The sequence below is a fragment of the Acholeplasma oculi genome, from assembly GCF_900166985.1.
Classification (GTDB): Bacteria; Bacillota_I; Bacilli_A; order Acholeplasmatales; family Acholeplasmataceae; genus Acholeplasma; species Acholeplasma oculi.
This window is the reverse complement of sequence record NZ_FUZK01000001.1, coordinates 346,029-403,699: the sequence shown is the minus strand read 5'-3', so window position 1 is coordinate 403,699 and position 57,671 is coordinate 346,029. Positions and strand designations below refer to the sequence as shown.

The 57,671-nt window shown below is 31.2% G+C and carries 57 protein-coding genes, 1 other RNA gene, 1 pseudogene and 2 riboswitches (2 of these 61 cut by a window edge); of the genes and pseudogenes, 47 read left to right on the top strand and 12 right to left on the bottom strand.

Annotation, left to right across the window (positions count from 1 at the left end; translation table 11 throughout):
- From B5X49_RS01905 to B5X49_RS01845, 14 genes and pseudogenes are all read left to right on the top strand, one after another.
- Positions 1 to 100: the 3' portion of a type III pantothenate kinase gene (locus B5X49_RS01905; RefSeq protein ID WP_045749493.1), read on the top strand. The gene continues 641 nt to the left of window position 1, outside the view; only the last 100 of its 741 coding nucleotides appear in the window; the start codon falls outside the window, past its left edge; its stop codon occupies positions 98 to 100.
- Positions 101 to 111: 11 nt separating this feature from the next.
- Complete coding sequence (locus B5X49_RS01900) at positions 112 to 1,743, top strand: phospho-sugar mutase (protein WP_045749492.1); 1,632 nt, start codon at positions 112 to 114, stop codon at positions 1,741 to 1,743.
- Between the two features lie 8 nt (positions 1,744 to 1,751).
- Positions 1,752 to 2,999 (top strand): aminopeptidase P family protein, encoded by a 1,248-nt coding sequence (locus B5X49_RS01895; RefSeq protein WP_045749491.1) that lies wholly within the window; start codon positions 1,752 to 1,754, stop codon positions 2,997 to 2,999.
- A gap of 101 nt (positions 3,000 to 3,100) precedes the next feature.
- Complete coding sequence (locus B5X49_RS01890) at positions 3,101 to 3,721, top strand: hypothetical protein (protein ID WP_045749490.1); 621 nt, start codon at positions 3,101 to 3,103, stop codon at positions 3,719 to 3,721.
- Positions 3,718 to 4,458, top strand: coding sequence for a hypothetical protein (locus tag B5X49_RS01885; protein ID WP_045749489.1), 741 nt, complete (start codon positions 3,718 to 3,720; stop codon positions 4,456 to 4,458). The genes B5X49_RS01890 and B5X49_RS01885 overlap by 4 nt, the downstream gene beginning before the upstream one ends.
- 39 nt (positions 4,459 to 4,497) lie before the next feature.
- Positions 4,498 to 6,222: an ABC transporter ATP-binding protein gene (locus tag B5X49_RS01880; RefSeq protein ID WP_045749488.1), complete on the top strand. Its 1,725-nt coding sequence runs from the start codon at positions 4,498 to 4,500 to the stop codon at positions 6,220 to 6,222.
- On the top strand, positions 6,219 to 8,012 hold the full coding sequence (locus B5X49_RS01875) for an ABC transporter ATP-binding protein (protein ID WP_045749487.1): 1,794 nt from the start codon (positions 6,219 to 6,221) through the stop codon (positions 8,010 to 8,012). Before B5X49_RS01880 ends, B5X49_RS01875 begins: the two co-directional genes overlap by 4 nt.
- Before the next feature lie 223 nt (positions 8,013 to 8,235).
- On the top strand, positions 8,236 to 8,796 hold the full coding sequence (gene infC / locus B5X49_RS01870; RefSeq protein ID WP_045749486.1) for a translation initiation factor IF-3: 561 nt from the start codon (positions 8,236 to 8,238) through the stop codon (positions 8,794 to 8,796).
- A 4-nt stretch (positions 8,797 to 8,800) separates the two neighbouring features.
- Positions 8,801 to 9,001, top strand: coding sequence for a 50S ribosomal protein L35 (rpmI, locus tag B5X49_RS01865; RefSeq protein WP_045749485.1), 201 nt, complete (start codon positions 8,801 to 8,803; stop codon positions 8,999 to 9,001).
- A gap of 14 nt (positions 9,002 to 9,015) precedes the next feature.
- Positions 9,016 to 9,369, top strand: a pseudogene (rplT, locus tag B5X49_RS07720) (50S ribosomal protein L20); the annotation flags it as partial.
- A gap of 129 nt (positions 9,370 to 9,498) precedes the next feature.
- Positions 9,499 to 9,618, top strand: coding sequence for a Rho termination factor N-terminal domain-containing protein (locus B5X49_RS07715; RefSeq protein WP_245943193.1), 120 nt, complete (start codon positions 9,499 to 9,501; stop codon positions 9,616 to 9,618).
- A gap of 138 nt (positions 9,619 to 9,756) precedes the next feature.
- Positions 9,757 to 11,226: a hypothetical protein gene (locus B5X49_RS01855; RefSeq protein WP_045749483.1), complete on the top strand. Its 1,470-nt coding sequence runs from the start codon at positions 9,757 to 9,759 to the stop codon at positions 11,224 to 11,226.
- A 1-nt stretch (position 11,227) separates the two neighbouring features.
- Complete coding sequence (locus tag B5X49_RS01850; protein ID WP_045749482.1) at positions 11,228 to 12,088, top strand: UTP--glucose-1-phosphate uridylyltransferase; 861 nt, start codon at positions 11,228 to 11,230, stop codon at positions 12,086 to 12,088.
- Between the two features lie 262 nt (positions 12,089 to 12,350).
- Positions 12,351 to 13,391: a zinc-binding metallopeptidase family protein gene (locus B5X49_RS01845; RefSeq protein ID WP_045749481.1), complete on the top strand. Its 1,041-nt coding sequence runs from the start codon at positions 12,351 to 12,353 to the stop codon at positions 13,389 to 13,391.
- A 42-nt stretch (positions 13,392 to 13,433) separates the two neighbouring features.
- Here B5X49_RS01845 and B5X49_RS01840 read toward each other — a convergent pair whose 3' ends face one another.
- The 3 genes from B5X49_RS01840 to B5X49_RS01830 are packed head-to-tail and all read right to left on the bottom strand — an operon-like array spanning position 13,434 to position 15,182.
- The gene (locus B5X49_RS01840; protein WP_045749480.1) at positions 13,434 to 14,357 is read right to left on the bottom strand and encodes an SPFH domain-containing protein; all 924 of its coding nucleotides are present in this window, start codon (positions 14,355 to 14,357) and stop codon (positions 13,434 to 13,436) included.
- A gap of 4 nt (positions 14,358 to 14,361) precedes the next feature.
- Positions 14,362 to 14,805 carry an NfeD family protein gene (locus tag B5X49_RS01835; RefSeq protein ID WP_045749479.1) on the bottom strand — a complete coding sequence of 148 codons (444 nt, stop codon included), beginning with the start codon at positions 14,803 to 14,805 and terminating at the stop codon, positions 14,362 to 14,364.
- Positions 14,805 to 15,182, bottom strand: a complete 378-nt coding sequence (locus tag B5X49_RS01830) for a hypothetical protein (RefSeq protein WP_045749478.1) — start codon at positions 15,180 to 15,182, stop codon at positions 14,805 to 14,807. The genes B5X49_RS01835 and B5X49_RS01830 overlap by 1 nt, the downstream gene beginning before the upstream one ends.
- 152 nt (positions 15,183 to 15,334) lie before the next feature.
- Positions 15,335 to 15,440, top strand: a riboswitch (TPP riboswitch).
- Between the two features lie 57 nt (positions 15,441 to 15,497).
- Here B5X49_RS01830 and B5X49_RS01825 point away from each other — a divergent pair.
- Positions 15,498 to 16,145 (top strand): energy-coupled thiamine transporter ThiT, encoded by a 648-nt coding sequence (locus B5X49_RS01825; RefSeq protein ID WP_052670058.1) that lies wholly within the window; start codon positions 15,498 to 15,500, stop codon positions 16,143 to 16,145.
- On the opposite strand, the gene recU is transcribed toward B5X49_RS01825, so the two are convergent.
- Complete coding sequence (gene recU, locus B5X49_RS01820; protein WP_045749477.1) at positions 16,126 to 16,692, bottom strand: Holliday junction resolvase RecU; 567 nt, start codon at positions 16,690 to 16,692, stop codon at positions 16,126 to 16,128. The genes B5X49_RS01825 and recU overlap by 20 nt on opposite strands.
- A gap of 146 nt (positions 16,693 to 16,838) precedes the next feature.
- On the opposite strand from recU, the gene B5X49_RS01815 reads away from it, so the two are divergent.
- Complete coding sequence (locus B5X49_RS01815; protein WP_045749476.1) at positions 16,839 to 18,518, top strand: ribonuclease J; 1,680 nt, start codon at positions 16,839 to 16,841, stop codon at positions 18,516 to 18,518.
- Between the two features lie 56 nt (positions 18,519 to 18,574).
- Here the strand turns inward: B5X49_RS01815 and B5X49_RS01810 are convergent, their stop codons facing one another.
- Positions 18,575 to 19,096: a type 1 glutamine amidotransferase domain-containing protein gene (locus B5X49_RS01810; RefSeq protein ID WP_045749475.1), complete on the bottom strand. Its 522-nt coding sequence runs from the start codon at positions 19,094 to 19,096 to the stop codon at positions 18,575 to 18,577.
- A gap of 4 nt (positions 19,097 to 19,100) precedes the next feature.
- Positions 19,101 to 20,327, bottom strand: coding sequence for an AAA family ATPase (locus B5X49_RS01805; RefSeq protein WP_045749474.1), 1,227 nt, complete (start codon positions 20,325 to 20,327; stop codon positions 19,101 to 19,103).
- Between the two features lie 136 nt (positions 20,328 to 20,463).
- On the opposite strand from B5X49_RS01805, the gene B5X49_RS01800 reads away from it, so the two are divergent.
- The 13 genes from B5X49_RS01800 to B5X49_RS01740 all read left to right on the top strand — a co-directional run bounded on the left by B5X49_RS01800 (position 20,464) and on the right by B5X49_RS01740 (position 32,154).
- The gene (locus B5X49_RS01800; RefSeq protein WP_281268238.1) at positions 20,464 to 21,006 is read left to right on the top strand and encodes an adenine phosphoribosyltransferase; all 543 of its coding nucleotides are present in this window, start codon (positions 20,464 to 20,466) and stop codon (positions 21,004 to 21,006) included.
- A gap of 24 nt (positions 21,007 to 21,030) precedes the next feature.
- Complete coding sequence (locus B5X49_RS01795; protein WP_045749473.1) at positions 21,031 to 23,202, top strand: RelA/SpoT family protein; 2,172 nt, start codon at positions 21,031 to 21,033, stop codon at positions 23,200 to 23,202.
- Complete coding sequence (gene dtd / locus B5X49_RS01790; protein ID WP_045749472.1) at positions 23,199 to 23,642, top strand: D-aminoacyl-tRNA deacylase; 444 nt, start codon at positions 23,199 to 23,201, stop codon at positions 23,640 to 23,642. Before B5X49_RS01795 ends, dtd begins: the two co-directional genes overlap by 4 nt.
- Position 23,643: 1 nt before the next feature.
- Positions 23,644 to 24,720 carry an AI-2E family transporter gene (locus tag B5X49_RS01785; RefSeq protein WP_045749471.1) on the top strand — a complete coding sequence of 359 codons (1,077 nt, stop codon included), beginning with the start codon at positions 23,644 to 23,646 and terminating at the stop codon, positions 24,718 to 24,720.
- Between the two features lie 260 nt (positions 24,721 to 24,980).
- Complete coding sequence (locus B5X49_RS01780) at positions 24,981 to 25,526, top strand: GNAT family N-acetyltransferase (RefSeq protein WP_045749470.1); 546 nt, start codon at positions 24,981 to 24,983, stop codon at positions 25,524 to 25,526.
- Complete coding sequence (gene hisS, locus B5X49_RS01775) at positions 25,523 to 26,788, top strand: histidine--tRNA ligase (RefSeq protein ID WP_045749469.1); 1,266 nt, start codon at positions 25,523 to 25,525, stop codon at positions 26,786 to 26,788. The genes B5X49_RS01780 and hisS overlap by 4 nt, the downstream gene beginning before the upstream one ends.
- A complete protein-coding gene (gene aspS / locus B5X49_RS01770) occupies positions 26,785 to 28,485 on the top strand; it encodes an aspartate--tRNA ligase (RefSeq protein WP_079560611.1) in 1,701 nt (566 codons plus the stop codon). Before hisS ends, aspS begins: the two co-directional genes overlap by 4 nt.
- Positions 28,482 to 28,979, top strand: a complete 498-nt coding sequence (gene msrA, locus B5X49_RS01765; protein ID WP_045749468.1) for a peptide-methionine (S)-S-oxide reductase MsrA — start codon at positions 28,482 to 28,484, stop codon at positions 28,977 to 28,979. The genes aspS and msrA overlap by 4 nt, the downstream gene beginning before the upstream one ends.
- On the top strand, positions 28,976 to 29,452 hold the full coding sequence (locus tag B5X49_RS01760) for a deoxycytidylate deaminase (RefSeq protein ID WP_045749467.1): 477 nt from the start codon (positions 28,976 to 28,978) through the stop codon (positions 29,450 to 29,452). The genes msrA and B5X49_RS01760 overlap by 4 nt, the downstream gene beginning before the upstream one ends.
- Positions 29,442 to 30,413, top strand: coding sequence for a S16 family serine protease (locus tag B5X49_RS01755; RefSeq protein WP_245943191.1), 972 nt, complete (start codon positions 29,442 to 29,444; stop codon positions 30,411 to 30,413). Before B5X49_RS01760 ends, B5X49_RS01755 begins: the two co-directional genes overlap by 11 nt.
- Positions 30,397 to 30,783, top strand: coding sequence for a hypothetical protein (locus tag B5X49_RS01750; protein WP_045749465.1), 387 nt, complete (start codon positions 30,397 to 30,399; stop codon positions 30,781 to 30,783). Before B5X49_RS01755 ends, B5X49_RS01750 begins: the two co-directional genes overlap by 17 nt.
- Entirely contained in the window at positions 30,780 to 31,277 is a 498-nt protein-coding gene (lspA, locus tag B5X49_RS01745; protein ID WP_045749464.1) for a signal peptidase II, read from the top strand. Before B5X49_RS01750 ends, lspA begins: the two co-directional genes overlap by 4 nt.
- Entirely contained in the window at positions 31,264 to 32,154 is an 891-nt protein-coding gene (locus tag B5X49_RS01740) for an RluA family pseudouridine synthase (protein WP_045749463.1), read from the top strand. Before lspA ends, B5X49_RS01740 begins: the two co-directional genes overlap by 14 nt.
- On the opposite strand, the gene rnhC is transcribed toward B5X49_RS01740, so the two are convergent.
- Entirely contained in the window at positions 32,146 to 33,003 is an 858-nt protein-coding gene (gene rnhC, locus B5X49_RS01735; protein WP_045749462.1) for a ribonuclease HIII, read from the bottom strand. The two genes, B5X49_RS01740 and rnhC, sit on opposite strands and share 9 nt — an antisense overlap.
- 59 nt (positions 33,004 to 33,062) lie before the next feature.
- Between rnhC and B5X49_RS01730 the strand changes: the two genes are divergently transcribed.
- The 8 genes from B5X49_RS01730 (at position 33,063) to rnpB (ending at position 41,008) form a co-directional block, all read left to right on the top strand.
- Positions 33,063 to 35,366 carry an endonuclease MutS2 gene (locus tag B5X49_RS01730; protein ID WP_045749461.1) on the top strand — a complete coding sequence of 768 codons (2,304 nt, stop codon included), beginning with the start codon at positions 33,063 to 33,065 and terminating at the stop codon, positions 35,364 to 35,366.
- 77 nt (positions 35,367 to 35,443) lie between these two features.
- Entirely contained in the window at positions 35,444 to 35,752 is a 309-nt protein-coding gene (gene trxA, locus B5X49_RS01725; protein WP_045749460.1) for a thioredoxin, read from the top strand.
- Positions 35,753 to 35,816: 64 nt separating this feature from the next.
- A complete protein-coding gene (truB, locus tag B5X49_RS01720; protein WP_045749459.1) occupies positions 35,817 to 36,668 on the top strand; it encodes a tRNA pseudouridine(55) synthase TruB in 852 nt (283 codons plus the stop codon).
- On the top strand, positions 36,668 to 37,570 hold the full coding sequence (locus B5X49_RS01715) for a bifunctional riboflavin kinase/FAD synthetase (RefSeq protein WP_045749458.1): 903 nt from the start codon (positions 36,668 to 36,670) through the stop codon (positions 37,568 to 37,570). Before truB ends, B5X49_RS01715 begins: the two co-directional genes overlap by 1 nt.
- A 28-nt stretch (positions 37,571 to 37,598) precedes the next feature.
- Positions 37,599 to 37,922: a cyclic-di-AMP receptor gene (locus B5X49_RS01710; RefSeq protein ID WP_045749457.1), complete on the top strand. Its 324-nt coding sequence runs from the start codon at positions 37,599 to 37,601 to the stop codon at positions 37,920 to 37,922.
- A gap of 154 nt (positions 37,923 to 38,076) precedes the next feature.
- Positions 38,077 to 38,346 (top strand): 30S ribosomal protein S15, encoded by a 270-nt coding sequence (gene rpsO / locus B5X49_RS01705; RefSeq protein WP_045749456.1) that lies wholly within the window; start codon positions 38,077 to 38,079, stop codon positions 38,344 to 38,346.
- A gap of 116 nt (positions 38,347 to 38,462) precedes the next feature.
- Positions 38,463 to 40,610, top strand: a complete 2,148-nt coding sequence (locus B5X49_RS01700; RefSeq protein ID WP_045749455.1) for a polyribonucleotide nucleotidyltransferase — start codon at positions 38,463 to 38,465, stop codon at positions 40,608 to 40,610.
- A gap of 45 nt (positions 40,611 to 40,655) precedes the next feature.
- An RNA gene (rnpB, locus tag B5X49_RS01695) (RNase P RNA component class B) lies at positions 40,656 to 41,008 on the top strand.
- Positions 41,009 to 41,186: 178 nt separating this feature from the next.
- Here rnpB and B5X49_RS01690 read toward each other — a convergent pair.
- From B5X49_RS01690 to B5X49_RS01680, 3 genes are all read right to left on the bottom strand, one after another.
- Entirely contained in the window at positions 41,187 to 43,913 is a 2,727-nt protein-coding gene (locus B5X49_RS01690) for a calcium-translocating P-type ATPase, PMCA-type (protein WP_045749454.1), read from the bottom strand.
- 173 nt (positions 43,914 to 44,086) lie between these two features.
- On the bottom strand, positions 44,087 to 45,001 hold the full coding sequence (locus B5X49_RS01685; RefSeq protein WP_045749453.1) for a pseudouridine-5'-phosphate glycosidase: 915 nt from the start codon (positions 44,999 to 45,001) through the stop codon (positions 44,087 to 44,089).
- A 5-nt stretch (positions 45,002 to 45,006) separates the two neighbouring features.
- The gene (locus B5X49_RS01680; protein ID WP_045749452.1) at positions 45,007 to 45,513 is read right to left on the bottom strand and encodes a peptidylprolyl isomerase; all 507 of its coding nucleotides are present in this window, start codon (positions 45,511 to 45,513) and stop codon (positions 45,007 to 45,009) included.
- A 54-nt stretch (positions 45,514 to 45,567) separates the two neighbouring features.
- Here B5X49_RS01680 and mvk point away from each other — a divergent pair, with 54 nt between their 5' ends.
- From mvk to fni, 4 genes are read left to right on the top strand one after another with little or no spacing between them, the layout of a single operon-like run.
- Positions 45,568 to 46,536: a mevalonate kinase gene (gene mvk / locus B5X49_RS01675; RefSeq protein ID WP_246777876.1), complete on the top strand. Its 969-nt coding sequence runs from the start codon at positions 45,568 to 45,570 to the stop codon at positions 46,534 to 46,536.
- The gene (gene mvaD, locus B5X49_RS01670; protein WP_045749450.1) at positions 46,533 to 47,480 is read left to right on the top strand and encodes a diphosphomevalonate decarboxylase; all 948 of its coding nucleotides are present in this window, start codon (positions 46,533 to 46,535) and stop codon (positions 47,478 to 47,480) included. The genes mvk and mvaD overlap by 4 nt, the downstream gene beginning before the upstream one ends.
- Complete coding sequence (locus tag B5X49_RS01665) at positions 47,477 to 48,520, top strand: phosphomevalonate kinase (protein WP_045749449.1); 1,044 nt, start codon at positions 47,477 to 47,479, stop codon at positions 48,518 to 48,520. The genes mvaD and B5X49_RS01665 overlap by 4 nt, the downstream gene beginning before the upstream one ends.
- On the top strand, positions 48,507 to 49,481 hold the full coding sequence (fni, locus tag B5X49_RS01660; RefSeq protein WP_045749448.1) for a type 2 isopentenyl-diphosphate Delta-isomerase: 975 nt from the start codon (positions 48,507 to 48,509) through the stop codon (positions 49,479 to 49,481). Before B5X49_RS01665 ends, fni begins: the two co-directional genes overlap by 14 nt.
- 38 nt (positions 49,482 to 49,519) lie before the next feature.
- Here fni and B5X49_RS01655 read toward each other — a convergent pair whose 3' ends face one another.
- Both B5X49_RS01655 and B5X49_RS01650 read right to left on the bottom strand, forming a co-directional pair.
- Positions 49,520 to 50,209, bottom strand: a complete 690-nt coding sequence (locus B5X49_RS01655) for a hypothetical protein (RefSeq protein ID WP_045749447.1) — start codon at positions 50,207 to 50,209, stop codon at positions 49,520 to 49,522.
- Between the two features lie 86 nt (positions 50,210 to 50,295).
- Positions 50,296 to 50,673 (bottom strand): hypothetical protein, encoded by a 378-nt coding sequence (locus B5X49_RS01650; RefSeq protein ID WP_045749446.1) that lies wholly within the window; start codon positions 50,671 to 50,673, stop codon positions 50,296 to 50,298.
- A 91-nt stretch (positions 50,674 to 50,764) separates the two neighbouring features.
- Between B5X49_RS01650 and B5X49_RS01645 the strand changes: the two genes are divergently transcribed.
- From B5X49_RS01645 to B5X49_RS01620, 6 genes are all read left to right on the top strand, one after another.
- Positions 50,765 to 51,478 (top strand): acyl-ACP thioesterase domain-containing protein, encoded by a 714-nt coding sequence (locus B5X49_RS01645; protein ID WP_045749445.1) that lies wholly within the window; start codon positions 50,765 to 50,767, stop codon positions 51,476 to 51,478.
- Between the two features lie 67 nt (positions 51,479 to 51,545).
- A complete protein-coding gene (gene guaC, locus B5X49_RS01640; protein ID WP_045749444.1) occupies positions 51,546 to 52,523 on the top strand; it encodes a GMP reductase in 978 nt (325 codons plus the stop codon).
- Between the two features lie 124 nt (positions 52,524 to 52,647).
- A complete protein-coding gene (locus B5X49_RS01635) occupies positions 52,648 to 54,162 on the top strand; it encodes a sensor domain-containing diguanylate cyclase (protein WP_045749443.1) in 1,515 nt (504 codons plus the stop codon).
- Between the two features lie 114 nt (positions 54,163 to 54,276).
- The gene (locus tag B5X49_RS01630; protein WP_045749442.1) at positions 54,277 to 55,995 is read left to right on the top strand and encodes a bifunctional metallophosphatase/5'-nucleotidase; all 1,719 of its coding nucleotides are present in this window, start codon (positions 54,277 to 54,279) and stop codon (positions 55,993 to 55,995) included.
- Between the two features lie 82 nt (positions 55,996 to 56,077).
- Positions 56,078 to 56,228, top strand: a riboswitch (Lysine riboswitch).
- Between the two features lie 104 nt (positions 56,229 to 56,332).
- Complete coding sequence (lysA, locus tag B5X49_RS01625) at positions 56,333 to 57,589, top strand: diaminopimelate decarboxylase (protein WP_045749441.1); 1,257 nt, start codon at positions 56,333 to 56,335, stop codon at positions 57,587 to 57,589.
- On the top strand, positions 57,590 to 57,671 hold the beginning of the coding sequence (locus B5X49_RS01620) for an aspartate kinase (protein WP_079560608.1). Its footprint extends 1,121 nt past the window's final position; 82 of the gene's 1,203 nt are visible here — the first part of the coding sequence; it begins with the start codon at positions 57,590 to 57,592; its stop codon lies beyond the right edge, outside the window.

Sequence of the window (57,671 nt, the reverse complement as noted above, 5' to 3'; positions counted from 1 at the left end):
TCTTTCTAAAGTGATTTTAGAACATATTAGAGTACCAATGACAAGAGATTCACATCTTGTATTAAGAGGATTATTAAATATTTATCACAAAAATCAATAAGGGGAATTTTTATGTCTTATCAAGATAACTATCAAAAATGGTTAAATGAAAAAAGTTTAACAAATGAAGAAGTTCATATTTTAAAATCAATGACTGAAACTGAAAAGGAAGAATCCTTTTATCAAGATTTAACATTTGGTACCGGAGGTATTCGAGGCATTTTAGGATTAGGATCAAATCGAATCAACGCTTATACGATTCGTAAAGCAACTAAAGGCCTTGCGAATTATTTAATAAAGAATCAACTTTTAAATGGTGTTGCTATATCCTATGATAATCGATTTGGTTCTATAGAATTTGCATATGAAGCAGCGAAAGTTTTAGCATATAACGGAATCAAGTCGTATGTTTTTAAAACACTTAGACCAACACCTATGCTAAGTTTTGCTGTCAGACATTTTAACACTTCAGCAGGTATTATGCTTACTGCATCTCACAATCCAAAAGAATATAATGGATATAAAGTATATAATTCAACAGGTGCACAGCTAAATACATATGAATCCTTAGAAGTTATAAAAGAAATTGATGCTATCAAATCACCATTTGGTATAGAAACAGCCAATAATGAATTGATTAATTGGATAGATGCATCATTCGATGAGATATACTTAAAAAAAGTTCGTGAACTCACAATCCATCATGATGAAAAGATATTGAAGTTAGTCTATTCACCTTTACATGGAACAGGTGGACAAGTCATACCCAAACTATTAAAAGAACAAGGTTATGAAGTTCATGAGGTTTTAGAACAAATGATTGTAGACCCTGCATTTACGCATACATTAAGTTCAAACCCAGAAGAAGCAATTGCTTATGAACGTTCTATAGAACAATTAGAAAAAGTGAATGCGGATATCATTTTGGTCACAGACCCAGATGCAGATAGATTAGGTGTTGCACTCAAACATCAAAACAAAATAAAGATTCTAACAGGAAACCAAACAGCTGCAATTATTTTAAATTATTTAATCCAAGAGAAAAAACCAACTAAGGGTATAGTCTATACGACAGTTGTTACATCCAATCTTATTAAGGATATTGCTATGAACAATCACTTAGAAGTTGGTGAGACATTAACAGGATTTAAATTTATTGGAGAACAAGCTAAACTGAATGAAGGTATTAAACCATATATCTTTGGTTGTGAAGAAAGCTATGGTAGTTTAATTAGTGATTTTGTAAGAGATAAAGATGCTGTACAAGCTGTATACATGTTATCTGAGATAGCAAATCATCTCAAACATAAAGGGCTAACGCTTATGGACTATTTAGAAGATATCTATCAACAATATGGATATTATGTGGATCAAACCATTAGCTTATCATTAAAAGGTATTGAGGGATTAAAACGTATAGATGATATCATGACTTACTTTAGAACAAATGGTCTTGATCTTCCGATATTTAATGTTAAAAAACAATTAGACTTTATCAATGGTTTAGTTAATGGTTCAATTTTACTACCACCTTCTAATGTCTTAAGATTTGAAAGTGAAGATGGATTCATTTGTTTAAGACCTAGTGGAACAGAACCTAAACTCAAACTATATTATTCAACTAAAAAACCAAATCAAAAAGACGCTTTAGCGTACATAGAACAATTGATTTTAGAAATGAACTCAATCATTTCTAAAATATAGGAGGAAACATGTTTAATTTACGAAGAAAAAAATATTTAGAAATGGCTGAACCATACAGTTTATCCATTTTATATTCAGGCAAGGCACCTCATTTATCACACGATGCATACTATCCATTTCAAGTGAATAAAAATTTCTGGTACTTAACAAATATCGATCAAGAAAATGCAATTTTACTTATGGCTAAATCCAGTACTAAAATAGATAGTTATTTATTTATTAAAAAAATTGATCCTGTTGAAGCACTTTGGGTGGGTGAATCTTTATCGTTTGAAAAAGCTAGTGAATTATCAGGTATCCCTATTGAAAATGTTCGCGATATTGAGTCATTTGATGTGTTTCTAGCAAATCTATTTACACAATCAAGAAGAGCTTTGTATGGTGCTATAGAATCCGTTTATTTTGATATCGAACGTCATTCATACAAAGATGAACCCCTTTTAGGTGAAAGAGAAGCAAACAAATTTAAAAATAAGTATCCTCATATTCAAATTAAGCATGCGGGACTTATCATCGCAGATTTAAGAGGAAGTAAAGATGATACTGAAATTAAGGCTATTCAAGGTGCACTAGAAGTTTCAAGAGTTGCTAACTTAAAGTTACTTGATGCACTGAAAACAGCACATAACGAGTATGATTTATATGCATTATTTAATTATGTTTTAAATCAACATCGAACAAAACCTTCATTCGGAGAAATTATTGCATCTGGTAAGAATGCAACGATATTGCATTATGAATCACATGATAGTGATATGAATCCATCTGATTTAGTACTTCTAGATTTAGGTGTAAGATATCAATATTATGCATCAGATATCACAAGAACATATCCAAAATCAGGCCAATTTACAGAACGTCAAAAACAAATATATCAAGCAGTTCTAAACGTCAATAAAGAAATCATTGAATGGGTTAAAGCTGGTGTGACACAATTTGAGTATAATGAGAAGGGTCGTAATTTACTCATTAGAGAAGCTAAGAAAATTGGTTTAATTGAAAAAGATGAAGAAATAAGTAAATATTATTACCATGGATTAGGACATGCATTAGGACTGGATGTCCATGATGTAGGTAATCCTGAGTTACCATTTAAAGTGGGTCAAGTTATAACTGTAGAACCAGGGTTATACGTTGCTGAAGAAGGTATAGGTGTTCGTATTGAAGATAACTTACTTTTAACTGAAAATGGATGTATCAATTTATCTAAAGATATCATTAAAGAAGTAAAAGATATCGAGGATTATCTAAAATAATCTTTAAAAAGAGTTACCAACAATTGTTTGGTAACTTTTTTATTTTTATAAAAAGTTAATAATTGATTTTCTTACTAATATCATATAGGAGGAATCAATAGATGAAAAGAATAATTATAATTGGACTTTTAATATGTATCTTGACCATGGTACAACAACAAATCTATGCTTACGCAGATTTTGAACACTTTGAAAAAGTAGGAAATGGAAAACTCCTAAGTGAATATAAGGATGATGATTATGCACTTTATTATTCGAAAATGGATCATCCTGAGTTCTTAGGTTGGAGACATATGCATGTGACAGAGAATATGAAAGTTAAATTTATCTCTGAAACTTTATTTAGTTACTATAATAACGGAAAATCTGCTATTACTTATAATTATAAGGCTAATAAAAAAACAATAAGTGCCTATAAATTAAAGGTTTCTGGTGGTATTAAGCTTCAAACTAAGAAAGATAATAAAGTATTTGGTGATGGTCTATCTGCATCTTTAAATATGGATTATGCATATGATTTTAGTCAAGAAGAAACAGAAAGTTTCGATATTAAGGTTGCTATTGAACCTCAAACTCAATTGGTATTATATTTATATGGAGAAGGAAAAATTACAAATGGTATAGCAAAAAATTATTTCTTCTGGATCGAAATTGCAAAAGGTGGTTATGAAATATTTTTAGTAACTACACACTATCAAAGGTTAGAAATTATACCGATATGAAAAAGTACATTGTTATAGGTATATGTTTAGTTATTGTTATAGTTGGTATTTTATTATGGAGAAAAGAGGATCAAACTGAATCTGTAGATTTAATCTTTTTAACGGAATCTCATTATATACTTTATGATGAAGATCAATATTTAGATATTGACTTTTATAGTAATCGACAAGAAATCAATTTAATGGATGATGCACTTACCTGTTTCATTCACAATGAAGATGAATCCATCAAGTTTATGATAGAAGATATTCTCTTAAAAAGTATTCATAGTGAACAATTTGAAGAAAAAACCTTTTATGGTTATCGATTAAAATTAAAGTTACCTCAAATTAATGATTCGTATTATATCGATAAACTATATGTTAAGATTGATAATTTATGGATAAATGAATCATTTTATGCAGGCGAATTATTTGTTAAATATAAACAAAATGAAACAAATGATTTTAAGTGGAGTGGGCTTGAAGGTATCAAAAACAATAATGTTCAGTTAAAGCAAATCGTTATCGATGTTTTAAGTGAAGCAGATATTCAAGTCTTTATAGGGCCACATGAACTCTCTTTCACGTATTATCAAAATCAGTTAATTATCCAGGTAGACATGTATAGATACTTAATGCATCAAACATATGTTGAAATTATCACGAATGAAGGGTCTACTTATTTACCATATTTCAACTATTTTATGCATTATGAAATGTTGAAAACCGGTATGTTCCGAAGATATACAGTTTAAAGTGGTTTTGTGTTAAAATAAATAACAGAGGTTTTGTTTATGTTATTTATATTTAAAAAAATGGGGAAATATTTATATAATGTAATTTTCTCTTTAGTAATTAAAGGATTAGGGGCAATTGCGGACTTACTATTGCCTTTTTTACTTGCATATATGATTGATACTTTATTACCAAGAGTCACTACAAATGATTATTATGAACTCATTTGGATGGGTATACTCATGTTATTAATTGGGTTAGTGGGTTGGGTCTTTAATATTGTTGCTAATCGGAGTGCTGAAAAGGTTGCTAGTTTGGCTGTTGCTGATGTTAGAGCTGAACTTTTTTATAAAATTGAGCACTTAAATGCTCAACAGGTTAATGATATTTCGACATCATCATTAATATCAAGATTAACAACAGATACTTATAATATATATTCAATGATTGGCTCACTTCAACGATTAGGTATTAGAGCACCTATGTTATTAATAGGTGGTATTATTATGTCGTTATTTATGGATCCTATGTTAACAATTATTATGGTTTCTTTATTACCGTTTATTGTATTCATAGTATATTACTATACAAAAAAGGGGCGACCACTTTATGATGATATTCAAAAACAAGTGGATCAAATCATAAGGGTTTTAAGAGAGAATATTACAGGCGTCAGGGTTGTTCGTGCACTATCCATGACCGATTATGAGAAACAACGTTTCCAAAACGAAAATAATCAAACAGTTAAAAAAGAAATTAAAGCTACCATGACAATGAATAAAGTACGACCAAGTATTGATATCATTATGAATATTGGTCTAGTAGCGGTACTCGTATTTGGTGCATTTAGAGTTCAAGAAGGATTTACTCAAGTTGGTGAAATTTTAGCACTTATTACATATTTCACACTCATTTTGAATGCGATGACTGCTATTACTAGAATATTTATTCAAATATCTAGAGCACAAGCTTCTGCAGCAAGAATTTTAGAAGTACTTCATTTAGAAAATCAAATGGAAGATGGTGTCAATTCGTTAATCATTAATGATAAACCCCATTTGTCATTTGAACATGTTCATTTCTCTTATCATGGTAAAGAAGATCATTTAGAAAATATTGATTTTAGTATTTTACAAGGACAAACACTTGGTATTATAGGAGCAACAGGAAGTGGAAAAACAACAATCATTAATTTGATTATGCGTTTTTATGACCCTCAAAAAGGAACCATTCGAGTCTTTGGAGAAGATATTAGAAATCTAAAAAGAGATGAACTTAGAAGACACATGGGTCTTGTTTTACAAAATGATTCTGTCTTTTCAGATACTATTGGACAAAATATCGCATTTTCTAAACCAAGTGTCGGTATCAATGAAGTCAGATTTGCTAAAGAAATTGCACAAGCAGACTTTATCGATGATATACCTGATACTTATAACCACATGATTGCTCAAAGAGGTACGAATATCTCTGGAGGACAAAGACAAAGACTATTAATTGCTAGAGCGATTGCCAATAAACCAAAATTACTGATATTAGATGATGCATCATCAGCACTAGATTATCAAACGGATAAAAACTTAAGATTGGCAATTAAAAAGAACTTGAAAGATACAACTAAAATTATTGTTGCTCAAAGAGTTTCATCCATCAAAGATGCAGATCTCATTTTATTAATCGAGGATGGGAAAATTGTGGGTAAAGGTACACATGAGGCGTTGATTCAATCAAGTGAACATTATAGAGTTCTGGTCAAACATCAACTTGGGGAGGAAATATTATGAACCGTGGCGGTGTAAAACGTGGACGTAATGATGGTTCTGAAGTCCCTAAGAATCGTAAAGTAACAATTAAGAGACTTTGGTACTATCTATCTTATTATAAGAAACGATTGATTATCGGAATTATATTAACAATTCTATCAAATGCATTATCACTCATAGGTCCTTATTTAACTGGACAAATGATCAATGAAATGTCGGTTTTTAATGAAGGAATTGATATCAATTTTAATCAAATATTTATTTTAGGTTCACTGATGATTGGCTTTTATTTAATATCAGCATTAATGAACTACTATTTAAGTATAGCTTTAGTTAAAATGAGTCAAAGTGTTGTATATAAACTAAGAATGGATTTATTTAACAAGATGACAACCGTTAAAGTTGGGTATTTTGATGACAATCAAACAGGTGACATTATCTCACGTATGAGTTATGACATTGATTCAATCGCAACTTCTCTTTCTGCTGATTTAATGAACGTCATTACATCAACCATTACATTAGTTGTATCATTTGTTATGATGATTATCGTGTCTCCATTACTGTTACTCATTTATTTTATTACGATACCTTTATCATTTTTAATTACAACACTATTATCTCGAGTGATTAAGAGAAGACTACGTATAAGAAATACAAAATTGGGTGAATTGAATGGTTTTTCTGAAGAGATGATTTCAGGTCAAAAAACGATTCAATCGTATGTACAAGAAGATAGTATTTTTGAAAAGTATCAAGAACATAATTTAGATGCAGCTAAGAAAAGTTATGAGGCTGGTTATTATTCAACGGTAACCGGACCATCTGTTAACTTCATTAATAACTTTGGAACTGCATTAGTTGGTACAGCAGGTGCTATATTGGTCGTATTTGGACGTATTATGATTGGAGACTTATCTGCATTCATGTTATATTCAAAAAGATTTTCTGGACCGATTAACCAACTCAGTAATTTAGTAGCTGATATACAATCCGCACTCGCTGCAGCGGAAAGAATTTTCTTCGTACTTGACCAAGACAATGAGAAAAAAGATATTGATGGTGCTAAAAGCAGAGGCATTAAAACGGGACTTGTTGAATTTGAAAAGGTAAGTTTTGGGTATAATGCAAATAAGATGGTACTAAAAAATGTATCCTTTCAAGCTAAACCTGGACAAACAGTTGCAATTGTAGGTGAAACAGGTGCTGGTAAAACAACACTGGTTAATTTATTAATGCGTTTTTATGAAGTGAATGAGGGTACGATTAGAATTGATCATATACCAATCGATAAATTCCAAAGAAGATATTATAGAAAATCATTTTCGATGGTGTTACAAGATACTTGGATATTTAAAGGAACTGTGTTAGAAAATATTATGTATGGTAATGATAATGTAACATTTGATGATGTTGTTTCAGCAGCCAAGAAAGCTAGAATACATCATTATATAGAACATTTACCAAATGGATACTATACAGAACTTTCTGATGATGGAGTCAATATTTCAAAAGGTCAAAAACAACTGATTGTTATTGCTAGAGCTATGTTATCGCACTCACAGTTACTTATCTTAGATGAAGCAACTTCAAATGTTGATACATATACGGAAGTGAACATTCAAGAAGCTATGAGAAATCTTATGAAAAATAAAACATCCTTTGTTATTGCGCATAGATTATCCACAATTAAAAATGCTGATTTAATTTTATTAATGAGCAAAGGTAATATCGTTGAACAAGGAACTCATGAGTCACTGATGAGTCAAAAAGGTCAATATTACAACTTATTTATGTCCCAGTTTGCATAATTGTGGGATTTGAATTATTTAATTGACAAACATAATGAATTACTATATAATGATTACGGTAATAATGTGAAAAGAAGAGATACCCTCTCACCTGATGGTCCTATCCTTGGGTAAAAAGCACAACGACAAAATTTCTTTTATGATGAATTTCGTGCGAAGTGGGTATATTAAAATATATCCACTTTTTCATTTTTATACCAAAATAAAAAATTGAAGGGAGTGGTTGAATATAAAACCACAAAAAAATGGGTTCAAACCCGTACAAAATTCAGATTTAGTAAATGAACTATTACCAAACGGTCAATTCTTAGTTATCGATGAGACAGGTAATAAGTTAGGGTTGTTCGATCGTAAACAAGCATTAGCTATTGCAAATGATAGAGGTTTAGACATATTAGTTGTCTCCCCTCCTAATGTAAAGCCAATGGTTACAAAATTGTTAGATTATTCTAAACATCGATTTGATCAACAAAAGAAACTTAAAGAGATGAAGAAAAATCAAGTCATCGTTAAGTTAAAAGAAATTAAATTATCACCTACAATTGATAAACATGATTTTGACACAAAATTAAAAAATGCTCAAAAGTTTATTAATGCTGGAGACAAAGTTAAAGTTACACTACGTTTTAGAGGACGTATGATAACACACCAAAGCATTGGATTTGAACAAGTAAACAAATTCATTAGCTTACTACAAAATATAGTGGTTGAAGCACAACCGAAACTAGATGGTATGACTATTCTAGGCGTTGTAGCTCCATCTAAGAAAGAAGAAAGAGGATAACAACATGCCAAAACAAAAAACACACAGCGGTTTAAAAAAACGTATCAAAGTTACTGGTACAGGTAAATTAATGCGCCATAAAGCATATTCTAATCACTTAGCAGCATCAAAAACTACAAAACAAAATAGACAATTAAGTTCAGAAACAACTGTTCACGCAACAGATGCAAAGAGAATCAAACGCTTAATTGCTAACTTAAAATAAGGAGGAACTAAAAAATGGCTAGAGTAAAAGGCGGCATCGTCACTAGAAAAAGACGTAAGAAAATATTAAAATTAGCTGAAGGTTATTTCGGTTCCAAACATACCTTATATCGTACAGCACGCGAACAAGTTTTACATTCCTTAATGTATGCTTATCGTGACAGAAAACAAAACAAGAGAAACTTTAGAAGATTATGGATTGCTCGTATTAACGCAGCAGCAGTTGCAAACGGATTCAAATACTCTAAATTAGTACACGGTTTATCATTAGCAAACGTTCAATTAAACAGAAAAGTATTAGCTGATATTGCGGTTACAGAACCTACAGTATTCACTTCATATGTTGAATTAGCAAAAGATGCTATTGCAAACCCTGCAAAATTTCAAGTTAAGCAAGAAGTAGTTGCTAAAGCTGAAAAAGTAGTAGTTGAAAAAGCTCCTAAAGCTAAAGTTGAAGCAGTTGTTGACACAAAAGCTTTAGAAGTTGAATTAAGTAAAATGCTTGTAGCTGATTTAAGACCTATTGCAATTGACAAAGGTATTGAAAATGCTAAATCACTAAAGAAACAAGAATTAGTAGAAGCATTAGCTAAAATTGGATATAATCCTGCAAACTAAAATTAGATGAAATCTCACAACGAGATTTCATTTTTTTTATTAAATAATCCACTTAAATAACATGTTACTAGGTTACAAATACCGTATAATTTGATATAATAATATAAATCATACATTGGTAAGTTATAGGGGTTTACAATGCGAAGAAGAATCTTTATTAGTTTGATCATTTCAATCTTATTACTCATCTCTTTTTCGTTTGTTTATCCATTTTTAGAGCTAGATTACTCCATTATTTATACGGTTGGTACTGTAATCTTGTTCGTTTTATTGTTTGTGTATTTGTTTAGTGGCATACATAAATTCATTGTCGTATTTATTTATTCAGTCATCATTATATCCGGGTTATTAGTATTACCAGATTATCAACAACCGATGATTGCAATAGGAACGTTAATGATTGTGTTAAATCCGTTAGCGAATTTTGAACAGTATATAGAACGTAAATTAAGAGATGAGGATACATTACCACTAAGAATTTCTATTCGAGGTAAATACTGGCCATTTTATTCTTACCGTCAAGAGATGAAGAATTATGTTCGATTACCTCAAACAAAAAAGTTATTCACTAAAAAATGGTATCTAAGATCTAGACAACTTTTAACAGTGACCATGCTTTTTGCAGGAATATACTTATTTATTAGCGAATTAAGAAATATATATATTGATTTACAAACGTATAATCCAATTCAATTTTTTACTTTCTACGGGGTTGTAACACTCTTTGTACTAACATTTATTTTATATAAAAAAGGTTTTAATGCACTATTTAGAGCAGCCATCATGTTTATTTATGTACCAATGATTCTAGCAATATGGCTACTACCCATATCACTCACATCTCAAATTATTTTAACAGTTGTTATATCGTTGTTAGGTATTGCAGATATCATATACGAAAAGGTTTCATCTTTAAATAGAGTGGCTTATCATGCATATAAATACTATGATCAAGATGATCAAAGATATGTTTTTGCAAATGACTTTTATGAACCTTTTGTATATAATGAGACCTATCATATAGTTGGGATATATAAATTTAGAATTGATTTAGAGACATTTCAAAAACATATACATGAGGTGTTATTTTACTCAAATAGAAAACACTTTATGATTACTGCTTATACGTATAATGGATCTGATTTAATGATATACACTGATTTTTTCCACAAACATGGCAAGAGAGCTCAAAATTTCTCTACGTTCTTGGAGAATTTATATCATACACAAGTATCTGAACAAATTGTTTATGATAAAAATAAGCAAATATATGAAAAAACATTCTTCCATAAAACAGATTATATTGTAGCAAGAGCATTATCACTTGCTGATTTACTCAATGATTTACATATTATCAATAATGAGTTAATAATTTCAATTATTTTCTCATTTAAAGAGATGGAAGATATATTAAAACTATCTAAACTATATTATGTTGCAAGGTTAGAAGAACTAGATGATGCAGAGTATTATGCTGCAAGAGTATCGATAAGAGTTTCAAATTCAAAATTTGCTATTGAGCAAAAGGTAAGAGATTTATTATTAAATGCAATGATTTACAAAGCACAGTATGTAAGAATATTAGTATATTACGAAGGAGAAAAATAGAATGATTAAAAAGGCGGTTATACCTGCAGCAGGATGGGGTACTAGATTTTTACCAATCACCAAAGCAGTTCCAAAAGAAATGTTACCAATTATTGATAAACCTGCATTAAGTTACATTGTAGAAGAGGCAGTAAATTCAGGAATTGAAGAAATATTAATTATCATTTCATCCAATAAAGGGGCTATTCAATCTTATTTTGAAAATAATGTTGAACTTGAAATGTTTTTAAAAGAAAAAAACAAACTTGAAGATATTAAATTAATGAAGAGTACGAATTATGGCATAAAAATATTTTACACCAATCAAGAAGAACAACTTGGATTAGGACATGCTGTTTTACAAGCAGAAAAATTTATAAACGGAGAGCCTTTTGCAGTACTTTTAGGTGATGATGTTTATGTTTCAAAAGAAAAACCAGCACTTAAACAATTAATTGATGCATATAATGAAAAGAAATCTAGTATTCTTGGAACATTAGAGGTCCCTGATAGTGATACAAAACTTTATGGTATTTGTATACCTTCAGATGATAGTCAAAAACCAATATTTAAACTTAAAGGTGTTGTCGAAAAACCTCAAGAAAAAGCACCATCCAATTCAGCAATTTCAGGTAGATATATTCTAACGCCTCAAATTTTTGATTTACTTAAAAATCAAAAAAGAGGTGCAGGAAATGAAATTCAATTAACAGATTCTATTTTAAGACTCATGGACACTGAAGATGTATTCTCATTGGATATGACAGGAAAACGTTATGATATTGGATCTAAATTGGGTTATATAGAAGCCATCATTGATTTTTCTTTAGAACGTGATGATTTAAAGGATTCTGTAAGAAATTTACTAAAAAAGTATAAGTGATCTAAGTCTTATAGATTGACAAATCAATCGATTTGAGGTAAATTGAAAGTGCCTAGGAAGTACCCGTGGAACCTAACATATCTTTTAGGGAACTGAACCTATAATGGAGTTGAATGCCAAATCTAATTTGGAATCCCGATTTATAGTAAGTAAATTCCCACTTAAACATAAGAGATTCTCACCACTTCCTAGGTTTTATTATAGTTTAATACCAATCCATTAAAAATAAACCAATTAAAATGAAAGAAAGCGTAGAGAAAAAATGAAAACATATTCTTTATTAACTGAATTAAGTCAATTGGATGCAATCGCATCAAACGAGAGAGAAGTTTCTAATTATTTAGTAAGTAAAATCAATAAACCACACATCAAAGATGGTTTAGGTTCAATAATATTTAAAGAAGGTGTTGGACCTAAGTTGTTACTAACTACGAATATGGATGAACCAGGCTTAATTGTGACAGGATTTACTAAAGATGGGTTTATTAAGTTTCAACCAGTAGGAATTCATTTTTCTCAAAGTTTCTTACATCAAATGTTTACAATTACTACGAAAAATGGAAAGATACATGCAGTATCAACTTATAAACCTTATTCATATTTACAACCTGAAGAAAGAAAATCTGAGTTTCCATTAAAAGATATGTTGTTGGATGCAGGATTTAAATCAGATATCGATGCACAAAAAGCAGGTATCGAGATAGGAGATATGATAACCTATCAACATAAAATCAACCGTTTAGGTAATGATTTAGTTATTGGAAAAGGATTATCCAATCGATCAGCAATTTCTTTATTGATTGAACTTCTAAATGAATTAAATACGAGTGATGTTGAATTAAATGTTGCATTTACAACACAAAAAAGTATGTCTATGAAAGGTGCAAAGACTGTTTCTTATATGGTTGAACCCGATATTTCTATCGCAGTTTATGCATATGATGCAATGGATTTGCCAGGTTTAGATTCAAGAGGCAGAAAATTAGGTTCTGGACCAATGGTTGCAATCTATGATCAAGGACTCATTGCACATCCAAAACTATTAAGATTTGTAAGAGAAGTTGCACAAAAAGAAAAAATTTCTATACAGGAAATGTATTTAGAAACAGAAGCATCTGAAGGTGGATATTTATCACTTTCCAAAACAGGATCTGCGTGTATATCTATAGGTATTCCTGTTAGAAATAGATATTCAAGTCAAGAAATAGTCAGTCTAGAAGATATTTTAGAGACCAAAAGGTTATTAAAATCCTTAATTCTAGCACTTAATTCAAACACAGTAGATAAAATATTATTCGAGTAAAAAAAATTCTGTCGTTATGACAGAATTTTTATTTATACGCGATTATTTTTTACTTGTAGGTTCTTTTGTAGTTTTTGCTGTTTCTGTTAATGCAGTAACCATACCAGCAAGATCAGCTAAGTTAGATGGAACAACAATCTTAGTGGATTGACCATCAGCAAGTTTAGCAAGTGCTTCAAATGCTTTGATTCTAAGAACAGCTTCATCTGCACCTGCTTCTTTAATCAATTTAATACCTAAAGCCTCGGCTTCCTTAAGTTTAAAGATTGCTTCAGCCTCAGCTTCAGCTTGTAAGACAACTTGTCTCTTTTCAGCTTCAGCTTTCAAGATGATTGATTCATTAATACCTTCAGCCTCAAGAATTTTAGCACGTTTTTCACCTTCAGCAATTAAAATTGTTTGTCTACGTTCACGTTCAGCACGCATTTGTTTTTCCATAGACTCACGAATATCTTTAGGTGGCATAATGTTCTTAACTTCAACACGATTAACTTTAATACCCCATTTATCAGTTGCATCATCAAGAATTAATCTCATTTTTTCATTAATGATATCTCTTGAAGTTAATGATGTATCAAGTTCTAAGTCCCCAATAATATTACGTAATGTTGTTGCAGAAATAGATTCAATCGCATTAATCGGGTTTTCAACACCATAAGCATATAATTTAGGGTCTGTAACCTGGAAGAAGACGATGGTATCGATTTGCATCGTTACATTATCTTTAGTAATAACAGCTTGTGGATCAAAGTCTTTAACTTGTTCCTTTAAAGAAACGACTGAAACCACCTTGTCAACGAATGGTATAAGCCAATGAAAACCTACACCCCATGTAGCATGATAAGCACCTAATCTTTCAACTACGTACTTTCTCGTTTGATTTACAATACGAATTCCTGAAACTAAAATGACTGCAATGACTACAAAGAAAATAATCAATACAATCAAGAATACATCTGGTTGCATATTTTTAATCCTCCTTATTTTCTATTTGTGTAACTATAAATTTATTACCTTCTACAGCAAGTATTCTAACTTTTGAACCGACTGGAATGGTTTCTGATGAAATAGCAGTCCAGTTCATATTTTCAAAATCTACTTGTCCTCTTTGCGTGTCTGATATTTCTTTAATAACTATAGCGACTTTACCAATATATGAATCTACATTTGTTGAAACGACATTCCTTTTAAAGTACTTAATCAGAACTGGTCGAGTTAATGCCATTAAGACGAAACCTGAAACGAAGAATACAATGACTTGTAACCATAGGTTATCTGGATAGAAGTATGAAACTATCATTGTAGGAAGGGTTGCAAGTGCAAACCATACGCTAATAAACTCAACACTCAAGAATTCAACTACAAGTGCAATAATAAAGATTACTAGCCAAAACCAAATCATATACTCACCCATTATACTACTACCTCCTTCAATGACACTTCTAAGATATTTTTATTGGATATCCAAACCGCTTTAAACTTTGAACCTTTATCTAAGTAATTGAGATCAAATACTTTAGATATTCTAAGCATAAAGGCTTTGTTTGAAACTCTGCAATAACTTGAATTGACACTGATATTATATCGAGTGTGTTCTGGAATATCCCCTCTTAAAACCTCATCTTTCGATAAAGGCCTTATCAACAATACTTGACGATCTAAATCATACCCCAACATCACTTGATTGGCGGTTTCAAAGAACTGCGCACCAGGTTTATTGATTGTTAGATTGGTTTCAGTCAATGTTACAACAATTTCTTTTGGTTCTCCGTTAAACCATGTAATACCCATAATATCACCTCACTACCTATATTATAAACCAAATTATTTCAGTTGTCAATGAAATTACTAAAAATTATTTTTAATTATTTTCTATGATTAAAAGTATGAATTTCAATAAAGTAAATAGCTTGTATTCTGGTTTTAATTTGATATAATAATAACGATCAACTTCGGGGAGTCAAAGATTGACTGAGAGGATTAAATTCAAAATCGACCCGTAAACCTGATCTGGGTTATGCCAGCGGAGGGAAAGTTATATATTTTTAACTTTTTATTTCTTTGGCTCCCAAAGAAATTTTTTTATTTTCTTGAGGAGGAAAAAGAATGAATCAAAATCATTTAGATATCAAAAAAATAGCTTTGGTATCGACTTTATTAGCTATGGCTTTAGTCATAGATTTCGTGACAGGTTTGATACCTGGTTTAAATGTGTCCATGCCACTCGGTGGAAGATTTTTTAATCTTTCATTGTTACCAATTATTTTAATTGGTTTAGTTATTGGTCCATTGTATGGCATCATTGGTGCAGTGCTTTATGGTGTACTCACGTTCTACATGGACGGATATGCACTCGCATATTTCACAGAGGATTTTTTACAAGCCTCGCTTGTCTTCATGTTAGACTACGTTATTGCATTTGGTGCACTAGGATTAAGTGGTTTTTTCAAAAAAGGTTTGGAAACACCTCTGAACTTCATTGTAACAACAGTTACTGTGATGATGATTAGGTGGCTTTCATCAACAATTGTAGGTGCATTGTTATGGGTAACTTATGCGAGCTACAATGAATGGACTCAAGATCTATTAAATAATGTAGGACAAAATGCATTCCTATATTCAGGAATATATAATATATTGTATACATTAACTTCGATCATATCGATTAGTGTTATAGGGTCACTAACTTTAAAACAGTTAAATATTCTAAAAAATCAATTTCAATCAAATCCAATTAGATTAACGAATCAATAATTTTTAAATAATCTAGTCTTGGTTGATAATTAAAAGGTATAACTAAACAATGATCTTTAAAGAATTGGTAGGGAATAGATTTCCTACCTTTTTCTTTAGCACCGTTCCAAAACTCAATGATTTGATCTATAAAAATAATGTAATGTTCATCGTATTGAGACCATTTAATAATTAAAAATGCAATGCCTTGATGTTTTTTTACATCTTGTAAGTGATTAATCTGATGTTCATGAATATTGGATAAAGGAAAACTGGTTTTAGAGTTTGTTTCCTTGGCATCAAAGTCAATATATTTGCCCTTATAGATACCATTAAAGTCGGTAGTAGAAGGAGTTCTGTAATATGCTTCTACAATTTTAGCTTTATTTCTAGCTGGATATGAGACATTAACAACTTGAATCGGTGTGGGTTTTTTATGGATAATAGCGATGTCTTTAGAGCGGTAATATCGATTGGTTTCATCAATATCAGATTCTAAAGTCATGCCTAAATTTGCATAATTATTTACTTTAGGTACTATTTTCTTTTTATTCGGATAACCAATCATATGCTAAACGCTCCTTGTTTATGTTCATTATAAACTATAATCAAAAAAATCAAAACCATTATGATAAAAATGTTTTTTTTAACCAAGATAAAAAAGTATGTTATAATAATCTTAAAGTATTACGTTTCTGAAAGGACCGATTATTTATGAGTGAAATTCGTTTTTTCGCTTTAGGTGGATTGGGTGAGAACGGAAAAAATATGTATGTCATCGATGTTGACAAACAATATTTTATTTTGGATGCTGGTTTAAAGTATCCCACTCAAGAACTCTATGGAGTCGATGAAATAATTCCTAATTATAGAATGTTAATTAATATTAAAGACCGTATCAAAGGTATCTTTTTAACGCATGCCCATGAGGATCATATTGGTGCATTACCACATATATTAAATGAACTCAATGTACCTGTATATGCGACATCTTTTACAATGGACATTGTTAAAGATACACTAAAAGAAAAGAATTTTGATTTAGAACAACTTACATTAAATACAATAGATCGAAATACGATTATAAGATTTGGTAACGTTAAAATTACTTTCTTTTCAACAACACACTCTATACCTGAATCTGTAGGTGTTGCAATCCATACAATTGATGGTGTGATTGTTTATACATCTGATTTTACATTTGTTCAAAATGGTGATCCAAAATATCAAACCGATTTTTCTAAGATTAATGAACTTGCTCAAAGAAAAGTTATTGCTTTATTAACGGAATCGTTAGGTTCCACTTTAGTTCAAGATGGCGGCATTCACGATACATTAACACATAAGATTAATTCTGTATATGCTAATGCTGAGGGAAGAATTATTGTTTCACTTTTCTCATCTGATTTGCAAAAGATTCAAAGAATCATTGATATATCATTAAACCATCATAAAAAGATTGCAATTATTGGTAGAAGAGCACAACGTATTGTTGATATTGCTATTGAAAAAGGATACTTAATTATTCCTGATGAATCTTTAGTTAATTTAAAATTTATTGATGAAAAAAATAAGAATGATGCAAACAATTTAGTTTGCTTAGTAACAGGAAATAGACATGAACCATTCTTTATGTTACAACGTATGTGTAAGAAACAGGATAGATTAATACATATTACTGAAAATGACACTGTTTTAATTATGACAGCTCCTGTACCAGGTACAGAAAAAATGGCAGCAAAAACCCTTGATGTATTATACCGAAGTGAGGCGGACATTAAGGTTATGGATAAGCGACTATTATCAAGTGCACATGCAACAGCTGAAGAAATTAAAATGATGATTAATTTACTTAGACCAGAATATATTATTCCAACCATTGGTGAGTTTCGTCATCAATATGGTGTGAAACAATTAGCTTTACAACTTGGTTATAAGGAAAGCGAAGTATTCTTGTTAGATAATGGAGATTCTGTAAATTTTATTAAAGATAAAGAAGCATATGTATCAAAAGAAGAAATAAAAACTGGAGATATATTAATTGATGGTACTGCTGTAGGTGATGTGAATGATTTTGTCATGAGAGACAGAGAACTCTTGGCAGCTGATGGCGTATTACTTATCATTGCTAATATTGATCCTAAACAGAAGAAAGTTTTAGGGGATGTTGAAATAGTATCTAAGGGGTTTGTTTATGTTCATGAAAATCAAACAGTCATTCAAGATATTAAACAAATATTCGATAAAGTTTCAGATAAGCATTTAAAAGGTAAATATATCAATTGGAATGAACTCAAGTTAGAAATTAGAGATGAAGTTTCTAGATATGTGTATCAAGAAATCAGAAGAAAACCGATTACAATTCCTGTAATTATCTCTACTGAAATAAGTTAATTCAGATGATAAAAAATAGTTCACTTCAATGAAGTGAACTATTTTATTTATATGGGCTATTTTTTTAATAACTCAATTAATTTTGGAAGATAGTATGGTAAATCTATTGGACGTCTTGCTGTAACGATGTGTCCATCTTGAATGACAGGTGCATCTATCCATTTTGCTCCTGCATACATCATATCATCTTTTATACCAGGAGTTGAAGTCATTTGAACATCTTTTAATATACCAGCAGAAGATAACACCCAACCTGCATGACATATTGCACCAATGATTTTTTTATCTTGGTGCATAGAACGAACAATACTTAAAACACTTGGTAACCTTCTTAAGTAATCCGGAGCCCAACCTCCTGGAATAATGATTCCATCATAATTTTTAGGATTGACAGACTCAAAAGAAATGTCTGAGGTCGTTTTTAAACCGTACTTCCCATGATAAACTTTACCTGCAACTTCTGCAGCAATCGTCACTTTTGCACCTGCTTCGGTAAGTCTTATCAGTGGGTAATGAAATTCTAAATCATCATAGTCATCTGAAACAATCGTTAATATATTTTTTGATTTAAGTTCCATATTCTTAATATCCTTTCAATTTATCAATAATTTTCTTTCTTTCAGAAAGTGCTTTTTCATATGCGCTTTCTTGTTTTGGTTTATAGTATTTTTTCTTTAATATTTTTTCAGGCAAATATTGCTCACTATTGATAGAACCTGGGTCATTATGAGGATAATGATAAACTTCAGGGTGAACTTTTAAGTATTTATTATCCACGTGTTTTGGTATATCCCCGGTAATACCATTTTGGAAATCAGCAATTGCTTCATCTAATGCAACATGAGCAGTATTAGATTTTGGTGATAAAGCCATATCTACAACTAATGTTGATAAAGGAATTCTAGCTTCAGGTAAACCTAACATTTTGGATGCTTGATAAACAGCGACCGCTTTTTGTCCCATGGTTGGATTTGCCAACCCTATATCTTCATATGCAATAACGATTAAGCGACGTAAAATAACTTCTAAATCACCGAGTGTGATTAACCTTGCAAGATAATGAAGTGATGCATCCACATCACTACCACGAATAGATTTTTGAAGTGCGGATAACATTTCATAGTAATGATCTTCATGATCATCTAATGATAATTGAGGTTTTCCAGCAAGTTTTCTTATAATATTTGATGTGATTGTTTTACCTTCATGAACAACTAAAGATGCACTTTCCAGTAAATTTAATGCCGAACGTATTTCATGATTTGAAGCACGAATAATGGTCTCCACCGCATCATCTGTTAATTTCACAGGAACATCTAAATAAGAAATACCTTTATAAATTGCTTTTTTGATGTCTTCATCACTCAAGGACTTGACCTCATATAAATGACATCTACTTCGAATAGCTAAATTGATAGACTGATAAGGATTTAATGTTGTTAATCCAATCATAATAGCCTTACCACTTTCCAAAAATGGAAGTAGATAATCTTGTATATCTGTTTTCATACGGTGGATTTCATCAACAATGATTAATATATCGTGATAAGCAGTCATATCTAAGATATCTTTTAATCGAGCTTTATTATCGGTTGAGGCATTAAAAAAGAATGTATCCAGTTGAGATGCTTCTGAAAAAAGTTTAGCAATGGTTGTCTTTCCTGTACCAGGAGGACCATATAAAATAAAAGATAACCATTTCTTTTTTTCTAACATCATTGTCAAAACACCATCATTTGAGATTAAATGATCTTGTCCTAAAACGTCACTTAATTGAATGGGTCTCATTTTACTAGCTAAAGGTTCCATGTCATTCCTCCTATCATTATTATATCATGATAAACGGTTAATTTGTTTAAAACTGGGTCATAGTTTTAGGATTGATTGAATGGGTTTTCATTGTAAAATATAGTGAAATAACATATAATATTTATGAGAGGCAAACATGCCTATTTTAACTATGAAGGAGAAAACCATGGACTTAAAACAATATATTGCTGCTGTAAAAGATTTTCCAAAAGAAGGTATTTTATTTAGAGATATTACACCTCTAATGTTAAACGGAGATGCTTATAAATTTGCAGCTGATGCATTCACAATTTTTGCAAAAGAAAAAGGTGCAACTGTAATTGTTGGACCCGAGGCAAGAGGTTTCATTTTTGGATGTCCTGTTGCAGTGAATTTAAGCATTGGTTTTGCTCCTGTAAGAAAACCTGGTAAGTTACCACGTGAATCTGTAACGGTATCATATGATTTAGAATACGGTTCAAATTCACTATCCTTACATGCAGATGCCATTAAAAAAGGTGATAAAGTTGTAATAATTGATGATTTATTAGCAACAGGTGGTACAATGCAAGCAACAATTGAACTCGTTGAAAGACTGGGCGGAGAAGTTGTTGGATTATGTTTCTTAATCGAACTTGATGATTTAGAAGGCAGAAAACTATTAAAAAATTATGATGTAAAAACATTAATACATTATTAAAATAAAGAAAGGTGGTTAGATTTTATGAATGATGCATTATATAAAGCACTTATGTCTGATATTTCTCATTATATTAAAAGTGAGACAAACATAAAATTAATCACCAAAGCTTATGAACTAGCTAAACAAAAGCACTTAGGTCAAATGCGAAAAAGTGGTGAACCCTATATTACGCATCCTGTTGCTGTTGCTAGAATTCTTTCAGAACTTGAAGCTGGACCAATCACATTGGTTGGTGCATTACTACATGATACAGTAGAAGATACAGATTATACACTTAAAGAACTTGAACAAGATTTTGGTAAAGATGCTGCACTCTTAGTGGACGGTGTCACTAAATTAAGTAAAATTAGTTTTCAAAATACGGAACAATCTGATAATCAACAAAAAATGTTGATTGCAATGGCAAAAGACATTCGAGTGGTTTTAATTAAAATTGCAGATCGTCTTCATAACATGAGAACATTAAACTCGATGTCATCAGAAAAACAAGTAAGCATTAGTAAAGAAACATTGGATATATATGCACCGATTGCACATCGACTCGGTCTATTTAGATGGAAAGCAGAATTAGAAGATCGTTCATTAAGATTTGTGGACCCTGCGATGTATTATAAAGTTTCTAATCTCGTAAAAGCAAAAAGAACAGAGCGAGAAAATAATATTGAAAATGTTATTGAATATATAAAGACATTATTTGAAGAATCTGAACTCAAAAATTTTGAAATAAAGGGTAGAATTAAAAACATTTATTCGATTTATAAGAAAATGGTCAATGGTGGAAGATCATTTGAAGATATTTATGATCTTCTAGCAGTACGTGTAATTGTTGACAAGGTTGAAACATGTTACCAGTCATTAGGAATTATTCATGCACATTTTACACCAATCCCAAAACGATTTAAAGATTATATTGCGGTACCTAAACCAAACCTTTATCAGTCACTACATACAACAGTGCTACATTCAGACGGTACGTTATTTGAAGTACAAATAAGAACAAAAGAAATGGACAAGGTTGCTGAAGACGGTATTGCTGCTCACTGGGCATATAAAGAAAATAAAGTATACTCTAAAGAACGTGAACAATTTGAAATTGCATCTAAACTTAAATGGTATGCAGAATTACTCAAAATAGCAGAGGATAAAGACGATCAAGCTGGAACCTCTCAAGAGTTTGTTGATACGGTTAAAACAGATATATTTTCAGCAAACGTCTATGTTTTCACACCAAAAGGTGAAGTGATTGAACTTCCACATGGTTCTACACCAATAGATTTTGCCTATAGAATTCATACTGATGTAGGTCATAAAATGGTTGGTGCAATTGTTAATGGAAGAATTGTGACATTAGACCATGAATTACAAACAGGTGATGTGGTTTCTATTAAAACCAATAAAAACTCATCAGGTCCTAGTGAGGATTGGCTAAAAATAGCACAATCACCACATGCAAGACACAAAATTAAAGGTTTTATCAATAAAGGCAATCAAGAGATAACTCTATCTACAGGTAAAGAATTATTAGAAAAAGAATTGATTCTTAATAAAAGAGATGATATTCTCGATGATGAATGGGTAGAGAAGAATTTTGAAAAGTCAGGTATTGAAACATTAAATGAACTTTACCTAGAAATTGGTAAAGGAAATATTTCAACAAAAACTGTTATGAACAGGTTAATTCCTGAAATAACAAAAGAAATGTTGATTCAAAGACAAATTGAAAGAACTCAACGTCAATTAATAGCCATTTCTGAAACAGGTGTTGTTATTGAAGGACTTTCAAACCCACAAATAAAACTTGCTAACTGTTGTACACCGATTCCTGGTGATGAAATATCAGGTTATGTGACAAAAGGAAGTGGTATTGTAGTTCATGCGAATCATTGTACAAACTTAAAACAATACGATAGTAAGCGATTAATTACTGCTTTATGGGGTACGAATTTAACTAGAAAATATGCAACATGGTTAAAGATCAAGGGAACATCAAGAACAGGACTCTTAACAGATATTATTCAAGTTGCAAATGCTAACGGAATTGCGATTGCTGAGGTTTCTGCAGTTACGAATCAAGAATTTGAAAGTATTATTCGTTTAAAAGTAACACTGAATAAACGCAGTGAATTGGATACATTAATGGTCAATATTCAAAAAGTGCCTCAAGTATATTATGTGGAGCGTGATATGCAATGAGAATGCTTGTAACAAAGGTCAGTCGTGCAAAGCTTTATGTTGAAGATACTTTAATCTCAAGCATTTCAGAAGGTTATATTGTGTATTTAGGCATTAAAGATACAGATTCAGAAGATTTGGTTGATAAATGTGTTAAGAAATTGATTAAATTAAGAATCTTTCATGATGAAAATGACAAACTCAACTTGAGTATCGATAAAAGTAAGCATCAAGTATTGGTTGTATCTCAATTTACTTTATATGGTGATGCATCCAATAACAATCGTCCGAGTTTCACAAAGGCTGCCAAGCCTGAGATTTCTAAACCCTTATATGAGTTGTTTGTTCAAAAACTCATGAATGAAGGTATTGAAACACAAACAGGAATATTTGGTGCACACATGGTTATCGATGCAACCTATGTAGGACCGTTTAATTTAATGTATGAGGTGGGTGATTAATATGAAACATCTAAACTCTAAGTTATTAAATATCGTATTATTGATTTTAATTCTAATAGGATTATTCTTTATATGGCCATATGTCTCTGGTATTGCATTAGTTGCATTTAATGCACTATTGCCACTAATTATCGCATTTACAATTGCCTATATTCTAAACCCGCTCATTAACTTGTTAGAAAAGTTTAAAATACCAAGATGGTTGGGTATTGTTATTGTCTATGCATCAACAGTTTTATTTACAATATATTTAATCTGGGGCGTATTAAAACCTGCTGTAGATTCCATAGGTAATCTATCTGTTGGTATTCAAAATATATTAATTGAAATAGGAGAAATTCTTCAGGTGGATACAACGAATGTTGCATCCTATGTAACATCAATTGTTGATGATATCGTCTTACAAGTTACAAACTTCTTTACTGCAACAGGCGGTACAGTTGATACTGTATGGAATGTGATTGTTGGTGGAGCTGTTGTAATTGTTGTTGGTATTATCTTCTTATTTAATTTCCCTAAAATGAGAGAAAACATCAAAGAGTATCTTTCTATCACAGTTAAACCAAAGACGTTTAATTATATTAAAACAATAGATAATGAGTTAACTAATTATTTATGGGCAGAAGTTATCATTGCAGGTATACAAGCTTTAGAGTATGGTGGATTAATGCTTATCCTTGCATTATTCTTTAATGAATTCTTCATATTTGTTCCACTTGTTGCTGTTGTTGCTGCAGTTTTATCACTTATTCCTTATTTTGGTGGGTATTTCTCAATCCTATTTACAGCAATTATCGTAATGACAGTTCCTAATGCAGCATATGGTATGATTGGTATTGGTGTATTCACACTAATATTCCCTCAACTTGATGCATATGTTATTAATCCTAAAATTTATCAAACACAGTTAAAGTTAAATCCAATATCAACGATTGCATTTGTCTTACTCGGTCAAGCGTTCTTCGGTATAATTGGAGCTATACTTTCAGTACCTATACAAGTCATCGTAGAAGTGACCTTAAAATATTACAAAGAAAACATTAAAAAGGGTATCAAAAAAATAAACGAGAACTTGTGATATTTATTGACTAATTATCACTAAAATGATAAGATATTTATAAATTAAATCGGTTGAAGACAAAGAAGAACTATATTGAAATCATTCACAAGAGATCAGTTGTTTGGTGAAAGACTGAAATGAAACGATATAGGGGACAACTTTAGAAACCAGCAAACGTTTAAGGGCCAGGCAACTGGAACTAAGGTGGCACCGCGAATCGAATTCGTCCTTAGAAATTTTTAAGGACGTTTTTTTATTAAAAGAAAGAGGTATGGAAAATGAAACAACCAGTTATTTATTTTGATCACTATATGTTAAGAGATATTGAATTAAAAGATGCCAATGATATGTTTGTATATGGTTCTGACATTGAAGTTGTTAAATTTCTAAGTTGGGGTCCTTATATGGATATTACTGAAGCATATGGTTCAATTAAAAGATATTTTTTAGAACGTCCAAATAGAGGATTACCAGTTGGATATGCAATTGTTGACCTTGAATCAAATCAAATGATTGGAACAGTTGATTTTCATACCATTGTAGAAGATGGAGTTGTTGAAGCAGGTTACTGTTTAAACAAGGCATACTGGAATAAAGGTGTGATGACCAAAGCACTTAGAAAACTACTTGAAGTAGGATTTTATTACCATGGTTATAAAAAAATCATTATTGGACATGCGGATACGAACATTGGTAGTAAACGTGTCATTGAAAAGAATAACTTTATATTTGATTATAAAGATAATGAAAAATACTATAACAGATTTACAGGACTTCACGAACCATCTTCATGGTATTACTTAACAAAGGAGCAATTCAAATGAGTTTTACAAAAGTAAAAGGTACGTATGATGTATTACCTGCTGAGTCACCAAAATGGCAAGCATTAGAAAACTACATAAGAAACCTATACGGTTTATACCAATATAAAGAAATTAGAACACCAATGATGGAATACTCACAGGTGATTCACCGTGAAAGTGAAGATTCTGATATGGTTACAAAAGAAACCTACAATTTTAAGGATAAATCAGATCGTGACTTAACACTTAGACCAGAAGGAACTGCCGGTGTCATTAGAAGTTATGTTGAAAATAAAATATATGCTACAAGCAACCTTTCAAAATTCTACTACATAGGACCTAATTTTAGATATGAACGTCCTCAAAAAGGTAGATTTAGACAGTTTATGCAATTTGGTATAGAGGCATTAGGATCAACAGATGCATCAGTGGATGCAGAAGTCATTACACTTGCTTATGAAACAATATCTAAACTCGGTTTAAAAAATGCAGTCGTTAAGATCAATAGTTTAGGTGATCAAGCATCTAAATCAAACTACAGAGAAGCACTTAAGGCATACTTAGCACCGTTAAAGCATAAATTATCACCGGACTCTCAGTTAAGACTTGAGAAGAATCCATTAAGAATATTAGATTCAAAAGATCCAGTGGACCAAGAACTTTTATTAAATGCTCCGATGCCACTTGAACATTTAACAGAAGAATCTATGAAACATTATCAAATGCTTGTCGAGCTTTTATCATCACTACATATTCCATATGAACTAGATAAAAAGCTCGTTAGAGGTTTAGATTATTACTCACATACTGTTTTTGAAATACATGCAACAATCGATGGATTTGGTGCACAAAATGCTTTAGGAGGCGGTGGAAGATACCACGAGCTTGTTAAAGAAATGGGTGGACCTGAAATTCCTGGGATTGGGTTTGCTTTCGGAATGGAAAGATTATTAAATGCATTAGAGGCTGAAGGGATTACTTTAAGTCAGGAACAACGTTTAGATGCTTATTTGATTAATTTTGGTAATGAAACCAAAAAAGAAGCTTTTAAATCACTCTATGAACTTAGAAATTCATGCATTCATGCAGAAATGGATTTTTCAAACAAGAACTTCAAAACTCAACTCAAAGATGCGATTAAACTGAATGCCAAATATGTAATCATCTTTGGTGATGATGAACTTAAACTTGGTCAAGTTACAGTTAAAAATACCGAAACACAAGAACAAAGTACGATTGCTATCAAGGAATTGGTAGCTTATATGAAAGGATTTTTATCATGATGAATTATACACATCATAACAATGCTCTGACTATTGCAAATGTTGGCGAAATTGTTAGACTCAAAGGATGGGTTGCTAAAAAAAGAAATTTAGGTGGTCTTATTTTTATGGATATCAGAGACCAATTTGGTATTACCCAATTACTCGTAAGACCAGAAAGTCCTATATATTCAGAAGTTTCAGAACTAAAAAATGAATATGTCATTGAAGTTGAAGGAAAGGTTATTGAAAGAGAATCCAAAAATCCTTCCATGAATACAGGAGATATTGAAGTTGAAATAACTCAGATGAATCTCTTAAATAAAGCTGAGGTAACACCAATTACTATTAGTGAACAAGATAATCTTTCTGAGGAAATAAGATTGAAGTATCGTTATTTGGATTTAAGAAAGAATTCATCCAAAAACTATTTACTACAAAGAAGTATGATTACTCAATCAATTCGAAAGAGTTTACTGGATATGAATTTCTTGGAATTAGAAACACCTTATTTAGTCAAATCAACACCAGAAGGTGCTAAAGAGTTTATTGTACCTTCTAGACTTTATCATGGTGAAGGATATGCACTTGCTCAATCACCTCAAATATTTAAACAACTTTATATGATTTCAGGGTTTGAAAAGTACTTCCAATTTGCTAGATGTTTTAGAGATGAAGATTTAAGAGCGGATAGACAACTTGAGTTTACACAAGTGGATATCGAGTCATCATTTGTCGATCAAGAACAAGTCTTGGGTTTTGGTGAGAAAATAATTTCTGATATGTTTAAAAATGTTCTTAAAAAAGAATTACCATTACCACTTTTAAGAATGACTTATGAAGAAGCATTTCATAACTATGGATCAGATAAACCAGACCTTCGTTATGAACTACACATTGAAAATCTAGACGGTATACTAGAAGGCTTAACTATACCGTTATTTGAAGGAAAAACTGTCCGTGGATTTACACTAGACCAAAATCCTTTATTTACCCGTAAGTACATCGATAAATTAACTGAAATTGTTAAGAAGAATCATGGTGACACGCTTGCTTATGTTAAAAATGAACAAGGTGTATTAAGTGGTTCAGTATCTAAGTTTATGACCCCTGATCTTGTAGAACCAGGAAAAATTATCTTCTTTGTTCCTGGAAACTATGAAGATTCAACCAATGCTTGTGGCGCATTAAGAAAAGAATTGGCGAAGGATTTAAATTTGATCGACCCAATGAAAGAAAGTTTATTATGGGTTGTTGATTTCCCGCTACTTGAATTTAACGAAGCAGATCAAAGATTATATGCTAGACATCACCCATTTACAGCACCTAAGAGTGTTGAAAGTTTAAAAAATGATCCTAAACATGCAATTGCAAAAGCATATGATATGGTATGGAATGGATATGAAATTGGTGGTGGGTCTATAAGAATTTACCAACAAGAAGTTCAAAACCTTATGTTTGAAACACTAGGATTTACACAAGAACAAATACTTAACAAATTTGGATTCTTTATGGATGCATTAAAATACGGTACACCTCCACACGGTGGTATTGCATTTGGTTTAGATAGAATTGTTATGCTAGCTACAAAAACGGATAATATTAAAGATGTGATTGCATTCCCTAAAACACAATCTGCAAGAGACTTAATGATGCAATCACCTAATATTATTGATGAAGATCAATTTAAAGAACTTGGATTGAAGGTGATTAAATGAAAACATTATATTTAGCAGGTGGTTGTTTTTGGGGAGTTGAAGCGTATTTTAATCAGCTCAAAGGTGTGATAGATACTGAAGTTGGCTATGCCAACGGAAACAAAGAAAATCCAACTTACCGTGAGGTTTGTGATGGTCTTGCAACACATGCTGAGGCTGTTAAAATTGTTTATGATCCACAAATGATTACTTTAGATACATTATTTAATCATTTTTATAGAATCATCGATCCAACCTCATTAAACAAACAAGGTAATGATATTGGTGTTCAATATCGAAGTGGTATATATTATGAGGATGAAGACACAAAAAAAGTCGCTTTATCATATATCCAAAAAGAACAACTGAACTATAAAAAACCTATTGTAGTATCCGTTGAACCACTTAAGAATTTTTATTTAGCAGAAAATTATCATCAAGATTATTTGAAAAAGAATCCTACAGGTTATTGTCATATCGATTTAAACTTAGCACAAGAGGATGAAATTAAATGAAAAGAGAAAACTATATTTCATGGGATCAATATTTCATGGGAGTTGCAAAACTTTCAGCATTAAGAAGTAAAGATCCATCCACTCAAGTTGGCGCATGTATCATCAATGAAGATAAAAGAATTATTGCTATTGGATATAATGGTTTACCTAAGGGACTTGATGATAATACATTTAACTGGTCAAAAGATGGTAAATATAGTGAAACAAAGTATCCATATGTTGTACACGCTGAAGCAAATGCAATATTAAATGCAACAACAAGTTTAAAAAATTCAACATTATATGTGACTTTATTTCCTTGTAATGAATGTATGAAACTAATTGTACAAGCTGGCATCAAAGAGATTGTATTTATGTCAGATAAAGACCGAGGAAAAGAAAGCCATTATGCCTCTACTCAAATGATGCAAAAAGCGATGATTCAGAGTAGACAAATTAAATTGGAGACGATTACACTTGAAAGTGAGTCCTAGTATCAAAAAAATATTTCATACATTCATATTTGCTTATGTATTTTTAATGATTGCATTAACTGTACCTACAAACTTTTCTGTCACAGCACCTAATGAAACGAGAATAGCAAATACGATGATTCAAATGAATGGCTATGAGCAATCTAGCCATTTTAAGACGATTTCAGTATTAACGATGTCTCGTATTACACCGTTTGCACGTATGCTTTATTTGATGCTTGAAGAGTTTGACATCAGTCTTATGGGTGTTTATGAGTCGCAATTAACGATGGGTGAGGAAAGACTACGTTCAAATATTCAAAAGCAAGCATCATTTGAACAGTCTCTCATAACTGCATATGAACTCGCAAAACTTAAAAATCCAACTGTATCAATTGATTATGAATGGGTTGGAATGATTGTTGATTACCGAGAAGCAAAACATCAAAATCTAAACATTGGAGATATCATTTTAGATGTGAATGAACAAGATTTCAGTGATTATGAAACCATGGGAAATTACTTTTTAGAACAAGATTCAACCGTAGTAATAGAAGTCTTAAGAAATCAAGAGACTCTATCTATAACGTTAGATAAATCATCCCTAGACGTATTTAGATTTTATCCAAAGTACAATATTGTATCCTCTAATCCGACATTTGAATTACCTGGACAATCTGTTTTTAGTGGGGGTCCATCTGCAGGCATGATGTACACATTAAGTATATATTTTGCACTTGTAGATGATCTAACCATTGATGTAGACATTGTAGGGACCGGAACGATTAGATATAATCAAGAAGTTGGAAACATCGGTGGTTTAAGACAAAAAGCATATGGAGCAATCAAAGAAGGAATTAAGCATTTTATTATTCCTTATAATCAATATGGAGAAATCAGTGATTTAAGTGATAGAATTCATATCTATCCTGTAAAAAATATATTAGAAGCCATTGAGGTCGTCTATGAAATATCTAATTAAACTCTTCAACGAAGCCAATATTATTAGACGTAGATTAGATGAATACACCGATATGAAAGTGGTTATTCTTTCTACATTGGTATCGATGTTACTGACTAGTTTAAGTGTTGCACCACTCGTACTTATTATAATTCCACTGTTTTTAATTACAGAATTACAGATTTTATTAATTATATTACTATTCATAATAGGTATTGCAAGTGTATTTTTATACCAATACTTGTTATACTATATACAGGGTATACAGATACCTAAAATTTTAGGTTTAAATACAAAGAAAATTGTTTATTTAGATTCCATCATAATCAGTACAGTTTTAATAATGGTTGGACTCATAGTAACATTTTCAATTTATGGAGGGTTAGCATGATTCTATCTTATATTATTATTGCAATCTTAATACTTTTTGATTTTCTTCTGAAATCATTTTATTCTGGTATGTATGCATTAAACCAAATAGAAGTTATTATACCGAATGTTTTAACATTAGGCTATATTAGAAACTATGGTGCATCCTTTGGAATGCTACAAGATCAACAGATGTTCTTTTTTATAATCACATTGATTGCTTTAGCAATATTTGGTTATTTATTTTCAACATCTAACATCAAAACGAAAAAACTATATACGATATCGCTAATATTCTTAATTAGTGGAACGATAGGTAATGGAATAGACCGTTTGCTTTATGGATATGTTATTGACTATATTCAAGTTCCTATATTACCCTTTGTAGGAAATACGTTTTTTAACTTAGCGGACGCACTTTTAAATATAGGGATTGCATTATTATTTATAGAATTTATAATCGAAGGTATTAAGGATTATAATAAAAAGAAACGAGAAAAAGATGGAACAAATTAAAGTAGAAAAATTAGAAGCAATTCGATTGGATCACTTCTTAGTAGACAAATTAGATTTATCAAGAAGTAGAATTTCACAGCTTATTAAAAGTGGTGATATTTTAGTGAATGATCAAGTTGTTAAACAAGGTTATATGTTAAAAACAAATGATATTGTTACAATTAAACCTGTTGAAACCAAAACACTGGATTTAAAACCTGTTGATTTAAATCTTGAAATTGTTTATGAGGATGAACATTTATTGGTTGTGAACAAACCAAAAGGTTTGGTTGTACATCCTGCAAAATCACATATGGAAGAAACATTAGTTCATGGACTATTACACGAAATGGATGAGCTATCTGATATTAATGGGTATTTTAGACCAGGTATCATTCATCGAATCGATAAAGATACTTCTGGATTATTAATAGTAGCTAAAACCAACGAAGCTCATCAAATTTTAGCGAGTAAACTTAAAGACCATGATATCAATAGAAGTTATATGGCACTTGTTTATGGCACATTTGAAGAATCAAAAGGTATCATTAATGCACCTATAGGAAGACACCCTAAGCAACGTATTAAAAATGCAGTTGTAAAAGAAGGGAAACATGCGGTAACACATTTTGAAGTGATAGAAACCTTCAAGGATTTTTCACTATTGAAATGTGAACTTGAAACGGGTAGAACGCATCAAATAAGAGTTCATCTTCAATTTATTAATCATCCAATTGTTGGAGATCCATTATATGGATTTAAACCACTCTTGGTAGAAGATGGTCAAATGCTTCATGCATATAAACTGGAATTTGAACATCCAATTACAAAAAAAGCAATGACCTTTGAAGCGCCATTGCCAGATAGTTTTAAAGCTTATTTAGAAAAGTTAAGATAGGTTTTGTTTAGTAACATTCTTAAAGTTCATTTTTGTAATGGACTTTAAGACATCCATTCCTAATTTTTCATGAACTTCTTTGATTTGTTCATCAACTTCTTTACTTGCACCTAGTTTAAGTTTGATACCAACTTCTTTACTTAAATGATGCATTTTAACTAAAAATGCATATCTTGCAATAATTGATGCAGCTGCGACACTTAAGTGAACAGATTCAGCTTTGGTGTAAAACTCAATATCTCTATAAACCAATTTCTCATCTTTTAAATAGTTAAAATAGTGAGAAGGTAAACAAAATTGATCGAGAATTACAGGGACTGCTTCATTCACTTTAGATGTTGTTTTCATAATCATGTGATTATGTAATAAGGCTTTAATTTTATTTAAATTTAAACCTTTTTGTGTTTGTTCATTATATTTTTCCGGTGAAAGAATAACGATAGAATGTGTTAATTTTTCGGCAATGAGTGGAGCAATCTTAATAATTTCTTTATTATTCATGGTCTTAGAATCACGAACATTCATGGATTCTAACCACTCTAAATCTTTTGTTGAAGTATATGCTGTACAAACAACAATTGGACCAAAGGCATCACCTGTACCTACCTCATCAGAACCAATTGCTGGATAGTTTTTGATGTTTAAAAAAGACTTTATAGCCATAAGTTCAGCATTGATTTCACTGCCTTGTAAGACAACTTTACCAGAATTAAATGCATTAATTCTGATATCATTATGTTGGGCAACAAAGTAAATGTATGGTTTTTCAAGTTTTAGTAAGTAATTATTATAAAATTGTTTTAATGATTCTAGTTGAGTACTAGATAAACTAATGGTATAAGTTCTCAATTTGGCACTCCTATTCAATACTATTATACCATAAAATCCATTATGGGAGGGTTTCATTCATGAATAAAAAACAACATGTATTAGAACTACAAACCATTCTAGAGCATGTATCAAAATATACGAGAACTAATAGTTCAAAAAATATCATATTGAATTTAGAACCTGATTTTTTGTTGTCTAAAGTTAAACAAAAAATCGATTTAGTTCATGAAATTCAAGGATTGATTGAAAGATTTGGTAAGTTTCCGTTTTATGATGATTTTGATATATTATCAACCTCAAAAAATTTAGATCAACGTACGTATTTAAATATTGATGAATTCATTTTGATTCGACAATACATTGAAATGGAAAAATCTTTTAAAGTTTATTTAAGCCAGATGAATAGCAGTACATCCCAGGTTTATGAAATTTTAAAGATGTTAGCACCAGAGATTGATTTATTAAATGCAATCAATGAAGTGATTTCTGAGGATGGACTTGTCTTTGATCATGTAACATCTGAACTACATGAAATCAGAAAAAGTTTAAAACAAAAAAATAGACTACTTGAAAAGCTATTAAGTGAAGTATTGGTTAAATATCAATCCTATTTAAATGAATCATTAATCGTGATGAGAAATGGACGATATGCAATACCTATTAAAGAATCTTTTAAAAATAAAGTTAAAGGTGTCATACACGATGTATCTGCATCGAAACAAACCGTTTATATTGAACCTGATGATATTAGACAAGTGACTCAAGATATAGAATATTTAAATCAATTAGAACAAAATGAGATTTTAAAAATTTTACAAAAACTCACTAAAGAACTCAAACCATATGGAAACATATTGTATGATAAAATTCAAATATTTATCAAATTAGATTCTGATCATGCCAAAGCTTTATATGGTAAAGAAATAAAGGCTAGTAAAGTCACTATCAATGATTTAGGAGTTATTGATTTAAAACTTGCACGTCATCCACTACTAGATCCACTTACAGTCGTTCCAATTGACATGGTACTTAATCAAAATCAAAAAGTATTGATGATTACAGGTCCAAATACAGGTGGTAAGACAGTAGCTTTAAAGACATTAGGATTACTTACATTGATGACGCAGGTGGGATTACTCATTCCAGCACTACCTAGTAGTACAATCAGTATATTTAAGCATGTATTTGCAGATATTGGTGATGAACAATCGATTCAACAATCTTTATCAACATTCTCAAGTCATCTCATTAAAATTAAAGAGATGATAGATTCTATAAAGGGGAGTGCACTTATTTTACTGGATGAAGTAGGAAGTGGAACGGATCCCTTGGAAGGTGTTTCTTTAGCGATTGCAATTATTGATTACCTAAGAAAGAAAGATAATGTTCGTTTAGTTGTAACAACACACTATTCTGAGTTAAAACTTTACGCATTTGAACAACAAGATATCTTAACAGCAAGTGTAGCATTTGATGAAAAAACGTTAAAACCACTCTATAAACTACAACTAGGTATAGCAGGATCATCTCACGCTTTATCGATTGCTAAAAGATTAGGAATGAAAGATGAAATCATCAATCATGCACAAACGCTTTTAAGTGGTCGACAATCAAACCTTGCTAAAAGTTTAGAAAAACTATCTCATGAACAGGCCTATGTCTTAAAAGTTAAAGAAGAATTGAGATTAAAAGAAATAGAAGCAAACCGATTAATTCAATCGCTTCAAGATAAAAATAGAAGTTTAGAAAGAGACAAAGAAGCAATTATTTTAAAGGTAAAAGAAAAAGAACTTAAAAAATATGAAAAATTAAAAGAAGAAGCACTTCAAATGATTGAAGATTTATCAAAAATGAAATCTATTACGACACCTGAGGTTGCAATGATTAAAGGTAAACTTAATCAAAAACCTAAGGAAGATACTAAAAAGTCAAATGAAATCATTGAATTAAATGATCATGTTTATATTAAGAGCTATCAACAAGAAGGTGTAGTTATCGATATTAAGAAGGATAAATACATTGTTTCTTTAGGGTTATTTGATTTACCATTTGAGCGAAACGATTTGGAAAAGATTGAACAAAAAATTCAAAAAGATGTCAAGAAAAAAGTTAAAGTGACAGGTACAACACCTACTAAACAAGGATCGATTGAACTTGATTTAAGAGGTGTGCGTTTTGAAGATGTTAAGAATCTTATGGATAAAGCAGTAGATGATGCATTACTATCGAATTTACCTTATTTAAGGGTGATTCATGGGTTTGGAACGGGAGCTGTTAGAAAAGCTGTCCATGACTATATCAAACAGTCACCTTACATAAAATCCCATAGATATGGGGCTGAAGGTGAAGGTTTGAATGGTGTAACGATTATAAGCTTTTAAGATTAGACCATTTCCTTTGATTATTTTAATGAAGAGGGTTATAATGGTTTTAAGAAAATAATTAGGAGGCATCTATAATGCAACAATATAAAGGTGAAGATTTTAATCAAGTTGTTAATAAAGACGGACTCGTTTTAGTAGATTTTTTTGCAACTTGGTGTGGACCATGTAAAATGCTAATGCCTGTTTTAGAACAAATCAGTGGTGAACAACCTGGAACGCAATTTGTCAAAGTGGATATTGATGAGTACAGAAAACAAGCAATTGATAATGGTATTCGCGCAGTTCCAACATTAGTGTTATTTAAAGATGGTAAAGAAGTTTCTAGAGCATCTGGTTACCAACCAAGAGAAAAAATTCTTGCTTGGCTAGAAGAACACAAATAAGAATAAGGCTTGAGCATTCAAGCCTTTTTTCTTGTGATATAATAGACTAACGAGGTGTTCTTTTATGAATGGATTTATTTTAGTTCATAAACCGGCAGGTATGACAAGTCATGATGTGGTTTACAGAATTAAGAAAAAATTAAATATATCTAAAGTTGGTCACACAGGAACTCTAGACCCTTTTGCTACTGGCTTAATGATTGTTCTTACTGGACAAGCAACAAAACTAGCATTTCTTTTTGAAGATTTAGATAAAGCATATACCGGTCAACTGATATTTGGTTCTTTATATGATACAGATGATTTTACCGGAAATATTGTCGATCAACGTGATGTGAATTATACGAATGAAGAAATTCTAGAAGCACTAGATTCTTTTAAACCGGAATATGAACAAATGCCACCTCTTTACTCAGCAATCAAAAAAAATGGGGTTAAAGCTTATCAAGCAGCCAGACAAGGTATCACGCTTGATTTAGAGAAAAGACATGTTAAAATATATGACATCAAACTTATTGAAAGTGGTTTAGAGCCTAAATTTTATGCACACGTTTCTAAAGGAACATATATTCGAAGTATCGCAAGAGATTTAGGTGAAAAATTAGGAACTTATGGTGCATTGAAAGCATTAGAACGTGTCCAAATTGGTTCATACCACTTAAAAGATGCCATACATTTGGATGATGTAACCATCGATGATATCACACCAGATGTCAACCTATTTAAAGTAGTAAAACAGATTAAACTCAATGATTATATGGTAAAACTTGTTTTAAATGGTGTATATTTAGATGAAAGACAAACCAATATATTAGAACCATTCATTGTAACCAATGAAAAAGGTGAATACATTGCTTATTATGAACCTTTTGAAGGTCAGTATAAACCGAGATACGTATTTGTGAGGAATACTTAATGAAAACATTTTATGCACATTATGAAGATATTGAAAATAACGAACCCATTACATTAGCCATTGGTAATTTTGATGGACTACATATAGGACATCAAAATATCATTGAAATTGCTAATTCAAATCGAGCAACCAAAAGTGCTGTCATGACATTTAGTCCACATCCTTTATCTGTTATTTTAAAAAAAGAATTACCCATTTTAATGGATGATCATGATAAAGAAAAAGCACTTGAAAGATTAGGCGTTGACTTTTTCTTTATCGTTAAATTTACAGAGGATTTCTCAAAGATGCTGGCTCATGAATTTATTGAATTTTTAAAGAGAATTCATGTCAAACGTATCGTTGTTGGAAGAGATTTTAAATTTGGTTATAAAGGACTTGGTACGATTCATGATTTAAACAAGCATTTTGATTTGGTTGTTTTGGATGATTTATTGTATCAAAATGTAAGAGTCTCTACAACGTATATCAAATTATTATTAGAAAATGGAGATATTAGGTTAGCTAAGAAACTACTTGATAGAAGCTATAGTATTCATGGAGAAGTCGTACACGGAGACAAAGTGGGAAAATTCATTGGTTATCCAACGGCTAATATCGACTATAAGAAATATTTTTTACCGAAGGTTGGAATATATGCTTGTTATGTTACGATTGGTGGAAAAAAATATATTGGTTGCGCAAATCTTGGACATAATCCCACACTTAATTACTCATCTATGAAAAGATTAGAAGTCTTTATTCTTGATTATGATGGTGATTTATATCATCAAGAAATATCAGTATCATTTGAATATTATTTACGTGACGAGATAAAATATGATAACGTTGATGACTTAATTGCTCAAATTAAAAAAGATGTTCAACAAACTATTCAATTATTTAAAAAAAATGATTTATGATAAAATAAAGATATAGGAGGATATGACAATGAAAATGATTATTGCTATCGTATCTAATGATGATGCAAATAAAGTACAAAAAGGGTTAGTCAAAGAACATTTTTTTGCAACTAGATTATCTACAAAAGGTGGATTTTTAAGAGAAGGTAATGCGACTTTCTTAATTGGTGTAAATGACGAAAAAGTACCTGAAGTATTAGATATTTTTGAAAAATATTCAAAAACTAGAAACAAAATTGTACCAAATGCAATTGTAAATGAATTTGGTGCTTTCAGTGCGTTACCAATTGAAGTATCGGTTGGTGGAGCCACTGTATTCATCTTAAATGTGGACCAATTCATTAAAATTTGATGTGTTTTCTTTCAAAATTTACACAATTTACTGAAAATTTTCAAAATATGATTGCAATTTATTTTCAAATATGGTAATATTGCATAGGTCGATAGCGAGGACAGCGTTAGCCAAAACGTAATCTTTAGTTATACGAGACATAGGAGGAAACCACATGGCACTAACAAAAGAAGTAAAAAAAGCACTTGTTGAGAAGTTTGCAAGATTTCCAGGGGACACTGGTTCACCAGAAGTTCAAGTTGCAATCCTTACTCATGAAATCAATGAGTTAAATGATCATCTACAAGCACATATTCATGACTTCCATTCAAAACGTGGATTATTTATGAAAATTGGACGTAGACGTAATTTACTTAAGTATTTAAAAGAGACAGATGCTCAAAGATATACTGCTTTAATTAATGAACTTGGCTTAAGAAGATAAAAAACTCCAATGCTGGAGTTTTTTTTCTGAATTAGAGTCTTGTTTAGTTCTAAAAATGATATAATAGATTAGATATAATAGAAAAGTTATTTCTTATAAAATGAAGGAGATTTTATATGTCAAAAAGAGTATTCGAAACGACACTAGCTGGTAAACCACTACGTGTTGAAATTGGAGAAGTTGCAAAACAAGCAAATGGTTCTGCAATGATTCATTATGGTGACACGGTTGTATTATCAACTGTTGTTGCAAAAAGTAAGCCTGTACAAACTGATTTTTTCCCATTAATGGTAATCTATCAAGAAAAGTTATATGCTGCAGGAAAAATCCCAGGTGGATTTTTAAGAAGAGAAGGAAGACCTTCTGAATTAGAAACATTAACTTCAAGATTAATTGACCGTCCAATCCGTCCATTATTTGATGAGGGTTACACAAATGATGTACAAATTGTAAATACAGTTTTATCATCTGACCCATTATGTTCAAGTCAAATGGCAGCTATGCTTGGTTCTTCAATCGTATTAGAAGTATCTAATATTCCTTTCTTAGGACCGATTGCAGGAGCTCATGTTGGTAGAGTGAATGGAGAATTTGTATTAAATCCATCTGCAGAACAACTTGAAGTATCAGATATTGATTTAATTGTTGCAGGTACTACTGAAGCGATTAACATGGTTGAAGCTGGTGCTAAACAAGTCAGTGAAGCTGACATGTTAGAAGCAATTTTATTTGGACATGCTGCAATTAAAGAATTATGTGCATTTCAAAAAGAAATTAAAGATGCAGTTGGTTTAGAAAAGGTTATTCCTGAATTAAACAAAATTGATCAAGAAATCTTCCAAAAAGTTATGGACTTCAAAGGTAAAGAACTGATTAAAGCTGTAGCTATTATTGAAAAACAAGAACGTTATGATGCAATTGATTCTATTAAAGAGGAAATTGTGAATCACTTTGATGAAATTAACTTTGTTAAAGAAGTTGATGGCATTAAGGTTTTAGATATGGATGCAAAAGCTACATTAATTAATCAAGTTAAATCATCTGTAGACCGTATCGTTACAAAAGAAGTAAGAAGACTTATTACTGAAGATAAAGTACGCCCAGACGGACGTAAAGTAGATGAAATCAGAGATTTATCATCAAGAATCGATGTCTTACCTAGAACACACGGTTCTGCATTATTTACAAGAGGTCAAACTCAAGCATTAGGTGTTGTAACATTAGGTTCATTAGGTGAAAATCAAATTATTGATGGTTTAGAAACTGTTGAAGTGACTAAACGATTCATGTTACATTATAACTTTCCACCTTTCTCAGTAGGAGAAACAGGAAGATATGGTGCTCCAGGACGTAGAGAAATCGGTCATGGTGCTTTAGGTGAACGTGCATTACTACAAGTTTTACCTTCTGAAGTTGAATTCCCTTATTCAATTCGTATAGTTTCTGAGATTTTAGAGTCTAATGGTTCTTCATCTCAAGCAACAATTTGTGTAGGATCTATGGCATTAATGGCTGCAGGTGTTCCAATTAAGGCACCTGTTGCAGGTATTGCAATGGGGTTAATCAAAGAAGGCGATTATTATACAATATTAAGTGATATTCAAGGTATGGAAGACCATGAAGGCGATATGGACTTTAAAGTTGCTGGTACTAAAGATGGTATTACTGCACTCCAAATGGACATAAAGATCACAGGAATTACAACTGAAATCATGCAAGAAGCTCTAGAACAAGCAAGAAAAGGTAGACTTCATATCTTAAATCATATGAATGAAACAATTTCTGTAACAAGAGAAGAATTAAGTGATTATGCACCAAAAGTTAAAATGATTCAAATTAAGCCAGATAAGATTAGAGATGTCATTGGTTCTGGTGGTAAAATTATTACTCAAATCATCGAAGATCATAATAACGTAAAAATTGATATTGAACAAGATGGTAGAGTATTCATTATGCACAATGATTCTGAATGGATTAAGAAAGCTGCATTATACATTGAAAATTTAGTTCGTGAAGCTAAAGTTGGAGAAATCTATGAGGCTAAGATTACGCGCTTATTAATGGATAAAGAAGGTAAAAAGATTCAAGGAGCATTTGCAGAAATCTTCCCAGGTACAGAAGGTTTAATTCACATTTCTAAATGGGAAAAAGAACGTACAGAGTCCTTAGAAGGAAAAGTATCTGTAGGTGATCAAGTTATTGTTAAAGTAGTCAAGATTGATGAAAAAGGCCGCGTTGATTTATCTAGAAAAGATGCGATTTAATTTGACAATCTAGAAAATACGATATAAAATTAAAGCGATTAAAAATTGGGAAGGTGACTGAGCGGGTGATTACATATCCTCCGTTAGGAAAGTCCATGCTAGCACAGACCCACTCGTTGGGTTTGTAGTGTTTGTGCCAAGGGAAACAATAACCTTGGGTATACAGTAATGTATAACGGCGATTTTAATGAGCTAAGGCTTGCTATGCTCAAAATCGTAACGTGCCACAGAAACGTGTCAGTTTAGAAATGAACTGAATGAAACGCGGTAAACCCCTCAAGCTAGAAACCCAAAATATGGTAGGGGCACGAGATTCATAGTAATATAGAATCTTGCGAGTTTATACTCGAGATAAATAGTCACAAGAAGGAAACTTCTACAGAACATGGCTTATACACCAATTTTTAATAAGAGGTCATTAAAAATATATGCATTGTCATATAGACCAAAAATGGATGCAACTCTAACATTTATTTGTAAGAGTAGCATCTTTTTTTATCGTTTGTTTTGAAGATTGTTCAAATACGTATTTGAGACATGAAAAAACCTCAAATGGTTAATTTGAGGTTAAATGAATTATTGTTTTCTTAAAGATTGTACAAATTTAATGATTTCAACGAGTACTAATGGAGAGATAGATAATCCTAAGACAACCACCCAGTCCATCACTTGCCAGTTTAATACAGAATCTACACCGAAAATATTATTTGCAACAAAAGGTATAGTTACTGTCATGAGTTGAAGCAGAAGTGAACCGAAGAATGCAATCATTAAGTATTTGTTAGGTTGTAGTTTAAATGTTGAGAATTTCTCACTTCGAACATTGAATGCATGGAATAATTGAGATAAAGATAATACCATAAATGTAATTGTTTGAGCATGCATTACATTTTTTCCACTAATCTCATAGCCAATATAGAATGCTAAGAATGTGATAAATCCAATGAATATACCTTGATAACCAATTCTAAATCCTAAACCATCTGCAAACAAACTCTTTGAATTATCTCTTGGAGGACGGTTCATAACATCCGGTTCTTTTGGCTCTAAACCTAGTGCGATCGCCATAAATGAGTCGGTTACTAAATTTACCCAAAGAATTTGAGCAGCAGTAAGTATTTGTAAATTAGGTTCAAGAGGGAATAAAATAATACCAATTGTAACACCTAATAAGATCGTAATGATTTCACCAATATTACATGAAAGTAAGAAGTGGATTGCTTTTTTGATGTTAGATAAAATAGTTCTACCTTCTTTTACAGCCCCAACGATTGTTGAAAAATTATCATCAGTTAAGATCATATCTGCAGCACCTTTAGCAACTTCAGTTCCTGTAATACCCATTGCAATACCGATATCAGCCTTTTTAATGGAAGGTGCATCATTTACACCATCACCAGTCATTGCAACAATTAAACCGGTTTCTTTCCAAGCTGTAACAATTCTAACTTTATTCTCAGGACTTACTCTAGCATAAACTCTGATTTGATTTAATTTAGATTTAAATTCTTCATCAGACATTGCATCTAATTCTTTACCAGTAATTGCTAAGTGAGATGATTCTAAGATACCTAATTCTTTAGCAATTGCAATTGCAGTGTTTTTGTGGTCTCCAGTAATCATAATTGTTGTGATACCAGCACGTTTTGTTTCAACAATTGCATCCTTAACTTCAGGTCTTGCCGGGTCAATCATTCCGACTAAACCTAAAAGTGTTAGATTATTTTCTAGTTCATCATGTAGAAGTTTTTTAATATCGGTAGTAAGTGGATACTCTTTATATGAGATCGCAAGTACACGGAGTGCCTCATCAGCAAAAAGTTGATTCTTAGTGATAAAGTTTTTCATGATAGAATCAGACATTGGGATTAATCCATTAGACTGATCAACATGAGATGCTTTAGAAATAAGTATATCTGGAGCACCTTTGGTTATAGATACGTATTGATCACCCACGATGTGAACGGTTGTCATAAGTTTACGTTCTGAATCAAATGGAAGTTCGTGAACTCGTGGATATTTTTTTAAGATGTCAATTGGATCTAGTTTTGTGTAAATTGCAAGATCGGTTAATGCGATTTCAGTAGGATCACCAATACGAACGTATTTTTGATTTTCATCCAATTGAACTTTCGTGTCATTACATAAAACTCCATAAGTGATTAAATCATTTAACTTACCTTCAGGATGAGCGATTGATGCAACACTGGATTCACTTTCAAAAAGATAAGTTTTAGTAATTGTCATTACATTTTGAGTTAAGGTGCCAGTTTTATCTGAACAAATGATGGATGTTGAACCAAGTGTTTCAACAGCTGGTAGAGTTCTCATGATAGCGCGTTGTTTGACTAAGTTTTGCATACCAATAGCTAAAACAATAGTAATAATTGCAGGTAATCCCTCTGGTATAGCAGCAACTGCTAGTGCAACAGAAGACATAAAGATTTCTACCCAATGGATGTTTTCAAATCCACCATTAAATGTACCTCTAAGAACTTGTATTAAAAAGATAACAGCAACAACGATAAGTGCGATTAAAGCTAACGTTTTACCAAGTTTAGCGATATTTTTTTGTAATGGGGTTGATTCTGCTTCGGTTGATGACAACATAGAAGCAATTTTACCAATCTCAGTGTTCATTCCTGTAGATGTTACGATAGCTAAACCTCTACCGTAAGTAACAACTGTTCCCATAAATGCTAGGTTTGTACGGTCACCTAATGGAACTTCGGATTTTTGAATTGCATCTGTTGTTTTCTCAACAGGAATAGGTTCACCAGTTAATGCGGATTCATCAGTTTTAAGATTGATGGATTCTAGTATTCTAACATCTGCTGGAATATAATCGCCTGCTTGTAGAATGACGATATCACCAACGATAACCTCATCGACATTGATAACGATCTCTTTACCATCTCGTAAGACAGTAGTATGTGGATTAGACATACGTTTAATAGATTCTAAAGCTTGTTCCGCTTTGGCTTCTTGAGCAACACCTAAAATCGCATTAATCACTACAATAGCGATAATAAGTAAACCTTCTGTTAATTCTTCAGGTTTACCTTCGATAATTGCTGCTAGGAATGCAATAAGTGCTGCAGCAATTAAAACAATAACCATAAAGTCTTTAAATTGATCTAAAAACTTCATGAATAAGCTGCGTTTCTTAGCCTCTAATAATTGATTAGGACCATAGAGTTCTAATCGCTTTTGAGCCTCAGTTGATGAAAGCCCCTTTTCGGAAGTGTTAAACTGTTTTAACACGTCCTCCTTTGATAACTGATAAACAAGTTTATCGTTCATTTTTTTGTTTCCTTTCGTATAAAATAAAAACCTTCAAAACCAAAACAGGTCTTGAAGGTCTCGTTACAAGATTTGCTTGAAAATTAACCGGGTTCTACCGTATTGACGATTAATTTTGGGAACTACTCCCCTTCTACGAGAATAATTGTAACATAAATCTTTTAGGATTTCAATTATAAAAATTTAGAATATGCAACAGCAATGTTTGCAGCAACTTTAGCATTATGGTAGATAAGTTGAATGTTGGTTTCTAAACTTTTCCCTTCAGTTATTTTCTCTATTTCATTAAGTAAATAAGGAGTAATCATTTTACCTTCTATACCTAATTGTTCTTGTTTAGTAATTGCAGTATCTATAACCTGATTGATATATGCTTGGTCTAATTCAAATATTTTAGGAATTGGGTTTACAACCAAAATCGAACCCCTTAGACCTAAAGACCATTTGATATGCATCATTTCTGCGATTTCTTCAGGTTTATCAAGCATATAAGGTATATGGATACCAGAGTGATTATGATAAAAAGCTGGAAATTCATTTGTGTTATAACCTATAAGATCTACACCTTTAGTTTCTAAAACTTCATTGGTGAGTTCTAAATCTAAAATTGATTTTGCCCCTGATGACACCACTAGACAGTTAGAAGTAGATAACTCATCTAAATCTCTGGATATGTCAAATGTTTTTATAGCATTTTTGTGAACTCCACCGATACCACCTGTAGCAAAAACTTTAATTCCAACCATATCAGCGATGAGTAAAGTTCCTGATACTGTGGTTGCTCCGATTCGCTTTTTAGATAAGCAAAATGCTATATCTCTTTTAGAAACTTTTATAACTTGCTTTGAACTTGCCATTTGTGTAATTTCATCTGGTTTCATTCCAACTTTAATACGACCATTCAATATACCTATTGTTGCAGGAATTGCACCTTCATGTTCAATTATCTTTTCAACAGATAAGGCAGTTTCTACATTTTTTGGATAAGGCATTCCAAATGCGATGATCGTAGATTCTAGAGCAACAATGGGTTTTCCAGTACGAATACCTTGGAGAACTTTAGGGTGAATATCGATATATGCTTGCATATAACTTAAACGTATTGAACGGGTTTTAATGTAAAGTTATCTGTTAATAGAATAACTTCTTCAATGACTACATCTTCATAAGGTTGATCATATGGATTGGTTCTAACAGATGCAATCTTATCAACCACCTCAATGCCTTCAATGACTTTTCCAAATGCAGCATATGCATCATCTAAATGTGGAGAGTCTTTATGCATTATGAAAAATTGTGAGGTTGCACTATTTGGATCACTCGTTCTAGCCATCGAAATAACACCTCTTGTATGCTTTAATGTATTTACGAATCCATTGGATTTAAATTCACCAGCAATCGGTCTTTCCTTATCTTTCATAGAACCACCTCCTTGAATCATAAATCCCTTTATAATTCGATGGAATATAAGTCCATTGTAGAATTTCTTTTGTACATAATCAACGAAGTTTGCAACTGTGTTTGGTGCAACTTCAGGATACAGTTCAAGGGTTATTGAACCGAATGACTTAACATTCATTTTAACTTTGATATTTGACATATTTTATAGTCCTTTCTAATCTTGATTTATTTCATTTTATCATAACATGATATAATGAGTATAGAAAGTGAGCGTACTTATATGACAGATTTTGGACAAGGTGCAGCTAGCGGAAAAATCATTTTAATGGGAGAACATTCTGTTGTTTATGGTAAACCAGCAATTGCACTTCCTTTTAATCAAGCACAAATAACTTCAAAAATATATAAAACGGATAAAGAAATTACAATTGATTGTATTTACCATCAAGGAGAATTAAACACTGCTCCAGATAATTTATATGGAATAAAACAATTAATTAATATTGTTCTTATTTATTTGAAACAACCATTTTTTGGAATTCATATAAAAATTGAGTCTAATTTACCTTCACAGCGAGGATTAGGATCATCAGCAGCAGTTTCTATAGCAGTTGTAAGATCTCTTTTTGATGCTTTTCAAGTGAATCTAACTCAAGAAACACTCAATCATTTTGTTGAAATCGCAGAACAGATTCACCATGTTAACCCATCAGGCTTAGATGCAACTACAATTGCTTTTGGTAAAGCAGTATTTTATCAGAAAGATATTGGTAAATCTGTAATTCCATTAAGAATGGATGCTATTTTAGTCGTAGCCGATACAGGTGTAAAAGGTTTAACTAAAGAGGCTGTATCTGATGTAAAAAAACTATGGAAAAGCAACCCAAATATTATAAATCCAATCATGGATAGATTAGAAGAACTCACCAATAATGTTAAGGTATTTTTAGAGAATAACGAAGTTGTAAGACTTGGTTTAGCAATGACAGAGGCACACCAATTATTAAGAAGTATTGATGTATCCGATGATAAACTTGAAGAACTTGTTGATGTTGCATTAAAATCAGGTGCATTAGGTGCAAAACTCACCGGTGGTGGTAAGGGAGGGTGCATGATTGCACTTGCAACAAATATGGAACAAGCAATTTTAATTGCAGACTCACTTAAACAAAGTGGTGCTGCACACACTTGGTTCTACGACTTAAAGGAAATAATCACATGACACATAAAGCAAAAGCACATACAAATATCGCACTTGTAAAATATTGGGGGAAGAAAGAATCTACGGATAATTTACCAATTAATTCCTCAATTAGTTTAACGTTAGATAATTTTTATACTATTACAAGTGTTACATATGATCCTAACTTAAAACAAGATGAACTAAAAATCGATGATGTATCTATTCAAGGTGTAGAGTTTCAACGTGTGACCAAATTTATGGATAGAATTAGAAAAATGTATCAAATTCCTTACTATGCTTATATTGATTCTAAAAATCATGTTCCTAAAAAAGCAGGGTTAGCATCATCCTCATCTGCATTTGCAGCACTCGCATATGCAGCGCTAAAGGCATATGGTATTGAGGTCTCAGATAAAGAACTTTCAACTGTTGCAAGAATCGGATCTGGTTCGGCATCACGATCTGTTTATGGTGGATTTGTTGTTTGGGAAGAAGGAATGAGTCATGAAACGAGTTATGCTTATCCTTTAAAGGATGCTGATGAATACGCACTTATTGTTTGTATGGTTGATAAAAAAGAAAAGAGTATTGATAGTCGAAGTGCAATGTTAAAACTAAATGAGTTCCCTGAACTTAAATTAGAATGGATTGAAAACACTCAATATTTATTCCAAGAAATGAAAGAAGCTATTTTAGAAGATGATCTAGACCGTATTGGGAGTATTGCTGAATCACATGCGAACCTGATGCACTATGTGATTCAAGAAACAGGAGTAACATTCTTAACGGATAAATCATTTGAGATTATGGACTTAACTGAGAAGATTCGACTTAAGGGATTACCTGTTTACTATACAATGGATGCAGGTCCAAATGTTAAAATATTAACGAAAAAGAAATATGTATCACAAGTTTTACCTTATTATGAGAAAGTAGCAGAAACAATCGTATGCTATCAAGGTGGAGGTATTGAGTCGATATGATTTCCTTAAAAGTACCTGGAAAGTTATTTATATTAGGTGAATATTCTGTATTAAAACCTGGTAATGAAGCTGTATTAGTTGCAGTGGATAAATTTATTAATGTAGAAGTTAATGCTCAAGAAGAGTATGAATTCAAATCGGAATTAGGACATTTTAGATGGATGTTATCAGACCGTTTACCTGTATTCTCATATGATGAACTTACACATGCAAAAGCAGGTATATATATTGCACATCGATATTTAAATTATAAAGGTATTGAACCAAGAACGTATCGAATCAATTTAGAATCAGAATTAACATCTAAAGAAAATATCAAATATGGATTAGGATCATCTGGTGCAGTTATCATAGCCGTCATTAAGTCTATTCTTGATTTTCATAAAGTAAAGATTAGAAAAATTAATTTGTTTAAACTAGCAGTACTCGCACAAATTGAAATTAATGATATCACATCAGGTGGTGAACTTGCAGCATCTATTTATGGTGGATGGGTTCATTATCAACGTTATGACTTGATTTGGGTAATGAATCGAAAAGGTAAATTTGATGAAATTATTCAACTGGATTGGCCATTATTAAGTATTAAAAGACTAGGAATACCTGATGTTCAATTAGCAATTTGTTTTAGTGGTTTTTCACAATCCACAAAAATATCTACTGAGAAATTTCAAGAGTTAAGTTCTGGAACTTGGTATCCTGGATTTCTTAATAAAACAAGATTGTTAGTGAGTCAATTTAAATCAGCTGTTGAACGAAGTGATTATTATACAATGAAATATTTAATTGAACTCTACAGAGGTCAATTAAAGGAACTAGAAGAACAATCCGATGTCGTTATTGAATCTGAACCATTCAAAAAAATGATTCAAACTGCAAATAATTTAGGGTTTGCATCTAAAACATCAGGTGCAGGTTTTGGTGATTGTGGATTTGCTCTAGTGAAAAATGGTGTGGATAAAGTGCGTTTACAAGATGAATGGATTAAACAAGGGTTAACCGCATTGGAAATTGAGGTTTGGAATCATGATAAAGAATAGAAAAGATGAACACATAGCATTTGCTTTTAAACAAGGAATAAGAATAAATAGATTTGATGATGTTTTTTTGGAATCAACTGATTTACCTGAAATGTCTATAGAGGATATTGATTTAAGTACGACATTTTTAGGATACGACATTCCTTATCCCTTTTATATAAATGCGATGACTGGTGGATCTTTAAAAGCAACAGAGATTAATGAATTTTTATCGAAATTAGCAAATCATTTTAATCTTCCTATGGTTTTAGGAAGTCAATCTATTGCAATCAAAGATGCATCATGGGAATCCTCATTTAAAGTCGCAAGAAAGCATCATAATGGTTTATTAATATCCAATGTGAATCCTAATTTCACTTTAGAACAAGCAAAAAAAGCAATTCAAATGGTTGATTCAAATGGTTTAAGTATCCACATTAATTTAATTCAAGAACTAAGTATGGCAGAAGGTGACCGTGATTTTAGATTATGGAACGATAATATTAAAAATATTGTTTCAAATATCCAAGTACCAGTCTATGTGAAACAAGTGGGACAGGGTATGTCACTTCAAACAGTACAAAAGCTAAAGAAACTCGGTGTAAAAGCTATTGATGTATCAGGAAAAGGTGGAACATCCTTTATTGAAATTGAATCAAACAGATCTAAAACTGACTATAGTTATCTAGAATCCTTCAGTATTGAGACTGTGGATGCATTGCTTAATTTAAAAGATGAAACCGAATTAGATATCTATGCATCTGGGGGGATTAGAAATCCATTAGATGTTATCAAAGCTTTAACATTAGGTGCCAAAGCTGTTGGACTTTCAAAATGGTTCTTATTACTTACAGAACTTTCAATGGAAGAAGCCATACAAAGGGTAGAACAATTCATTACTGATTTGAAAAAAATTATGTTGATTGTTGGAAAACAGAATATTAAAGCATTAAAAGAAGTCAAATACACAGTTAAATCATAAAAAAAAGGCAACTCGCTTATGAGTTGCCTTTATCTTATTTAAGATTGACCTTTTTTAAATGATAGGACCAATTCATATGATAAGTAGGCTGTAACACCGACGATTAATAATGCATGGAACCATTCATTCAATGTAATGCCACTGATGTTAGCTGTTAAATCATCTATCAAATTAATTATTGGGAACACGAGATTGGATAAAGCATAAAGTAATGCAATGATCTTTGTTCCAAAAAATAAGATAAGTAATAAGACAAGTGAATAGATGATCGTTGTTGTATATCCAAAAGCTAAATAACTTACTAATACAAACGCTAATAAAGGTAAAGAGTCTTTAAAAGATAGTTTGGTCGGTTTAGGTTTTTCATACAATACAAATGAAACAGATACAAATAATGTATAAAGCATTGCTAGTAAATTTACAATGGTTTCAGGTGTAAAAGCATTAATAGGTGAACTACTAAACAAACTGTTTATAAATGCTGATAATGCCCCTATATACAAAGTAAATAATATGAAATGTGAAATCAGTGGTTTACCTTTGTATTGAGCCCAAAATATAGTAAATGTCATAGCAACAACTGATAGCCAGATTCCAACTGTAAATAAGTTAAATCCTAAGCCGAAAATATTGAATATATCAATCTGCCAGAGTGCAAGAATTAATACAACAACTAATCCTCCAACACTCTTAGAAAAATCTTTCAAAGAAAGTAAAAATTGTTTCATATGGATTATCCCCCTCATAGATAATTTATACTTTAATGATAATACATTTGATTAAATAATGTGTAAAAAATGCTATTTAATTTGAGTTACTTCATTTTTTTATTCTGTTTATGATTATCCTTTTTAAAAAACCATCTAAATGGTATGATATTAGCAAGGGCTAATGACAAAGCATAGTAATACCATGGAACTAAAGGTTGATTTAAAACTAAAGAGGTAACAGAGGAGTCTGTTGTTGGAACCAAATGAATACTATTATTGAAATAAGTAATTTCTATATATAGTATTGGTTCTCCAAATTGAATTTCATAATATTCTGTGGCTTGAGCCTCAACAGGTGGTCTGTTCAGTGAATATACTTGATTTGGATTAAACGTAATAAAGTTATAATCTAAAGCAAATAAAAAAATAATCAATATAGATAATATCATTCGATTCAAAATGAGTTTTAATAAAAAATTCATATAATCACCTTCCAATAGACTCATAATCAAGACTATTTTAGCATGTTTTTATGAATACGAGTAGTTAAAAAATTATAGAATGAGGTTTAATATGTATAAAGAAACAAGAATCGTTCAAGCATCAGAAATAGGTTATAATCATCAGATGCGACTTTTAGATGTAATTAATATGATTCAAGATGTAGAAGGTGCGCACATTGAACATTTGAAGCCTTTATCTGATGAGGCAAAAAGAGATGAATTCGGTATTATTTTAAACTATCGATATGTACACATCAAAAGATGGCCGAAAAATAAGAATCTATTAGAACTTATAACCTTTCCTTACGAAACAAAGTCATTTTATGGATATAGAAATACACTATGTTATGATTTGATGGGTGAACTTTTAATTGAATCTTATTGCGTAGGATCATTTATCCATTTAAAAGACTTAAGTCCACATAGATTAAGTAACTACACACTTAAAAGTATAAAGCCCATAGAAAAACATCCCATGAAATATGAGGGAAGAAAAATAGAATTAGATAGAGCATTAACATTTATAAAAGAAGAAATCATAACTGTAAAACAATCTCATATTGATTATTATCAACATTTGAATAATGCTTTCTATGTAGATTTTGCATATAACATGTTACCAAGATCATATGAATTTAATACAGTTATAGGTGAATATAAAAAGTCATTTAAATTAGACTCACAAATGCATTTAAAACTTTTTGAAACAAGTGAAGGATATCTTATCAAATTCTTTGATACAGAAAATGAACTGTATACCTTGATTGAATTTAAAAACATTTAGTTGAATAAGTGGACATGTAAGACAATCTATGATAATATAAATTGGTTTTACAAAAAGGAGAATGAGCATGCAAGTATTTGATTATGAAGATATACAGTTAATTCCTTCAAAATGTATTGTTAAATCAAGAAGTGAATGTGACACAAGTGTACAGTTTGGACCAAGAACGTTTAAACTACCAGTGGTTCCTGCAAATATGGGTACCATCATCGATGAGAAGTTAGCAATTTTTCTAGCATCGAATGATTATTTTTATATCATGCACAGATTTGATGAAAGTGGAAGAATTCCTTTTATTAAAAAAATGCAAAGTCTTAATCTGTATACATCCATTTCAGTGGGTGTAAAAACTGATGAATATATATTTGTTGAAACTCTTGCAAAAGAGAATTTAATTCCTGACTATATTACAATAGACATTGCACATGGTCATAGTGATTCAGTCATTGAAATGATTCATCATATCAAAAAACATTTACCTAAAAGCTTTTTAATAGCTGGAAATGTTGCAACACCTGAAGCAGTACGTGAACTTGAAAATGCTGGTGCTGATGCGACTAAGATTGGTGTTGGACCAGGGAAGGTTTGTATTACTAAAATTAAAACAGGTTTTGGTACAGGTGGTTGGCAGTTAGCTGCAGTTTCTAGATGTTCTAAAGTAGCTAGAAAACCTTTGATTGCTGATGGCGGTATAAGAACTCATGGTGATATTGCAAAATCCATTCGATTTGGTGCATCCATGATTATGATTGGTTTCTTATTTGCTGGTCATGAGGAATCACCAGGTAATACAGTTGAAATCAATGGCCAAACAATGAAAGAATATTTTGGTTCAGCATCTGAATATCAAAAAGGTGAAAAAATCAATGTCGAAGGTAAAAAGATATTAATACCTTATAAAGGTAAAATAGAATCTACACTTAAAGAAATGAGAGAAGATCTACAATCATCAATTTCATATGCTGGTGGTAGGGATTTAGAAGCATTAACTAAAGTAGACTATGTAGTCGTTAAAAACTCAATTTTTAACGGAGATTGGATATAAAATGATGTTTAAGAGCGAAAAATGAATAAGTTTTCGCTTTTTTTATGTAAATTCATATAAATTAGCATGGACAAAATTAATAAATAGTATATAATGTTCATATAATAAATCATTAGGGGAGAACATGGTTTATACATCTTTAGCAATAACAGCCTTTTTTGTCACATCTATCATCACGCTTTTAACATTAATTTCATATCAAAGGCTCAAAGAACAATTTAAGGGAATTCGTGAGTGGATTGTAGGTGTAAACCTAAACTCTATCGCACTTGTAATCTCAGGTTTAACAACGCTTGAAACAAAATTCATTTTTGTTCCTTTTATTTTAGCTTTGTTTATGTTAGGAAATATTTTACTTTTAAGAGGTATCTCCCGATTCTTTATTTTAAAAAATTTACATTTAGATGTCATCATTATTAATTTTTTATTATTCTCACTTGCACTATATTTTCTATGGTTTGATGATCAGATTTCGTTTCAAATATTGGCGTTGCAACTCGCACTCATATATACTTATGTGAGAAGTATCATGATTCTTTTAATTCATGGTGACAAACAGAATAAAATGGATAAATATATGTTTATCACTATACTTTTATCACTCGTTATAGTTTCAGCGATAAGATCAATTAATGGTTTCAATGTAGATTTAAACAACACAAATGCTTTGATTGCAAATGATTTAGGATACACGTTGATGTTAATTCAATATTTGTTATTTATCATGATGGCGATTTACTTTAATTTGTTTATTAATCAAAAAACACATGTTAAAGTTGATCAAGAACATGAAAAGTTTAAAATCATTTTTAATGAATCACCACTGGCAATGATGATGTTGAATGAAGATGGAATGATCATTGAGATTAATCAAAAATTTGCAGATATTTTTGGTTATCAATCCAAAGACATTGTTGATTCAAATATTACACATGCAAAACTATTTGAACTTGTTGATCAGGATCTACTTCAAGATATTTATGAAATGAATCCAAATATTCAAAATACCGAACTTTCTATTATGAATTCAAATAAGGAAAGAATTCAGTGTTTACTGAACACTTCATTTATTCAATATGATGATAATGTTCACACATTAATGACATTTACAAATATCAGTGAAATTCACAAATTAAAAGAAAAACTTTATTATTATGCACATTATGATTTATTAACAGAATTACCAAACAGAAGAAAATTTTTGAAATATATAGAAGGAGCTAAGAATTCCTTTGAAAAATTTGCTATTGTTACTATAGATTTAGATGACTTTAAGCAAATTAATGATATGTATGGACATGATGCTGGTGATGAAGTCTTAAAACTCATGGCACAAAAATTAAAAAACAATTTAGAAGAAGACGATTTCATCGCACGTTATGGTGGAGATGAATTTGTACTTGTTGTAAATTATCAACGTAATAAAGAAGTTTTAGAAGAACGTATTAAACGCGTTACAAACATCTTAAATAAAGGTTTTGTCTATAGGGATTACCGATTCCAAGTGACAGCATCTATTGGATATGCGGTATATCCACTTCATGGAACTGAGATTACAGATTTGATGAGAAAAGCAGATATCGCAATGTATTCTGTTAAACATCATCAAAAAAATGATTTTAAAGTATTTGAAGATTAATAGAAAAATTGGGATGAACTTATATTTCATCCCTTTTATTATGCTTCTTACAAAGAATTTAAAGGTACTATCATGTTATAATATTTAATAGACTCTAAAAGATTGAGGTTTACTATGAAAAAGATTATGACTGGGTTTATGATGTTGTTTGTTTTAATGATTCTACAAGCATGCGTAAGACCTGTACCTTTAGAAATTATATTTGAAGCACCTGAACAATATATACACTATATCGATGATGAAACACCTGATTTTATGGAAGATATTGTTGCTGAATTATCCGATGGAACAAGTTTGTTAGAATATGTTACTTATAATGATGCCTTAGTTAACTATGATCAAGTGGGTGAATATGCTTTAATTTTTAATCTAAACTATGATGACAAAAAATATCAGGAGTTTAGTGAAGTTAAAGTGGTTCGTTCAATTTCAGATGATGAGATTAGTTTAAATATATATTATTTAAATGATTTACATGGAGCTATATTAGAAGATGAAAGCTCTATGGGATTAGCTAAAATAGCAAATGTTATTATGAATGAAAAAGAAAATAAACCAGAAGAAACATTATTCCTGGCTGGTGGAGATATGTTACAAGGTCAAATCATTTCAAATTGGTATGATGGTGCCTCTGTGATTGAACTCCTCAATGACATGGAACTTGATGCATTTGTTATCGGTAATCATGAATTTGATTGGGGAATTGAAGAAGTTACAAAATATTTTGACGGATCATTTCCATTACAAGCAAATTACCCACTTCTAGGAGCTAATGTATATAAAAAAGAAACCAATACCCTGGAAGATGGATTTGAGCCTTATACAATAATTGAAAAACAAGGTGTTAAAATAGCTGTAATTGGAACGATGGGTTATGGTCTTGAAAGTTCGATTGCATATGCAAGAGTTAAAGATCATACATTTATTGATCCGATAGAGCGTGTTGGATATTGGGCAGAATATGTTCGTAAAGAATTAGGTGCAGAAATTGTAATTGCAATTAACCATGCCGATTCTTCACAGTTTAATAATCAAGTTGCAGGTTTTACAGGGGATAAGAAAGTAGATATGATATTTAATGGTCATACACATCAGGCTTACACTCAAGAAGTCAATGGTAAACCATTACTTCAAACAGGAGCATATGGTGAAAACCTAGGTAATGTTTTAATTCATTACCAAAAGGGTTTAGGTGTAACAAGTTTTACAATGAAGAATTTAAATGAATCAAATGATGCTAGATTACGAACAGAAGAAGCGAGTATTCAATTAAAAATAGAAGGTTTTTATGAAGAAATTGAATCTTTATACGAACCGATTATGAAATCATCAAATTATTATAGTCAAAGTGAACTTACGATATTTATAGCTAAGTTGATGCAATCTTACTTTGGTGCCGATGTAGGTGTCCATAACTTTGGTGGAACAAGAGACTCTATCTTACAAAATGAAGATATTAGTTACGCAAAACTATTCCAAATTTCTCCTTTTGACAATACAGTAGTATTAGTTGAAGTTACAGGTTCAATTCTACTTGGTGAAACAGGTAATCATGGATTAAGTTTTAAAGATGGACTATCAAGTGGTCAAATTCAAAGTAATCAAACGTACTTAATGGCTGTCAATGATTATATATTTGGAAGTAGTTCAACTTTAAGAAATCTTCCTAATGTCATTTATACACGTAAAACCGTTTTAGATATATTTGTTGAACTGGTTGAAACTCAAAAAGAGTTAGGACACACTTCTTGGTCAACGAGTTTACCACTTGTTTGGGAATTACCACTTGCTAAGCAAGCATATATCATTCCAAAATTTGATTTTATTGCATAAAAAGGTGCGATATTCATTAAAAAGATGAATATCGTACTTTTTTTTAATAACATGTTATAATATACAATGAAAAATAAATCATCTCATATAATGAGGCTGCGGATAACAAATAGTACCATGACTGGAAAAGGTGTTACCGCCGAAGCAACTAGATTTGCTGGGTGTAAATTGAATAAATTTACAACTGTTTCTTAAAACTCGCCTAAAGGTTTAAGAATTGCGCATTATTTGAGAATAGGCAAGAGTTTTAGTATAATCACTAGCTTTTGCAGTGATTTTTATTTTTAAAAAATAAAAAATGAAAGGCAATCATTCATGGATGATTGAAACGATATGAATGCAAATAGCAAACGTAGATATTAAAACACTTAAAGACAAATATCAGACACCTCTATATGTGTATGATGAGGATGCAATAAGACTACAATGTCAAAGATTCATCAAAAATTTTAAACATAAAGATATAAAAACTTCAGTTATATACGCATCCAAAGCATTTTTAACAATTGGAATGGTTCAACTTATAAAGTCAGAAGGTTTAATGTTGGACTGTGTATCACAAGGTGAGGTATATACTGCACTCAAAGCAGGATTTGATCCAAAACATATCGTTTTACACGGAAATAATAAAACAATAGAAGAATTACAGATGGCATTAAATTTTAAGATTGGTTACATTGTTCTTGATAATCCATTTGAAGCTAGACTATTAATGGACATTGTCAGTGAAAACTATATTCCAAAAGTGATGTTACGCATCAATCCAGGTATTGATGCACATACCCATGAGTACATTAAAACTTCCAAATTAGACTCTAAATTTGGAGTTTCCATTGAAGATAAGGAAACTCTTGAAATTATTTTTGAATTAAGTAAGCATCCATATATCGAGTTTCTTGGTACACATTCCCATATAGGTTCACAGATTTTAGAGCCAAAATCCTTTATTGAACATGCAAAAACTGTACTTAATTTTTATAAATTAGTTAAAGATACATATAATGTCGATCTTAAAGCGGTAAATCTTGGTGGTGGGTTTGGCGTGAAATACTTAAAAGATGATATTAGATTAGATTTAGAAAAGGTTTTACCAATGATGCTGGATTCTATATATGAAACTGCTAATCAATTGGGTATTATCATGCCTCATGTCATGATAGAACCAGGTAGAAGCATCGTAGCAGAAGCAGGTTATACACTCTACACCATTAATCAAACAAAAGAAACAATCAATCACAAGAAATATATATTTATTGATGGATCCATGAATGATCATATACGTACAGCACTCTATCAAGCAAAATATGATTGTTTAATTATTGATAAAGAAAATCATGAACCTGATACAACATATACGGTTGCTGGTAAAGCTTGTGAGAGCGGTGATATTATTATTCATGACATCTTACTACCAAAAGCAAATCCGGGAGATTTATTGTTAGTTAAAACAACAGGTGCATATCATTATTCTATGGCATCAAATTATAACAGACTCACAATTCCTGCAGTTGTATTTCTCTCTAAAGGGAAAGATAAGTTGATTGTAAAAAGACAGTCCATGATGGATTTAATTCAATATGATGAGGTTCTATAAGTGAGAGCAGTTTTAAAATTTGGAGGTTCAAGTGTAGCAACGATTGAACTGATGAAAAAAGTTGCTGAAGTTATTATAAAAA

What these genes read in the sequence shown, in the direction of transcription:
- B5X49_RS01845 (WP_045749481.1), top strand. Translation starts at nt 12,351, where the DNA reads ATGAAAACATATTCTTTATTAACTGAATTAAGTCAATTGGATGCAATC.
- B5X49_RS01895 (WP_045749491.1), top strand. Translation starts at nt 1,752, where the DNA reads ATGTTTAATTTACGAAGAAAAAAATATTTAGAAATGGCTGAACCATAC.
- B5X49_RS01885 (WP_045749489.1), top strand. Translation starts at nt 3,718, where the DNA reads ATGAAAAAGTACATTGTTATAGGTATATGTTTAGTTATTGTTATAGTT.
- lspA (WP_045749464.1), top strand. Translation starts at nt 30,780, where the DNA reads ATGATTCTATCTTATATTATTATTGCAATCTTAATACTTTTTGATTTT.
- B5X49_RS01750 (WP_045749465.1), top strand. Translation starts at nt 30,397, where the DNA reads ATGAAATATCTAATTAAACTCTTCAACGAAGCCAATATTATTAGACGT.
- B5X49_RS01630 (WP_045749442.1), top strand. Translation starts at nt 54,277, where the DNA reads ATGAAAAAGATTATGACTGGGTTTATGATGTTGTTTGTTTTAATGATT.
- B5X49_RS01825 (WP_052670058.1), top strand. Translation starts at nt 15,498, where the DNA reads ATGAATCAAAATCATTTAGATATCAAAAAAATAGCTTTGGTATCGACT.
- B5X49_RS01760 (WP_045749467.1), top strand. Translation starts at nt 28,976, where the DNA reads ATGAAAAGAGAAAACTATATTTCATGGGATCAATATTTCATGGGAGTT.
- mvaD (WP_045749450.1), top strand. Translation starts at nt 46,533, where the DNA reads ATGACACATAAAGCAAAAGCACATACAAATATCGCACTTGTAAAATAT.
- B5X49_RS01715 (WP_045749458.1), top strand. Translation starts at nt 36,668, where the DNA reads ATGAAAACATTTTATGCACATTATGAAGATATTGAAAATAACGAACCC.
- B5X49_RS01840 (WP_045749480.1), bottom strand. Translation starts at nt 14,357, where the DNA reads ATGCAACCAGATGTATTCTTGATTGTATTGATTATTTTCTTTGTAGTC.
- B5X49_RS01710 (WP_045749457.1), top strand. Translation starts at nt 37,599, where the DNA reads ATGAAAATGATTATTGCTATCGTATCTAATGATGATGCAAATAAAGTA.
- dtd (WP_045749472.1), top strand. Translation starts at nt 23,199, where the DNA reads ATGAGAATGCTTGTAACAAAGGTCAGTCGTGCAAAGCTTTATGTTGAA.
- B5X49_RS01880 (WP_045749488.1), top strand. Translation starts at nt 4,498, where the DNA reads ATGTTATTTATATTTAAAAAAATGGGGAAATATTTATATAATGTAATT.
- recU (WP_045749477.1), bottom strand. Translation starts at nt 16,692, where the DNA reads ATGATTGGTTATCCGAATAAAAAGAAAATAGTACCTAAAGTAAATAAT.
- trxA (WP_045749460.1), top strand. Translation starts at nt 35,444, where the DNA reads ATGCAACAATATAAAGGTGAAGATTTTAATCAAGTTGTTAATAAAGAC.
- B5X49_RS01780 (WP_045749470.1), top strand. Translation starts at nt 24,981, where the DNA reads ATGAAACAACCAGTTATTTATTTTGATCACTATATGTTAAGAGATATT.
- B5X49_RS01900 (WP_045749492.1), top strand. Translation starts at nt 112, where the DNA reads ATGTCTTATCAAGATAACTATCAAAAATGGTTAAATGAAAAAAGTTTA.
- hisS (WP_045749469.1), top strand. Translation starts at nt 25,523, where the DNA reads ATGAGTTTTACAAAAGTAAAAGGTACGTATGATGTATTACCTGCTGAG.
- aspS (WP_079560611.1), top strand. Translation starts at nt 26,785, where the DNA reads ATGATGAATTATACACATCATAACAATGCTCTGACTATTGCAAATGTT.
- B5X49_RS01795 (WP_045749473.1), top strand. Translation starts at nt 21,031, where the DNA reads ATGAATGATGCATTATATAAAGCACTTATGTCTGATATTTCTCATTAT.
- B5X49_RS01700 (WP_045749455.1), top strand. Translation starts at nt 38,463, where the DNA reads ATGTCAAAAAGAGTATTCGAAACGACACTAGCTGGTAAACCACTACGT.
- B5X49_RS01855 (WP_045749483.1), top strand. Translation starts at nt 9,757, where the DNA reads ATGCGAAGAAGAATCTTTATTAGTTTGATCATTTCAATCTTATTACTC.
- B5X49_RS01655 (WP_045749447.1), bottom strand. Translation starts at nt 50,209, where the DNA reads ATGAAACAATTTTTACTTTCTTTGAAAGATTTTTCTAAGAGTGTTGGA.
- B5X49_RS01805 (WP_045749474.1), bottom strand. Translation starts at nt 20,327, where the DNA reads ATGGAACCTTTAGCTAGTAAAATGAGACCCATTCAATTAAGTGACGTT.
- truB (WP_045749459.1), top strand. Translation starts at nt 35,817, where the DNA reads ATGAATGGATTTATTTTAGTTCATAAACCGGCAGGTATGACAAGTCAT.
- B5X49_RS07715 (WP_245943193.1), top strand. Translation starts at nt 9,499, where the DNA reads ATGCTTGTAGCTGATTTAAGACCTATTGCAATTGACAAAGGTATTGAA.
- B5X49_RS01875 (WP_045749487.1), top strand. Translation starts at nt 6,219, where the DNA reads ATGAACCGTGGCGGTGTAAAACGTGGACGTAATGATGGTTCTGAAGTC.
- B5X49_RS01815 (WP_045749476.1), top strand. Translation starts at nt 16,839, where the DNA reads ATGAGTGAAATTCGTTTTTTCGCTTTAGGTGGATTGGGTGAGAACGGA.
- rpsO (WP_045749456.1), top strand. Translation starts at nt 38,077, where the DNA reads ATGGCACTAACAAAAGAAGTAAAAAAAGCACTTGTTGAGAAGTTTGCA.
- B5X49_RS01800 (WP_281268238.1), top strand. Translation starts at nt 20,464, where the DNA reads ATGCCTATTTTAACTATGAAGGAGAAAACCATGGACTTAAAACAATAT.
- fni (WP_045749448.1), top strand. Translation starts at nt 48,507, where the DNA reads ATGATAAAGAATAGAAAAGATGAACACATAGCATTTGCTTTTAAACAA.
- B5X49_RS01810 (WP_045749475.1), bottom strand. Translation starts at nt 19,096, where the DNA reads ATGGAACTTAAATCAAAAAATATATTAACGATTGTTTCAGATGACTAT.
- B5X49_RS01835 (WP_045749479.1), bottom strand. Translation starts at nt 14,805, where the DNA reads ATGGGTGAGTATATGATTTGGTTTTGGCTAGTAATCTTTATTATTGCA.
- B5X49_RS01785 (WP_045749471.1), top strand. Translation starts at nt 23,644, where the DNA reads ATGAAACATCTAAACTCTAAGTTATTAAATATCGTATTATTGATTTTA.
- lysA (WP_045749441.1), top strand. Translation starts at nt 56,333, where the DNA reads ATGCAAATAGCAAACGTAGATATTAAAACACTTAAAGACAAATATCAG.
- B5X49_RS01680 (WP_045749452.1), bottom strand. Translation starts at nt 45,513, where the DNA reads ATGTCAAATATCAAAGTTAAAATGAATGTTAAGTCATTCGGTTCAATA.
- B5X49_RS01645 (WP_045749445.1), top strand. Translation starts at nt 50,765, where the DNA reads ATGTATAAAGAAACAAGAATCGTTCAAGCATCAGAAATAGGTTATAAT.
- B5X49_RS01740 (WP_045749463.1), top strand. Translation starts at nt 31,264, where the DNA reads ATGGAACAAATTAAAGTAGAAAAATTAGAAGCAATTCGATTGGATCAC.
- B5X49_RS01850 (WP_045749482.1), top strand. Translation starts at nt 11,228, where the DNA reads ATGATTAAAAAGGCGGTTATACCTGCAGCAGGATGGGGTACTAGATTT.
- B5X49_RS01635 (WP_045749443.1), top strand. Translation starts at nt 52,648, where the DNA reads ATGGTTTATACATCTTTAGCAATAACAGCCTTTTTTGTCACATCTATC.
- guaC (WP_045749444.1), top strand. Translation starts at nt 51,546, where the DNA reads ATGCAAGTATTTGATTATGAAGATATACAGTTAATTCCTTCAAAATGT.
- B5X49_RS01730 (WP_045749461.1), top strand. Translation starts at nt 33,063, where the DNA reads ATGAATAAAAAACAACATGTATTAGAACTACAAACCATTCTAGAGCAT.
- B5X49_RS01650 (WP_045749446.1), bottom strand. Translation starts at nt 50,673, where the DNA reads ATGAATTTTTTATTAAAACTCATTTTGAATCGAATGATATTATCTATA.
- mvk (WP_246777876.1), top strand. Translation starts at nt 45,568, where the DNA reads ATGAGTATAGAAAGTGAGCGTACTTATATGACAGATTTTGGACAAGGT.
- B5X49_RS01685 (WP_045749453.1), bottom strand. Translation starts at nt 45,001, where the DNA reads ATGCAAGCATATATCGATATTCACCCTAAAGTTCTCCAAGGTATTCGT.
- rpmI (WP_045749485.1), top strand. Translation starts at nt 8,801, where the DNA reads ATGCCAAAACAAAAAACACACAGCGGTTTAAAAAAACGTATCAAAGTT.
- B5X49_RS01665 (WP_045749449.1), top strand. Translation starts at nt 47,477, where the DNA reads ATGATTTCCTTAAAAGTACCTGGAAAGTTATTTATATTAGGTGAATAT.
- B5X49_RS01890 (WP_045749490.1), top strand. Translation starts at nt 3,101, where the DNA reads ATGAAAAGAATAATTATAATTGGACTTTTAATATGTATCTTGACCATG.
- msrA (WP_045749468.1), top strand. Translation starts at nt 28,482, where the DNA reads ATGAAAACATTATATTTAGCAGGTGGTTGTTTTTGGGGAGTTGAAGCG.
- B5X49_RS01690 (WP_045749454.1), bottom strand. Translation starts at nt 43,913, where the DNA reads ATGAACGATAAACTTGTTTATCAGTTATCAAAGGAGGACGTGTTAAAA.
- B5X49_RS01830 (WP_045749478.1), bottom strand. Translation starts at nt 15,182, where the DNA reads ATGGGTATTACATGGTTTAACGGAGAACCAAAAGAAATTGTTGTAACA.